This window comes from Mycobacterium sp. (genome assembly GCF_032159765.1).
GTDB lineage: Bacteria > Actinomycetota > Actinomycetes > Mycobacteriales > Mycobacteriaceae > Mycobacterium.
The window spans coordinates 1-56,167 of sequence record NZ_JAVHWM010000102.1 but is presented as its reverse complement, the minus strand read 5'-3'; the positions used below and the strand labels follow the sequence as shown (position 1 = coordinate 56,167).

Here is a 56,167-nt window from a genome sequence, read left to right as displayed (position 1 = left end):
CGGATCGATCCCGCCGACCGGCCCGCCGACATACCGGCCAGCCACTACTGGTGGTTCCCTAAGCAGAGTTGACGTTTTGACAGCAGACTTCGCCGTGCTCGTCTTCGACCAGCACCGCCCGCCCGGGCCACTTCGCGGACTGCCAGTCGTCGACGCATCAGATATCGAGGGAGCGGCAGGCGAGCATTCGAGGCTCATCGTCGTCGGGTCCGACGCCGACCTTGCGGCGGTGGTGACGACGCTGCTGCGCGCCGAAACGCTGGGCACCGAAATAGGATTCGTGACCCCACGTCGCTCGGCAGCCTCGCGTGCATACGGGCTCGCCGTGGGACGCCGGGGCGCCAGGCGGGCACTGAAGGGCACCGCCGCACGTGTGCCGCTCATCCGCGACGACACCGGGCAGGTCATCGTGGGCTCGGCGATGTGGCGCGGCGCCGACGGGCCGCTGCACGGCGAGGCGGTAGTCGACGACACCCCGCTCTTCTACGGCGACGTCGGCTGGGTGCGGGTGGAGCCACTGGCGGAAATGCCTGGGCTTCGCGCGAGCGTGGTGACCACAGAAGGCCGGCGCCAACGGTGGGTGACGGGCCGCGCCGCGCAACTCGGCACCACCGGCGCGGTGGTCAGCCGCGACGGTGTGAAGTCGGATCGCGAGGTCAAGCGGTCGACGTTTTATCGGCACGTCAAGGGATGGCTTCTGGTGCAATGACACCGTGCGGACGCAAGGAGCAATGACACCGTGCCCGTCCTGAGAACTCCCGACGAGCGATTCGCGGGACTGCCCGGCTACACGTTCGAACCGCACTACGTCGACGTCGAAGCCGACGGCGTCGCACCCGTCCGCATGCATTATGTGGACGCCGGACCGCCGGGCGGCCCGGTCGTGCTGCTTCTGCACGGCCAGCCCACCTGGTCCTACCTGTATCGCAAAGTCATTGGCGTGCTTGCTGATTCGGGGCTGCGTGCAGTCGCTCCCGACCACATCGGCTTCGGCCGCTCAGACAAGCTCACCGAACGCACGGACTACACGATGGCGCGCCATATCGACTGGCTGCACAGCTTCATCACGCGACTGGACCTGCGAGAGGTCACCCTCGTCGTGCAGGACTGGGGCGGCCCGATCGGGTTGAGCGTGCTGGCCCGTGAGCCGGATCGCTTCGCCCGCGTCGTGGCCACCAACACCATCCTGCACACCTGCGACCCCACGCTGGCAGGCGAGCTCACGTGGGCCAACCACGGCGTGGGCGAGGACCGCGTGCTCCATCAGGAAGCCCTGATCGACTACCTCCTCTTCTGCGTTCGTGCGCCTGACCTCGTCGCGAGCTGGTTCGTCGGCGCCGTCGCCGGCTCGTTGCCCGCCGACGTACTCGCCGCCTACGACGCGCCGTTCCCGGATCCGTCGTTCAAGGCCGGCTTGCGGCAGTTCACTGCGCTGATACCGCTGACTCGCAACGACCCCGGCGCCGCGATCGGACGGGCTACCTGGGCGGCGCTCGAACAGTGGCACAAGCCGTTTCTCACCGCGTTTTCCGACGGCGATCCCCCGACCCGAGGGTGGGAGCGCGTGTTTCAGGAAAGAGTGCCGGGAGCGGCTGGTCAACCGCACGCGACGATCGCCGGAGCCGGGCATTTCGTGCAGGAGCAGCGGGGCGAGGAACTGGGCCGCATCGTCGTGACGCTCATCACGTCCTAGCTGGTCAGGTACTTTTGTGGAGTGAACATCCGCCCAATGCGGCAAGCGGTGCGCCCCAGCCCGATCTTCTTTGCGATTGTCGCCGTCACCGCCGGCGGCGGCGTGATGGCGTGGTTCGCCACCAACGAGCGTTCCGCTCTCGCCTACGCCGGCGTCTTCGTCTTCGTGCTGGCCGGCTGGGTTGTCTCGCTATGCCTACATGAATTCGGTCACGCCTACACGGCGTGGCGCTTTGGCGACCGCGACGTCGAGGCACGCGGTTACCTCACCCTCAACCCGTTGAAGTATTCGCATCCTGCGCTGTCGATCGTGCTTCCCCTGGTGTTCATCCTGTTGGGGGGGATCGGCCTGCCCGGGGGCGCGGTCTACGTGCGGACCAGCTGGATGACCCCGAAACAGCGCACGATCGTGAGCTTGGCCGGGCCCTTCGCCAACGCGGTACTGGCGGTCGTGCTGCTGACGCTCACAGCCGTGTTCTTCGACTACGACACGCATCACGGTGTGTTCTGGTCCGGTGTGGCGTTTCTCGGCCTCCTGCAGATCATGGCTCTCCTGCTGAATCTGCTGCCGATCCCTGGGCTCGACGGATACGGCGCGCTCGAGCCGCATCTGAGCTACGAGACTCAGCGAGCGCTCGCGCCGGCCAAGCAGTGGGGTTTTGTGATCCTGTTCGTCCTGCTGTTCATCCCGCCGGTCAATTTCGCGTTCTTCTCGTTGGTGGAGTGGGTGTTCTCACTTTCGGGCGTGAATCCGCGCCTCGCGGGGTTGGGCCTCTCGTTGACCCGGTTCTGGTCCGCCTGGTTCTGACGACGTAGGCCTTGCGACATATGCGTGACCACGCATAGATTGCAGCCATGGGAGCGGGCCACGATCACGGGGCGGCCGACACCCGCGTGTCGCGGATGCTCATCGCCGCAGCGATTCTCACCGTCTTCTTCATCGTCGAGCTGACGACGGCGCTGCTGATCGATTCGATCGCGCTGCTCGCCGACGCAGGCCACATGCTGACCGACCTCGTCGCGCTGTTCATGGGTCTTACCGCCGTCATGCTCGCCCGTCGCGGCAGCGCGTCACCCGCGCGCACCTACGGATGGCATCGCGCCGAGGTGTTCACTGCAGTCGGCAATGCCGTTCTGCTGCTTGGCGTTTCGGTTTTCATTCTCTACGAGGCCATCGATCGCCTCGGTCACGCGCCAGATGTGCCCGGTTGGCCGATGATCATCGTCGCGCTCGCCGGGCTTGTCGCCAACGCCATCGTCGTGCTGCTCTTGCGCTCGAGCTCCGAAGAGAGCCTTGCGGTCAAGGGCGCCTACATGGAGGTGGTCGCCGACACGGTCGGCAGCGTCGGCGTCCTGATCGCCGGTGTGGTGACGGTGACCACCCACTGGCCGTACGCCGACGTCGTCGTCGCCGTACTCGTTGCATTGTGGGTGCTGCCTAGGGCGATTTCATTGGCGCGGGCGGCATTGCGGATCTTGTCCGAATCCTCGCCCAGCCATATCGATGTCGACGAGCTGCGGGGCGCGCTCGCGGCCGTCGACGGCGTCATCGACGTGCACGACCTGCATGTCTGGACACTGGTGCCGGGCAAGGACATGGCCACGGCACATCTGACCAGCTGCGCCGATTCTGCCCGGGTGCTCGAAGACGCGCGGGCAGTGCTCGCAGCGCGGGGCGTGGAACATGCGACAGTGCAGGTGGAGCCGCCCGAGAACGCCGAGGAATGCCAGCAGGCCGACTCGGACTGGTAGCCCGCTAAGCCTCGACTGTCTCTTTGAGCCCCTTCAGCACCGTCTCCCAATTCGCGGTCGAGTGTTCGGCCTCCTCGGCGCTGGCGTTGTTGTCCTGACTGAGCGAAACGTGTGTCCGGCCGTCACGGTCGTCGAGCTCATAGGTCAGGGTGTGATAGTTCTGCGGCTCATCGGGCTGCCCCGTCATCGGGCTGAAGTGCGTGAAGCGCAGAAGCCGATTCTGTTGAACCTCAAGTATTTCGCCCTTGTCCTCGTACTTATTGCCCTGATACTCCCCCTTCCACACGATCGGGCTGCCGGGCTGCCAGTCGGTCTGCACCTGCGTACCGAAGAAGTACTTGGCGATCAACTCGGGATCGGTGAGCGCGGTCCACACCTCAGCCGGCGTTGCGTTCACTTCGATTTCCACTTCAGCAATATATGATTGAGTCATATATCTGACTGAATCACATTGGAGGGCAATGGTCAACCCTGGCGCTGATGACCGGCTGATCAATCTGGTGGGCGCCGCCGCGCTTGGCCTCACCGACGCGACGGTGGGCGACGTGGCGCTGGCCAACGGGCTTGACGCCTCGGCGGCCGCCGCGCTCGTCGGGCTGCTCGATCTCGCCCGGTCAGGTTCAGTGCAGCGCCTGAGTCAGTTCATCGGCGTCAGCCACTCCGGCGCGGTTCGCCTGGTCAACCGGCTCGCTGACGCAGGCTTCGTCGAGCGCGCGCCGGGGGTTGACGCGCGAACGCTCGCCGTCAAACTCACGCGCCGAGGGCAGACGCTCGCGCGGCGGATCCGAAGCGAACGGCACGATGCGATCGCCGCGGCCGTGTCCGGTCTCACCGAGCGCGAACGGGGCCAGCTGAGTGCAATCTGCGAAGTCCTGATCGCGAACCTGACGTCGGCGCGGCTCGCTGTACGCAGCGAGGGCGGCCAGCCGAGCGGCGGCGCGCTGTGCCGGATGTGCGATCCGACTGCGTGCGGGCGCCCGGACGGCACCTGCCCCGCGGCGCGCACAGCTGCGGGCGACGACGGCTAGCCGAAGCCGAGGTGGCCGCGGGCCGCGGGATCGCAGTCGTCGAGAAGGTCGAGGCAGCGGTGGTACTCGTCGGTCTCCCCGATGTCTTCGGCGGCATGTGCGAGCACCCCGACGCAGCGCAAGAATCCCCGGTTGGGTTCGTGTTCCCACGGCACTGGGCCGAAGCCCTTCCAGCCGTTGCGGCGAAGCTGGTCCAGCCCCCGGTGGTAACCGGTCCTGGCATAGGCATACGCAGTGATCGCTTTGTCCTCGGCCAACGCATCCTCGGCAAGCTGTGCCCACGCCACCGACGCCGCGGGATGAGCGGCCGCGACGACGGCGGGCTTTTCTCCGGCCCGTAACTCCGCTTCCGCCGCCGGATCACCTGGTAAGAGGACTGGATCGGGTCCCATCAAGTCGCCGAAGGATGTCATGGCGACTATTGTGCCGTGCGGCTCTCACGGCACAGCACAGCAGTAGCCTCGGTCGATAAGCTTCCGTGAGAGCGCACCATCGCGCTCTTCACGAACGGAGGACAGCACCTCGTATGTCGCACCCGTCGGGGCACCCACCCGAGCCAGACCATCCGGAGTCCGACCAGCCCACGGAGGCGATCGACAAGGCGCCGGAGCCGGAGTTCGAGTCGGCCGAGCCCACCGAAGTGATGCTGGGGTCCATGCCCGAAGCGGACGAGCCGCCCGAGCGTCGGTACAGCGCGCCGTCGGGATTCGACGTCAGGTCCACCGAGATCATCAAGTCTCCGATGGACCCGGCAACCGAGGTCATTGGCACGCCTCCACCCCGCGAGACCGCCGGTTCGAGAGTCGCCACACCGCAAGCGATTCCGCCGAATCCCGGCCGGCATCGCAGCTGGGGCATGGTGCTCGGGCTGGTGCTGCTGATGATTGTGGTGCTCGGCGTGCTCGCCGCGGCGGCCATTTTCGGCACGATATGGCTGACCAAGAAGAACTCGTCGTCGTCGTCCCCGGAGGACCAGGTCCGCCAGGCCATCCAGGACTTCGACACGGCGATCCAGAAGGGTGATCTTGCCCAGCTGCGGGGCATTACGTGCGGCAACACCCGCACCAAGTACGTCAGCTACAGCGACGACGCCTGGTCGACGGCCTATCCGCGGATCTCAGCGGCCAAGCAGTATCCCGTGGTCGCGAGCATCGACCAGGTCATCGTCAACGACCAGCACGCCGAAGCGAACGTCACCACGTTCATGGCGTATCAGCCGCAGGTCCGTTCGACGCGCAGCTTCGATCTCCAGTTCCTCGACGGGCGCTGGAAGATCTGCGAGGGACCGGTCGCCTAGGCGCTCACCGAGCGACCCGCGGAGTGCAGGTCGTTACAGGATTCGACGACGCGCTCGCTCATGCCGGCTTCGGCCTTCTTCATATAGCTGCGCGGGTCATAGACCTTCTTGTTGCCGACCTCGCCGTCCACTTTGAGGACCCCGTCGTAGTTGGTGAACATGTGCCCCACGACCTGACGGGTGAACGCATATTGCATGTCGGTGTCGACGTTCATCTTCACCACGCCGTACTGCAGTGCCTCCTCGATCTCAGACTTCAGCGAGCCCGAGCCGCCGTGGAACACGAAGTCGAACGGCTTGGCGTCGCCGGGCAGCCCGAGCTTGGCCGCGGCCACCTTCTGCCCGACCGCCAGCACGTCAGGACGCAGCTTTACGTTGCCGGGCTTGTACACGCCGTGCACATTCCCGAATGTCGCCGCCAGCAGATACTTGCCGTTCTCGCCCGTGCCGAGCGCGTCGACGGTCTTCTCGAAATCTTCGGGAGTGGTGTACAGCTTCTCGTTGATCTCCGCCTCGACGCCGTCCTCCTCGCCGCCGACCACGCCGATCTCGATCTCGAGCACGATCTTCGCCGCCGCGGCATCCTTCAGCAGCTCCCTGGCGATCGTGAGGTTCTCGGCCAGCGGCACCGCCGAACCGTCCCACATGTGCGACTGGAACAGCGGGGGCCGCCCCTTCGAAACCCGCCGCTCGGAGATCTTCAGCAACGGCCTGACGTAGGTATCGAGCTTGTCTTTCGGGCAATGGTCAGTGTGCAGCGCGACCGTGATGGGGTAGCTGTCGGCGACGACGTGCGCGAACTCGGCGAGCGCGACGGCTCCGATCACCATGTCCTTGATCCCGAGGCCCGAGCCGAACTCGGCGCCGCCCGTCGAGAACTGGATGATGCCGTCGCTGCCCGCGTCGGCGAAGCCTTTCAACGCGGCGTTGATGGTCTCCGAGGACGTGCAGTTGACGGCCGGAAAAGCGAACGCGTGCTCCTTGGCGCGGCCCAGCATCTCGGCATAGACCTCGGGCGTGGCGATGGGCATGGGGTTTCCTTCCGGGGCGCAGATCCATCGAGCAGTATCTCAGGATTGTGCGGTTGGGCGCGCTGTTCGGCGCCGCACCCGACTGACCGGCAGCGGCGACGCTCTCAGAGCTCCGCTACTCGGGAATCTTCGGGCCGACCTTCTTCGCAAGGTCGACGGCGGCGTTCGTGGCCTCTTCGGAGGAGAGTTTGAGGACCGCGACCTGCACGCTGTTGTTTCTGTTGCCCGCCGCGAACTCGACCTGGCCGCCGCCCAGTGACCGCATCCCGTCGGGCAGAGGAGTTCCGACATCGGGAAAGCCCGGCTCTGGCGGCGGCAGCGTGTTGTTTGGTGCGGTGCCCGGATTGCCGATCTCCAGTGACACTGATTCGTAGTTCTCGGGGTTCTCCCATGAGCACGCCGGGACTTCCGGATTGTTCGATGTCGATTTTCCTTCGACGGACGTACCAAGCAGAGCCGTGATGTCATCGGCCGAAATAAGCTTGCACGCATCGATCGATGCGGGAGCAGATGAGGCGGCCGCTGAGTCCGATCCGCCGGCAGCCGGCGTACTGCTGTTGTTGCCGTTGCCAGCGTTCTTGGCGGGACTGCATGCGGCCAGCGCCGCACAGCACACCGCGGCGGACAGCGTGACACAGCCGACGGTGCGCAGGCTGAACGGAGAATTGCGTTCGATCATGTTCGTGACAGTAGCGGTCAACGGCCAGAGACGAATCGGTTATTTCCCTCAGACTTGAGTCTGACGAGGATGCGCGTCAGCAGCGGCGCCAGGCAGCACCGGTATGTTGGGGGCCCATGAGCACGACCTTGGTGGCGCTGCCACATTTCTGGAGTGCGACGTACTGGATCGGCCAAGGCGGAGTATTCGAGTACGCGGTGCTTCCCGCGATCCTGGTCATCGTCTTCATCGAGACCGGTCTGCTGTTTCCGATCCTTCCCGGGGACACGTTGCTGTTCACCGGCGGTGTTTTCGCCGCGACGGAGGGCAATCCCCCCATCTGGGCCCTGCTGATCCTGGTGCCTCTCGTCGCGATCGCAGGCGACCAGACCGCGTACTTCATCGGGCGGCGGATCGGCCCAGCATTGTTCGCCAAGGAAGATTCACGCTTCTTCAAGAAGCACTACGTCACCGAGTCGCACGAGTTCTTCGAGAAACACGGACCCTTCACGATCATCCTCGCTCGCTTCGTACCGATCGCGCGGACGTTCACGCCGGTCATTGCCGGGGTGTCCAAGATGCGGTATCCGGTGTTCCTTGGTTTCGACATCATCGGCGGCATCGCGTGGGGCGCAGGTGTCGTGCTCCTGGGTTTCTTTCTCGGCAATGTCAGCTTCGTCAAGAACCACGTCGAGCTGGTGGTCTTGGGGATCGCGCTGATATCCCTGCTGCCCGCATTCATCTCGGTCGGACGCGGGCTGTTGAACCGGCGCAACCGCGAACCAGAGCCCGAGCCTCAGGAAGACCCGCTGCCTGAGCAGTCGAGTTAGCGCGTCGCGACACTTACTGTCGCGCGAAAACACAGATCACCCGCCGTGGACCGTCCTCGATCCGGTCGACAAACCGGGCAACCGGAAAGCCCAGTCGCCGCGCAACCTCCATTTCAGCCGGGCCACCGCACGCAGCCCCGATCGAGCGCTCGAACAGCCGGTCACACGTGACGACGAGCACTGCGCTGCCCGACACCTGCGTGACCGGCGGGCCGTTGCGGGTGAGCGGAAAGGCCAGGGCCGCCCCGCTCTTGGCGACGCCGGCCACGGATATCGGCTGGCCATTAGACTCAGCGCGAACACGCGCAGCCGTCGCCGCCGCCTGCGGCCAACCACCGTCCGGTGAGGAGAGCGGCGGCAGCGAAGCGATCGAAAGAGCAACGCAGCCAACAACAACCGCGGCAGCCGAGGTCCGTCCGACGGGCGCCCTTACTTCCTCCGCCAGCCGGGTCGCTGCCACCCCGATGGCGGCGAAAACTATAGGATCCAGCCACGCGTGGTACTGATCATTCGGTAAGCCGGGCGTGAACATCGCGAGCCCAGGCGAGATGATGGTTAATCCCAGCACTGCCCAGGCGACCGTCGCAACCGCCCACCGACCGAAAGTTCTTGATATTTGGCGGGTTCCGGTGGCTGCGGCGACGAGTGCGGCGATCGCCAGGATCGCTGCCGGCAAGCCGCCGAGCAAGGCCGAAGGTACCGGCCCGGCCACCGGCCAGACCTCGATTCGCCACAGCACGATCAGCGGCCGAAGGATCAAGGGCGGACCGCCTGGCACGCCAGGTTCAGCGAAATATCTTCTGATAGAAGCTATTTCGTGAAAGTTATTGCGCAGCTCGTAGACCAGCAGCGGCACATATCCTGCGGCGATGATGGCCACGAACCCCGCCGCGGGAACCAGCATCTTCGGACGGTCCGGACGGGGTCGGCGCCAGACGTCCGCAAGGAGCAGAACGAGAACCGGCGGCACGGCCACTGCAGCGAGCAAGTGGCCCTGCAGCATGAAGAGTGTGCCGACGGCTGCCACCAACCACCAGCGAGCCCGGCGCGTCCGCCACGCGTGCCAACCGGCCGCCGTCGCGAGAGCCGCTGCGGGACCGACGATGTTGGAGTTCCAGACGAAGGTCGACGCACTGATTGCCGACGGACTCACAGCCATGGCCAGCCCGGCGACGTGCCCGGCGAGCGGTCCGCGCACAGTTCGGCCGAGCCACCACGTCGCGGCGACGCCTGCGACGCCGACGACGGCCAGCGTTGCCGCGGCCGCGACGGGATCGGCGTCCGTGAGAAACGCGCTCGGCGCCAGGATCCAGTAGAACCCGACCCCGTGATGGGCGGTACCGATGGAGCTCACCGGTCCGATCAACGGCACCTGGCCGTCGCGCACCCAGTGCAACATGTCCAAGAGGGCGTAGCCCTGATCGTCGTCCCATGTTCCGCGACTGGGCAGACCGACGAGGCGCAACGCTGCCGCCAAACCGAGGATCGCAGCCAAGATCAGCGAGTCACGCCTCAACGGTGTCATCACTGATCAATCTCTTTACTAGTCGAGTAGCTGACTACGCTATCGGCCTCGCTTGCCCGGCCAGAGCATGGTGATCGTCCCACCGGGAGGAGATCATCATGATCGTCGCCACTGCCCGCCCGCGTTGTCCGACGGTGTTCGAAGCCGATCTGCCGACCGTCGAGTACGAACAGGCGTCGGATCCCTATGAGGCGCACCGGAATATCCAGAAGGCCCTCGAGCAGGCACCCATCGCGATGGGTGCGCACGGCCCCGAGGTTCTGAGTTACGAGATGGTCCGCACGACGCTGCGGGATCACCGGTTCTGCCCGCCGCCGGGGCTCGGCCTGGAAGCCCAGAGCATCACGTCCGGGCCGTTGTGGGATCGCGTGGTCACCAGCCTGCTCAGCATCAACGGCGACGAGCACACGCGTCTGCGCCGCCTGGTGTCGAAGGCGTTCACGCCGCGCGCAGTGGGACGGCTCGACGCCACCATCACGGCGGTGATCAACGAGCTCATCGACCCGCTGTCCACGGTGGGGCACTGCGACGTCGTCGACGACATCGCACGTCCGTATCCGGTGCCGATCATCTCCGCGCTGCTCGGCGCTCCGCGCGGGGACTGGCGGCGGTTCTCCGCCTGGGCAGACGAGTTCTTCAAGCTCTTCACGTTCAACGCCGCCGAGTACGCGGCTGACGTCCTCATGGCGTGGACGGAGATGGACGCCTACGTCGACGAGATGGTGGACCAGCGGAGCAATTCGCTTACCGACGACCTGATCTCCGAACTGATCCGCGCCGAGCACGACGGTGACCGGCTGTCACGCGAGGAGCTCCGGATGCTGGCGGTGGGGATATTGATGGCGGGCACGGATACGACGCGCAACCAGCTGGCGGCCGCGGTCGACCTTTTCTGCGACCACCCCGATCAATGGGCGCTTCTGGCTGACCGCCCGGAGCTGGCGATGAACGCGGTTGAGGAAGTCATGCGGTTCTACCCGGTGATCTTCGGGGCAATGCGCTACACGACGGAGGACGTCGAGTTGGAGGGTGTGGTCATCCCTGCAGGGACGTTCGTGATGTGCAGTACCGCGGCGGCCAATCGCGACCCGAGCGTGTTCGACGAGCCGGATCGCTTCGACATCACCCGGGAAGGGGCGGCGCCGATGCAGACCTTCGGTGCCGGCGCGCATTACTGCCTGGGCGCGAACCTGGCTCGGCGCGAGCTGGCTGAGGCGCTGACGGTGATGGCGCGACGGATGCGCAATCTGCGCCACGCAGGGCCGTCGGTCTGGAAGCCGCTCGTCGGGATCACCGGCCCGGCGTCGCTGCCCGTCGCATTCGACCCGAGCTGGCATCTCGGCGTGTGGTGAATCTGTGGATAAGTTCTGGTCTTTGGATAACTTGGCCCGAATTCGGTTGTAGTCCATAGCTTGTCGCCAAACTTGTCGGTGGGTGTGGCTACGTTGGTGGTATGAGTTCGACCGCGTTCGAGCAGGCCCGCGCCGCCTGGGATGAGCTGGCTGTGCACGCCGATGTGCCGGTCGAGTCGCGCACCAGCGCGCAGCAGATGCGTTGGCTGCAGTGCATCGAAACCCTGGAGCGCTGTCTGCCAGCGCTGCGCCACGAGGCGATCAATGAGTTGGCCGAGCACGCCACGGTGGCGGAGGTGGGTGGGTCGGTGCGCACCGCGTTGGCTGATGCGCTGCGGATCACTCCGGCCGAGGCCGCCCGCCGGATTGAGGAGGCGGCGGATCTGGGGCCGCGGCGGACATTGACCGGGGAGCCCCTGTTGCCGCGGCTGCAGGCGACCGCGGCCGGGCAGGCGGCCGGGGAGATCAGCTCTGCTCACGTGGACGAGATCCGCGGGTTCTTCGCGCGGCTGCCGCACTTCGTCGACGAGTCGGCCAAGGTGTGGGCCGAAGCCAAGCTGGCCGAGATCGCCGCAGCCTATCGCCCCGACCAGCTGATCAAATTCGCGCAGCACCTGGACTTGATCCTGAACCCGGATGGCAACTTCAGCGACGCGGACCGGGCCCGGCGGCGCGGGCTCAAACTAGGACCCCAGCGCCCGGACGGGACGAGCCGCATCAGCGGCGATGTCACCCCCGAACTACGGGCCTCGCTGGAGGCGGCGTTCGCCAAATGGGCCGCGCCGGGCATGTGCAACCTCGCCGACGAACAGCCGACCGTCGACGGAGAACCCTGCGACGAAGCCAAGGCCGGTGATGTGCGTTCGGCGGCGATGCGCAACCACGATGCGCTCGCCATGATGGCGCGCTCCACGCTGATGTCCGGCGACCTCGGATCCCATCAGGGGTTGCCGGTCACCATTGTGGCCACCGCCAAACTCGAAGACCTGCAAGCCAAGACGGGGACGGCCACCACCGCCACCGGCACCGCGCTGCCGATCACCGATGTGATCCGGATGGGCGGGCAGGCCTACAACTTCCTACTGCTGTTCGACAACCCGAAACGCTGCCGGCTCTACCGGGGCCGCGACACGCGGCTGGCCACACCGGCGCAGCGGCTGGTGCTCTTCGCCACCGAACGCGGGTGTACGCGACCAGGTTGCACCGTGCCTGGGGCGTGGTGTCAGGTGCATCACGTCAACAAAGATTGGGCGAAAGGCGGGCCCACCGACATCGACAACCTCACGCTGAGCTGCGGGCCTGACAACCGCCTCGTCAACGACGGCTGGACGACGCGTAAGCTCAAAGACGGTACTACAGAATGGATTCCGCCCCCGGATCTCGACACCGGCCAGCGCCGCTTCAACACATACTTTCACCCAGAGCGAATGCTTAGGGATGAGACTGGCGGTGACGAAGCAGAGAGCGCTTGATCAGCCGTGGCGCGCTGCTTCCTGGGCCAGCTGAACGCGGGATTTCAGGCCGAGCTTGGTGTAGACGTGGGTGAGGTGGGTCTGCACTGTCCGGTGTGAGATGAAAAGCCTTGTGGCAATGTCCTTGTTCGCGAGTCCCTCGCTGACGAGCCGGATTACGTCGAGCTCCGTCGGCGTCAGCGAGGCCCAGCCCGCGGTTGGCCTCTTGCGTTCGCCACGCCCGCGTTGTGCGTAGGCGACGGCCTCCTCGACGGACAACGATGCACCCTCTGCCCAAGCCTCGTTGAAGTCGTTCTCGCCGAGCTCATCTCGAAGCCGCGCGACGCGGGCCTCATGGTCGGCGTCGAGTGTCTTGAGACGGACCGAACCCATCCGCCGCCGCGCCGCTTCGGCGGCGCCGAGGAGCCTGGCGGCTTCGCGGTGACTGCCCGCCGAGATCGCCAGGGCGGCGAGACACTCGAAAATGTCTGGGAAGATGAGCTTTACGCGAAAGCTTATGCCGATGCTCAGCGCTTCGTACGCGTCACGCTCAGCCGGTTCCGTCTCTTGTTGTGCGATCTCCACGTACGACCGAGTCAGAAGTGCCCAAGACAAATAGGCGCCGGATGCCGTCGACGCGGCATCATCCGCCCAGCAGCGCGCCACCGCGAGATCGCCACACGCCAACGGCGCCAACGCCGTCCAGCCGTACATACCCGCGGCGCCGGTCGCGAGTCCTGTGCGCTCGTGGGACAACTCGGTTGCCTGTCGGGACCCCGCCCCATCGCCCGCGGCCAGACATGCGGTCGCGATCCCGGTGTAGCACACCCCTGCGGGGTAGTCGCCCAGCTCGGCGCACCCGTCCAGCGCGGCATTCGCCGCTGCCAGAGCGCCGTCGGCATCACCGCTGAAAGCGAGCACGTTGGCCAGCAGGTTCAGGCAATATGCCAGCAACAGAGCATCGTGTGCGGCGGCGGTTTCACGGATGAGCTCGTCAAGCTGGGGGACCACCATCGCAAGGTCGCCGAAACACGTTCGCGCCCACGATTGGGCGAACCGGCACTCGCGGGACGAGAACATATCCCCAATGGTTCCGGCGACGCGCAGCCCCTCGTCCGCGGCGATGTCAGCCGCCATTGGGTCACCCGCCACCATCCCCGCGACCGCCTGCCGGCTGAGAATCTGACTGAGCCGCCACGAATCGCCCGACTCGCGAGCAAGCCGGGCGGCCTCGGCGAAGCACTCACCCGACAGCTCGGCGTCATACGGACTCGTCGTGCCCCTCGCCATCAAAGCGCGGATCAGCAGCGTCGGATCGCCGATTTCGCGGGCCACCGCCAGTGCCTGTTCCGCTTCAATGCTTGGGCCGATAAATCCGGTCCACGCGAACAGAGTCGCCGAATCCGCAAGCGCTCGAACCCGCGGCGCGGCTGACACCGTCGTGCCGGACACCCCCTCGGCGGCGAGCCCGGTCTTCAACCAGGCCAGCCCTTCCTGAATACGGCCGCGACTGAGCCACAGCGGCTGTAGGGACGACGCCAGCTCCAGCGCACGACCGACATCGTCGGTCTCCAGGCTCCACCCGAATGCGCCTCGCAGGTTGTCCATCTCGAGTTCGGCCTGCACGAGGTGCTGTAGATGGCCGGCGCCGGCAGGCGCGTCGAACACAGCCGCCATCGCGGTGTAGTGGTCGCGGTGGCGGCCGCGCACGTCGCCCGATTCACCGGATTCTGAAAGCTTCTCGAGTGCGTACTGACGCACGGTCTCCAACATTCGGTATCGCGTCGCGCCTCCGGAGTCTTGTGCGACCACAAGCGATTTGTCGACGAGCAGGCTGATCTGGTCGAGAACCTGATAGCGCTCCACGTCAGCGCCTGCGGCCACGGTGCGCGCGGCATCCAGGTCGAAGCCACCGAGGAATACCGCCAACCGACGGAACAGAACCCGCTCAGGCTCGGTCAGTAGCGCATGCGACCAATCCACCGATGCACGCAGAGTCTGCTGGCGCCGCACCGCGGTTCGCGCCCCGCCGGTCAATAGCCTGAAGCGATCGTGCAGCCCGGCGAGGATCTCGTCGAGCGAGAGTGCCCGCACCCGCGCCGCCGCGAGTTCAATCGCAAGAGGCATGCCGTCGAGCCGTCGGCAGATCTCTGCCACCGTCGTGACGTTGCCATCGGTAACCGCGAAGTCCGGCCGGACCCGACGGGCTCGATCGGTGAACAATTCGACGGCCTCGTCCGCCAGCGAAAGCGACGGAACCGGGTACGTCACCTCGCCGGGCACGCTGATCGGTTCGCGGCTCGTCGCCAGCAGCGTGACGGCGGGGCACGCGCCAGACAGCTCAACGGTCAGCGACGCCGTCGCATCCAGGAGATGTTCGCAGTTGTCCAGCACGATCAATATCTGACGATCGCCGACGAACCGCAGTAGGGCGTCCGTCGTCGACTGCCCAGGCTGATCTGGCAGGCCCAACGCCCCGGCCACCGCAACCGGAACGACCGCGGGGTGTGTGATCGGCGCGAGATCGACATACCAGACGCCGTCGCGGACGTCGCCCGCAACGCCTGCCGCGATCTGTATCGCGAGTCGTGTCTTTCCGGCTCCTCCTGCGCCGGTGAGCGTCACGAACCTGCTGTCGGCCAACAGTTTTCGGACATCTGCTATCTGTGCGTTGCGCCCGACGAAGCTCGTCAGCTGAGCGGGCAGGTTGCTGACAGCAGCCGCTTTCGCTGTTCGCAGTGGAGGGTACTCGTTGCGAAGATCCGGGTGGCAGAGCTGCAGCACACGCTCCGGCCGGGAGACATCACGCAACTCATGGCTGCCGAGGTCCATCAGCCATACGTCACCAGGCAGCCTGTCGAACACCAGATCCTCTGTCGCGCCGGACAACAGTGTCTGGCCACCATGCCCCAAGTCACGCAGACGCGCCGTGCGATTGATCGTCGAGCCGATGTAGTTTCCCTCGTCGCGCAGCTGAATCTCACCGGTGTGCAAGCCGATCCGCAGGCGGATCGGCGCGACGGGCGCCCGCTGCAGTTCCAAGGCACATGCCACGGCGTCGCTCGCCCGTGCGAATGCGACGACGAAGCTGTCGCCCTCGCCCTGCTCCACAGGCCGCACCCCGTCATGGGCCGCGACCGCCTCGGCCAAGGCTCGATCCAGACGCCCGAAGGCCGCGGACATCTCGTCGGGCTGGGTCTCCCAGAGCCGCGTCGATCCCTCGACGTCGGCAAGCAGCAACGTCACTGTTCCCGTCGGCAGCAGCCCGCTCATGCTCAGGTCGCTCCAGTTCACAGGGGGCGCCTCGGCCCGCGGTTCGCTCATGCTAGCCAGCTTGTAGGTCGTGCGTACCGCGAACATCAGCGATTGCGCGTATATCCGGCGCGGGGCTACGCCGTCACCCGCCCCTGATGATCGCGGCGAGTTGCTCGCGGGTCTGCGCACCGACGCGCTGACAGGCCCGGTACACATGGCCCTCGACTGTGCGCACCGACATCACAAGCCGGTCTGCGATCTCACGATTCGACAACCCCGCGACGACGAGCTCGATGACGTCGCGCTGCCGCCCTGTCAGCGGGACACCGAGGGGGCTGCGCTGCGCAGGAGTTTGCAGTCCGCCGCATTCTTCAGCGAGCTGTTGCGCGATCGCCGCCGCGTAGAGTCCCCGGCTCCGACGCTGCCCCCGCGTGAAGACTGCAGCAGCCTGCGCGGCCACGTCGGCCGCCGTCGCCCGGTCACCGAGGGCGCGATAGTCGTTCGCCACCGCGAGCAATCCCTCGCCGTCAGCGGACTTCAGCGATTCGGTGTACCGGGCGATGATGTCCGAGAACGGCAGATCGAGCGCGTCGGCCAGCTCCCGCGCGCGCACGGCACCGGACCCATCGCCCCACTGGGCCGCCGCCTGAAAACACACGAGTTCGTGCGTCGGCTGGTCGCGATCCCGGGCGTCCTGCGCGGCTGCGGCGACCACGGCGACGGCCTCTGACAGGGAACCAGCGGCCGCCAGCGCCCACCCCTTGGCGACGGCGTACCCGGTGTGCATGTACAGGTAGTCGTCGGGCACGCGCACTGCGGCGAGTGCCTCTCGGGCGGCACTGTCGAGGCCAAGCTTCGCGTACGCCTCGGCCAGCGCGAAACAACTAGCCGCGCGCAAACCGGTTGTCACACTGTGACTCTCAGCTCCCGCCAGCGCCTCGCGAAGGAGGCGAACCGCGCTCGACACGTCGCCGCGCACCAGCGCGGCGTTGCCCGACAGCAGCGCCAGGTTGGCGTATGCGACACCAGGAACATCGCGCGCATCGTCGGCCAGCCTCTGTGCCGTCGCGACGAATTCTTCGATCCTGCCCGTCAGTCGGCACGCACGGGCGTACACGCCGGCGTACCAGAACCTCATGGGCGACGCCTGGAAGGAGGTCGTCGCGCGGCGCAGTGCGGTGTCCGCGACCTCGACCAGGCCATCTACGTCGCCGAGCGCGCCCATCGCCATCGTCAACGCGAGCGACGCCAACATCGCGTGGAAATCCGACAGGGCGCCCGAATCCAATGCCGCTCTTGTCTTTTGCGTAGCACTGCGGCACCGCGCAAACACCGCGTCCACGCACGCCTCGACGGCCTCGCGTTCCGCGATCTGATTCTCGGACTCCGCCGTTGCAGCGAGGCGGGCGAGGATGTCGGCCGCATCCGCGGGCCTGCTCAACATCCAGGTCAGGTTCGCCGCCCGCACCGTCGCCCAAAAGTGGCGTTCGTCAGCGTCGCTGAAAGTCATCGCCGACAGCACATCTTCGGCTTCCTGCCCACGCCCGAGCATCACGAGGTTCATCGCGACGATCCCCTGCGCCTCGCTCGCGCCGGCGTCGGCCGCGGCACGGCCGAACCGGTCCGCGAGATCAAGGTCGAGCAACGTCATCGCAGACCGCGCGGCGTCGACGTACAAATCGGGTTCGGGCGGCAGATCCGATTCGAGCGTCAGCAGCGCGCGGCGAACAGTGGCGTAGATGTCGCGGTCTCCGTCCTTGCCCAACCGGGTGGCGAGTTTTCCGCGGATCTTGGACAGATACATTTCGCCAGCGGCGCCACGGCGGATCTCCCCGAACAGGGGATGCGCCAGGCGGGCCATCAACGCGCCGGCTGTGCGCTCCACAGCGACCAGGCGCTGGTGTTCGGCCTGCTCCAGATCGCGGCGGCGGACCAAGTCACACAGCACGTCGACCCCGAGTGGCTCGGCCTGCGAAAGGACGTCGACGACCGTCGCGACTCCCGGGCTCAGCCGCCCCATTTCACGACCGACGATGTCGGTGACACTGGGCGACGTCGCAGCGCCCTCGTCGGCCATCCAGACGCCGGCCACCCGACGCAGCCTGCCCGCCGCGGCCTGGTCCTTGATCAGCTGATGCAGGAACAGCGCATTGCCCCCCGTGAGCTTCCAGAATCGGCGTGCGCTGCGCGTGTGCACCGGGCCGCCGAGCTGCGCCTCCATCACCGCGCGTGTTGCCGCCTCGGACAGCGGCTCGAGGTCAAGGCGGGCCAGCAGGCCGTCCTTCCACAGCGCCGTCACCGCGTCGGGCTCGTCGGCTCCGCGGCGCACTGTGACGACCAAACGGGCGCCTCTCGAGTGCGCCAGTTGGTGCACGACATGCGCCGACAATCCGTCGAGCAGGTGGGCATCGTCGACGCCGATCAGTGCGCGCCCCCGCAACTGGTGCGCGACAAAGGAATTGATGATGCGGCGGACGTCGGGCAGGGGTTCGGACATCGCGCCGCCCAGCGACGACGCAAATGCCCCGAGCGGAAGCGAACGCGCGGATTCGGTGCCGACGATCCAGTCGGTGCGATCACCACCAGTTTCGGCGCGGGCCAACACTTCCCGGGCAAGCGTGGTCTTCCCCACGCCCGCGGCGCCGACGATGACCACACCGGTGTGTTTGCCGGACGAAGTGAGTGTGCGACCGATAAAGGCCAGTTCCTCATCCCGCCCCGTCAGCGAGCTGCCGCTGATCACGGCCTGAATATATCCTTTTCAAACAATCCCGGTCAGGCTGTTGACGAGCGTGTTTTTCGGCTCATCGCGCGGACAGTTGGTGCGCGGCTTCCATCAGCATCCATCCGGACAACTGCACGGACAGGTCTCGCTCGGGGACATCCGCGGTGGGGACTTCAGCGACGCGGTCCCAGTCCGGTCCGAACACCGGCAGCCCGTCGACAGTCTGGCGGTTCTCCCACGCCGACTGCGCCGAGACCATCACCAGCTTGTTCGCCGTCTCCCGAGCCGCGACATCCTCGGCGGTGGCGCCCGGCAGCGCCGTCGCGACAAGGGCCAGGTACCGAACGGTGATGCCGCTGAACAGACCGCCGTCGCCGCCTCCGCGCCCCGCCAGCACACCGCCCGGCGCCATGTGCTCGGCCACCGCGGCGACCAGCCGGTGCACCCTCGGCGCGTGCCGGTCGTCGCGGGTGCGCACCGCGAGTTCGGTCTCCAACCCGAGCACGACGCCCTGGCAGTAGGTGTACAGGTCGCGGAGCACCGCGCCGTCCCGGATCCCGTCGAAGATCAGGTTCGTCTCCGGGTCCACCAGCGTCTCGTCGATCCAGTCCGCCATCATCTGGGCCTGACGCAGCTCTGAATGGCGTGCGAGAAAGATTCCCGCGGGCCCGTTGGCAGGAGCGTTGAAGAAGTAATCCTCCTTGCGCCACCGAATGCCGCCACCGAGTTCCGGCAGCCACGCGCGGGCGAACTGCTTGGCGAACGTGCGCAGGGCGCGCCGGCGTTCGATCCCGACGAGCCTGGCGGCACGTTCGATCGCAAGCGCCTGCCATGCCATGTCGTCGTAATAGTTGTTCGTCCAGCGCCCACGATTGCGCAGGCGGTGCCCGCGCAGCTGTGCGACGATGCGGGCGCGGCGGCGCGGCTGCGGGTCACGCACGTGTGCGTCGACGAGGCAATCCAATAGGTGCGACTGCCACCAGTAATTCCAGTCGCCGAACCTGCGGTTGCGCGGTGTCGCCGGAAACGCCACGATGCCGAGCTGGGTGGCGGGCATCGCCCACAATCGTGCGAAATAGCGTGCGGAGACCGCGGCTTCGGCACTTGCCGCGCGGTTGGCCCACTGCGGTGCCATGCGTTACCAGGCCCGCGACATGTCGGCGTGCTGACGGATCCATGCGTGCATCGCGATTCCGGCGGCGACCGACGCATTGATGCTTCGGGTCGAGCCGAACTGCGCGACCGAAACCGTCAGGGTCGCGGCCTCGCGCGCCTCGTCCGTGATGCCGGGCCCTTCCTGCCCGAACAACAGGAGGCAGGCACGCGGCAGGGACGTCTCTTCGAGCCGGACCGAGCCCGTCACGTTGTCCACGGCGACTACGGTAAGCCCGGCGCCGTGGGCGTGCGCCACCAGCTCAGCCGTCGTGTCATGGTGCCGCAGGCGCTGATAGCGGTCGGTGACCATCGCGCCGCGCCGGTTCCAGCGCCGTCTGCCGACGATGTGGACCGTGTCGACGGCGAACGCGTTCGCGGTGCGCACCACCCCTCCGATGTTCGCGTCATGGCCGAAGTTCTCGATCGCGACGTGCAGCGGGTGCCGTCGGCGGTCGATGTCGGCGATGATCGCCTCGCGAGTCCAGTAGCGATATGCGTCGACGACGTTGCGGCGGTCACCGTTGCGCAGCAGATCCGGGTCGAAGCGAGGATCGTCGGGCGGCGGTCCCTGCCATGGCCCGACGCCGGTTGATTCGGCACCCCACTCGGTGGGACCGGCGGGATCAGTCACTCTGAGTCGGGAATGCCCCGAAAAGCTACGGCCGCAAGGGCAATGATCTCCTCGCGGTCGGCAGCGATGATGAACCCCGCCTCGATCGCGCGATCGAGTGCCTCGGTGAAGCGTGCGACGTAGTCGGCCGAGCCGCCGGGGTAGAGCCGGGCAAGTGTCTGTCCGTCGAGCATCTCGCCAGAACCGAACAGCACCGTCAGCGGGTTGTCGCCGTCGGCCAGGCCCGATGTCCTCGCGATCGGGACGTCGACCCACGGTGTGCGGACGCCGCCCTCGGCGACCCCGTTGGCGTCGAGCACGAAACCGCGCGGGTCGGCCTCGGTCAGGGTGATCGGTGCCGCGGCGGACGCGGCCTCGCCGGTGCGGACCCAGTCGTGCAGGCCTGCGATCGCCGCCTGCACCACGTAGTGATGCTGAGGCGCGAAATTGATCGAGTAGGCCAGCTGCTGGCCCATCAGCTCGCGCGTGGGTGCGAAGCCTTCGGCAAGCTGGTCGAGCGGCAAAGAACCGCTGTCGGTGAAACCCAGTTTGATCGTGTAGGTGTCGGCGTGGGCGGCGCCCGGGATCTCCCAGGCGCGGAACCGCTCGTTGTCTTCAATCCTGGCCGTCACGTAGCCGGGCAGCACGCCGTCGAGCAGATCTGTCTCGGTGAGGATGGTGATCACTGGGACTCGCGGGTCTGGCCGAAACGGAACGGCGGTGAGCGCTTTCACCCCCTCCAGGTCGAGAACCGAGTTGCCGTCCAGCGGGGCCGCGGGGCCGAACCGCGAGTGGACAAGGATGCCGTCGTAGACCTTGGCGATCGGGTCGACGAGATTGACGTACGTTGTCAAAAAGATCGCCGACTGCGATTCTCCCACCGCCAGAACGTATTCCGGATTCAGGGCACCCAAGAGGCCATTGTTGCCGCCGTCCCGGGCTAGTCGGCCGGCCTGGGTGAAGATATCGTAGGCGAAGTCGTCTCCGGGGTGACTCAGGCTTGAATAACGTTGTAGATCCTGGGTTTTCAGCGACATATCGAAGCCGGTGATGTTATCGCCGCCGCCCTCTATCCCCACCCTCTGAGTCGAGACGCAGACGTATGCGTATCCCGCGCGGACGACCTCGCGGTGCGCCATCATCCACACGGCGGGCGCGTCGATGCCGCCACTGACGTTGAGCCACTCGACGATGACCGTGCCGTTGAATGCGGCGTCATCGGTTGGCGTCAGAACAACGAACCGCGTGGTGTATTCCGCCTCGCCGGACGGGTTGGCATTCCAGTCCCCGTCCTGCCAGTCCCCGTCCTGCGAGTAGGACGTCGCTGTGCCCGAGACGAAGAATTCCTTCGCCTGGTAGCCGACCGTCGCAAGGTCGTAGCCGCCGAGCAGCAGATTGGGTGTTCCGGGGACGGCTGTGATTGCCGGGTGTGTCGTGACCACCCACCATCGATACCACGTCGTCAGTTCCTGCTGACCCACACCCCGGCGTGTGTGCCGACCACGGACAGCGTCGCATAGAGCAGCGCCTCGTTGATGTCGCCCTGACTGCACAGCGATGCCGCGACCCGGACGGCGTCGAGTGTGGCGTCCGGCAGCACCAGCAGTGACGAGCCGTACGCGGTGCAGGCTTTCGACAGCGACTTGGCTGCAGGGAGCGTGGGCGTGATCAACAGCATCAGCGGCCCCCCGCGTTGCGCCGATTCGTCGGCGTACTCCGCCTTTATCGCCGCGATGTCGACACCGAGCAGCATGTACCCGTTCCCGTTGAACACCGACGGATCACCGAGCGACGGCTGGCTGATGACCGCGCCGTCGGAGCGCCAGGCCTCGACGCTCGATGTCTTGATCGTGATGCCGGTGTCGTTTCTGTTGGTCGGCAGCAGGCCGACAGGGAACGCGACGGGATACGCCGCGACGGTGCCTGCGATCCGGTCGCGCGGTGAATACGCGTAGATGCCGCGCACCGCGCTTTGATTCTCTTGCGGCCCAAGGCATACCGTGCCCGTGAGCCGATCCGGGTTCGGTGCGGACAGCGGTGTGATGTCCAACGACGTGACGTTGCCGCAACTGCCCAGGCCGTCGGACTCGATCGGGTGGGCCAGCGCGCCATACAAGCCGAACCGGATGTCCTCGGGCTTTGCGTGCGGTTTGTTCTTGTCGGACGGCGCCGCGTCAACGTCGACGAGCACGTGTCCGGCCTCCCAGCGCAGGTGCGAGATCGACATGTTCCATCCGAGCAGCGCCATCGACTCACCGACCTTCGCGGTGGCGGCGCCGTAGGGAGGCGGCTGGCTCTCGGGGGTCGAACACCCGGCGACGAGAAAGGCAACTGAGATCGCCGCAATCGAGGCACGCAAGGCTCAGCGTGCCATCCGCTTGTTGACCATTCGCGTCGCCCACGCAGGCGAGACTTGCGCAAGGTGATACGCCACCCTGGTTTGACTCCCCACCGGGAAATGCACTTTGGGGACTCGTGATTTCCGGTGCAGCGAGCGCCACGCCGCGTCGGCGACGTCGTCGGGGGTCAGACGGATGCCCAGCGATTCGGTGGTGCCCGTCACGACGCCCGTGAGCAGTTCGGTGTCGACGAACAGTGGCCACAACGCGAGGACTGCGATGTCATGGGGCTGCCATTCCACCTCCAGCGCCTCGGTCAGGCCACGGACTGCGAATTTCGTTGCGCTGTAGGACGCCAGCTCGGCCTGGCCGTAGATCGCTGACGCCGAACACATGTTGAGCACGCGCGCTCCGGGGGTGTCACGCAGATACGGGAACGCCGCGTGGCAACCGAACATCACGCCGGTGACGTTCACGTCCACCAACTGCCGGTGACGAGCCGGCGGGATCTCGGCGAACTGCCCTGCCGCCAGCACCCCCGCGTTGTTCACAAGCACATCGAGTTTGCCTGTTTGGCTTACGAATTCGTGCAGCACCTCGGACCAGGCATCGATGTCGGTGACGTCCATGACCGATGTCCGCACCGACCACCCACGTTGCGCCGCCTCGCTGTTCAACGAGGCCAGGCCACTCTCGGCGACGTCCACCGCGCCGACGCTGCATCCGGCCGCGGCGAACCTGCGCACGAGCGCCAGCCCGATCCCACGAGCGGCCCCGGTGATGAACACCGTCTCAGGTGGGGCCACGGCGCTACTGCTGATAGCTGCGCCCAGGCCGCCCGGCGCGGGTCTGCGGGGGACGACGGATCGGCTCGGGTTGCGGCTGCGGTTGTGGCTGCGGTTGCGCGCGCCCTGGCTCCTGGCCCCGCGCTTGCGGGATACGGCTAGTCGGCGGCGGCAGCTCGGCCTGCGGGGCAATCGGCCTGCTGGGCGCGCCGTTGCGGCGCGGGGCCGGCTGCCCGGCGGCCGCCTTCTGTAGGGGCGGCAGCACCCGCAGCAGGTCGTTGAATTGCCGGACAGTGCGCAGGCCCTCGTCCCACTCGGCGCGGGTACTGGTGATGGGCATGCTGACCAGCGTCCAGTTCTGCTCGTTCCACATGATCTCCGCGCAGTCGGGAGCGGTGTGGGCGAAGGTCACCATGCGGCGGTCACAGGCGCGACGGGCCGCGTCGAGATTGGTGGAGTACACCATCCGGGGGCCGATCGCACCGAGCAGCCAGACATCGTTCTCGCGAGGCTCCTTGAGACCCTTGAGGCGCAGGTCCATCACGACGTTGGTGCCGACCTTGCGGTGCAGCGCGATCACGGTCGCTACGTCTTCGAGGTCGAAGATATAAACGGCCTCGCCCCGGATCTGGCCGAGCACGACGTTGCGGGCTGGGACATCTCCGACCGTGGACATCACGCCGCGCTTCCAGCGGTCCATGATGTCCGCCGACTCGGGCTCGTAGTCGAACCCGTGCGAGCGGGCCCACGACCTGCGACGCCGCCCGTGATTGTGCTTCTTGTCGAGGTCGACGTACAGGAGCACGGCCGCGCTCACGAAACAGAGCGCGGACAGCGTGAACCAAAGCGGGATCATGAGACGTCCAGCCTATCTGCTGTAGGTAGCGATGCCCGAACTCAAGCGAGTCACATCCGGATCACGAGCGCGAGAAGACGCGGAATCGCATTACCCGACGTGGTGTTGTGCGATTCCGCGTCTGCTCGGCGCCCGGGTTAACCCAGCGTCAGGCTGTCGCCGTCCGCGCTGACATTGACGGGCACGGTGTCCCCGTCGTGGACCTCGCCGGACAGCAACATCTTGGCCAGCTGATCGCCGATGGCCTGCTGCACCAGCCGACGCAGCGGGCGCGCGCCGTACACGGGGTCGAATCCGCGCTCGGCCAGCCACTTCTTCGCCGGGAGCGACACCTCGAGCTGCAGGCGGCGCTGCGACAGCCGCTTTTGCAGCTGCTCGAGCTGGATGTCGACGATCTGCACGAGCTCCTCGGGGTTCAGCCCGTCGAAGATCAGCACGTCATCGAGACGGTTGATGAACTCGGGTTTGAACGTCGAGCGCACCGCGGCCATCACCTGCTCCTTGCTGCCGCCCGACCCCAGGTTGGACGTCAGGATGAGGATGGTGTTGCGGAAGTCGACCGTTCGGCCCTGCCCGTCGGTGAGCCGGCCCTCGTCGAGCACCTGCAGGAGCACGTCGAACACGTCCGGGTGGGCCTTTTCGACCTCGTCGAACAAGACGACGGTGTACGGCCGTCGCCGTACCGCTTCGGTCAGCTGCCCGCCCTGGTCGTAGCCGATGTACCCGGGAGGAGCGCCGACCAGGCGAGCCACCGAGTGCTTCTCGCCGTACTCGCTCATGTCGATGCGCACCATCGCGCGCTCGTCGTCGAACAGGAAGTCGGCCAGCGCCTTGGCCAGCTCGGTCTTGCCGACGCCGGTGGGGCCGAGGAACAGGAACGAGCCCGTCGGCCGGTTGGGGTCGGCGATCCCGGCACGACTGCGGCGCACCGCATCCGACACCGCGATCACGGCCTTCTTCTGCCCGATGACGCGACGGCCCAGCTCGTCTTCCATCCGCAGCAGCTTGGCGGTCTCGCCCTCGAGCATCCGGCCTGCCGGGATGCCGGTCCACGCGGACACCACTTCGGCGATGTCGTCGGGCCCGACCTCCTCTTTCAGCATCACGGCTTGTTGCGCCTCGGCCTGCGGCAGCGCGGCGTCGAGTTGCTTCTCGACCTCGGGGATGCGCCCGTAGCGCAGCTCGGCCGCCTTGGCCAGGTCGCCGTCGCGCTCGGCCCGCTCGGACTCTTGGCGCAGCGTGTCCAGCTGCTCCTTGAGGTCGCGGACGATCTCGATCGCGTTCTTCTCGTTCTGCCAGCGGGTAGTGAGCTCGGTGAGCTTCTCCTTCAGGTCGGCGAGTTCGGCACGCAGCTTCTCCAGCCGGTCCGCCGACGCGTCGTCAGACTCCTTCTCCAGCGCCATCTCCTCGATCTCCAGCCGGCGCACCAGCCGCTCGACCTCGTCGATCTCGACCGGCCGGGAGTCGATCTCCATGCGCAGCCGGGACGCGGCCTCGTCGACCAGGTCGATGGCCTTGTCAGGCAGGAAACGCGACGTGATGTAGCGGTCGGACAGTGTCGCAGCGGCCACCAGCGCGGAGTCGGTGATCCGCACGCCGTGGTGCACCTCGTAGCGCTCCTTCAGGCCGCGCAGGATGCCGACGGTGTCCTCGACCGACGGCTCGCCAACGAACACCTGCTGAAACCGGCGCTCCAGCGCGGCGTCCTTCTCGATGTGCTTGCGGTACTCGTCGAGCGTGGTCGCGCCGACCAGCCGCAGCTCGCCGCGGGCCAGCATCGGCTTGATCATGTTGCCTGCGTCCATCGCGCCCTCACCGGTCGCTCCGGCGCCGACGATCGTGTGCAGCTCGTCGATGAACGTGATGATCTGCCCGGCGGAGTTCTTGATGTCGTCGAGCACGGCCTTGAGCCGCTCCTCGAACTCGCCGCGGTACTTGCTGCCCGCCACCATGGAGCCGAGGTCCAGCGAGACGATTGTCTTGTCGCGCAGGCTTTCCGGCACGTCGCCTGCGACGATGCGCTGCGCGAGGCCCTCGACGATGGCCGTCTTGCCAACGCCGGGCTCGCCGATCAGCACCGGGTTGTTCTTGGTGCGTCGACTCAGCACCTGCACGACACGACGAATCTCGTTGTCGCGCCCGATGACTGGGTCGAGTTTGCCCTCTTTGGCGAGCGCGGTCAGGTCGGTGGAGTACTTTTCCAGCGCCTGGTAAGTGCCCTCGGGGTCGGGGCTGGTGACGCGGCCGCTGCCGCGGACCTTGGTGAACGCGTCACGCAACGCCTGCGGTGACGCGCCGTGGTTGGTGAGCAGCTTGGCGACGTCCCCCTGCCCAGTGGCCAGGCCCACCAGCAGGTGCTCAGTGGAGACGTACTCGTCGTCCATTTCGGTGGCGAGCTGCTGTGCTGTGGTGATCGCGGTGATCGACTCGGGTGACAGCTGCGGCTGCGAGCTGGAGCCGGACGCGCTGGGCAGCCGGGCGAGAAGGCGTTCGACCTCTGTCCGGATGGTTGCGGGCTCGACGCCGACGGCCTCGAGCAGCGGGGCGGCGATGCCGTCGTTCTGCGTGAGCAACGCCATCAACAAATGGGCGGGCGTGATCTGCGGGTTCCCGGCAGCCGTGGCCGCCTGCAGAGCCGCGGTCAACGCCGCCTGAGTCTTCGTGGTCGGGTTGAACGAATCCACGACTTGATTCCTCCCTTTCGTCGAAGGAGTGGTTGGCGAAAATGCTTGTCGCGATATTCAACGCCGTCAAGGTTGAGTCTGTTCCGCTCAAGTTTGGATAATTTCTGATGAACTGCTGCGGGAGTCGGCGGGTCGGGACCAATTCGCGTCCGCGGTGCGCCGCCTTGACCTACAGTCAGCACGTCGCCGCCGCTGCCGAACTGCATTGATGACATCTCAAATCCCCGGAAGGCCGATAGTTTTGGACATCAATACCGTTGCGGACATCGTCCGCCGACCGCCTGACCGTCCCAGTACTGAATGGCGACCAGGCGACGCCTGGCTTGCCGGGGGGACCTGGCTGTTCTCCGACAAGCAACCGCATCTTCGTCGCCTGATCGACCTGGCTCCGCTCGGGTGGAATCACCTGGAGGCCGGCGACGCCGGGCTGACGATCGGCGCGATGACCACCATCCACGACCTCTACACCTTCAACGTGCCCGACGGCTGGCGCGCCGGACCGGTGATCCGTTACAGCTGTGAAGCGTTCCTGGCGTCGTTCAAGATCTGGTACTCGGCCACGGTCGGCGGCAACATCTGCATGTCGCTTCCCGCCGGGCCGATGATCACGTTGACGACCGCGCTGGATGCCACCTACCGGCTGTGGGCCGCCGATGGATCCGAACGCACAGTCGCCGCAATCGATTTCGTCACCGGCGATAACCAGAACGTCCTCGCGCCCGGTGAAGTACTGCGCGACATCCACATACCGGCCGCCGCACTGCGCAAGCGGCACATCCACCGCAGGTTCACGCTGACGCACATGGGCCGCTCGACGATCTTCATGATCGCGACGCAAGACCCTGACGGCGACGACATGTTGCTGACGATCACGGCGGGCACCACCCACCCGATCCGGCTCGCGTTCGACAGCGTTCCCGACGAAGACACGTTGCAGCACAGAATCGATGCGCTGCCTGACGAGGTGTGGTTCGCCGATCCCAACGGCACACCCGATCACCGCCGCCACCTCGCGAAGCACTATGCCGAAGAAATCCGCGTTGAGTTGGGGGGCCGCTTGTGACGTACACCGTGAACGGCAAGATCTTCAGCGAGGAGCCGCGGCCAGGGCAGTGCCTGCGCACTTTCATGCGCGACCTCGGGCATTTCGGCGTCAAAAAGGGCTGCGACTCAGGCGATTGCGGTGCCTGCACGGTGTGGCTCGACGGAAAGCCCGTCCATAGTTGCATCACACCGGCGTTCCGCGCCGACGGGCGTGAGGTGACCACGATCGAGGGGCTTGGGTCGCCGGACAACATGCATCCCATGCAGCGGCAGTTCCGCGACGCGCCGGGCTTCCAGTGCGGCTTCTGCACCGCCGGAATGATCATGACGTCAGCAACCTTCACCGACGAACAGAAGATGAACCTGCCTCGCGCCCTAAAGGGAAACCTGTGCCGCTGCACCGGATACCGCGCGATCGAGGACGCCATCCACGGCAAGGCCGCGATCGAGGAGGCAACGCCAGGCAACGTCATCGGGACCAGCGTCGGCGCACCCGCAGCAACCGATATCGTCACCGGCCGTGCCGAATACACGATGGACACCCACATGGACGGGATGCTGCACCTGAAGGTGCTGCATTCGCCGCATGCGCATGCGCGCATCGTCTCCATCGACAAGTCGGCCGCGCTCGCGGTGCCTGGTGTGCATCGGGTGTACACGTGGGAAGACGTTCCCCGGAGGCGGTACAGCACGGCGATCCACACCGACCACCTCGTCGACCCCGACGACACGTACATGCTCGACAACGTGGTGCGCTTCGCCGGCCAACGCGTGGTCGCGGTGCTCGCCGACTCCATCGGCGCGGCCGAGGAGGGTTGCCGCCAGGTCGTCGTCGAATACGAGCTTCTGCCAGCCGTTTTCGACCCCGAAGAGGCGATGGCACCCGGCGCCCCGCAGCTGCACACCTACGAGGACCCTTTCGCCCACGACAAGGTCCGCAACATCCTGCTCGAGTTGCACGGCAACATCGGGGATGTCGAAAAGGGTTTCGCGGAGGCTGACGTCATCCACGAAGGAACGTATTTTTCGCCGCGCGTGCAGCATGCGCATCTGGAGACGCACGGGTCGATCGCCTGGATGGAAGACGGGCGGCTGAACGTGCGCACGAGCTCGCAGTCGCCTTCGGTGGCGAAACTGAAGCTGTCGCACCTTTTCAGCCTGCGGCCCGATGAACTGCGGGTCTTCTGCAAACGAGTCGGCGGCGGGTTTGGCGGCAAGCAGGAGGTGATCTCGGAAGACCTGCCTGCACTCGCGACCCTCGATACCGGCCGCCCCGTGTCGTGGGAATACACGCGTGAAGAGGAGTTCACCACCGCCTCTCCTCGTCATCCGATGAAGATCACCGTCAAACTCGGCGCGCGCGCCGACGGCACGCTGACCGCGTTCCAGTTCCGCAACGTGTCCAACACCGGCGCGTACGGCAATCACGGCGGTGAGACGCTGTTCGCGGGCGGCGCTGCGATCATGCTCTACCGTTGCCCGAACAAGAAATTCGATGGGTATGCGGTGTACACGAACACGGTGCCGAGCGGAGCGCTGCGCGGCTACGGCATGACGCAGCCCGCCTTCGCCGTCGAGTCCGCGATGCACGAACTCGCGCTCGCACTGAACATGGATCCGATGGAGTTGCGCCGCCGCAACATCATTCGGCCCGGTGACGCATTGCTCGCCATCGGTGAGCATCCCGACGACGTGTCCTTCAGCGAGGACACAATGGGCAAGTGCATCGACCTCGTGGATAACGCACTACGCCAACAGACGGACGGCGCACCGCCTGGTGAGCACTGGCTGCTCGGCACCGGCACCGCGTGCTGCATCCACGAGACCGCGCCGCCGACGGATCACGTCTCGGAGTGCTGGGCCACCCTGCGCGACGACGGCATATACGAAATCGCTGTCGGCACTGTGGAATTCGGCGAAGGCACGTCGACCGCGCACGTGCAGATCGCCGCCAATCAGCTCGGGACGACCCCCGCGCGGATACATCTCGTGCAGTCGGACACCGACCGAAACGGTTTCGACACCGGCGCCTTCGCGAGCGCGGGCCTGTTCGTCTCCGGCAACGCTGTTCTGAGGGCATCCGGCGCGCTACGAGACCACATCCTCGCGCTCGCTTCAAGTCACACCGGCGTGGCGGCGGCCGACTGCACGCTCGACGACGACGGCGTCGTCTGTGACGGCACCCGCCTGTCGTTGACAGATGTCGTCGAGGTGGCACGCGATCGAGGGTTTCGCCTGACCGAGGCCCGCAAGGCGTACGGTTCGCCACGCAGTGTGACCGCCAACGCGCACGGATTCCGCATCGCGGTGCATCGCATCACCGGCGAGATCCGCATCCTCTACAGCGTGCAGGCCGTCGACCCAGGCATCGTGATTAACCCCGAACAGGTCCGTGGTCAGATCGAGGGCGGTGTCGCACAGGGCATCGGGTTCACACTGACGGAGAACTTCCACGTCGCCGCCGACGGCGTGATGATGAATCCGTCACTGCGCCAATACCGCATCCCCACCTACGCCGACATCCCGCGCACCGAGGTGCTTGTCGTCGAGTCCAACGATTCGTTTGGGCCGAATCGCGCCAAAGGTATCGCCGAATTCTGCGTCAACACGGTCGCGCCCGCGCTAGCGAACGCGCTTCAGGACGCCTCCGGGGTACGCTACCGCTCCCTGCCGCTGACTCCCGAGCGGATCTACGCGGCGCTGAGCACCGCCCGGCTGATCCCGGCGACCTGAGTGGCGATGGACGACAACGCCGCAACGGTTCTCATTGGCCAACGCGTCCGCGCTGGATGTGAAGACGCATTCATCAAGTGGCAGCACGAGCTCAACGAGGCCGCGTCGCACTACCCAGGATTCATCGCCGCCGAGGTCAACGCACCCACCGGTATGCAGAAGGAATGGGTCGTCGTCTACCGCTTCGACTCGATCGCCAACGTGGCGGCCTGGATCAACAGCGCCACACGGCAAGAGCGCATGAAGGGTGGCAGCCAGTTCTTCGACGGGCCGCTCACGCAGGAAGTGCTGCACGGCGCGGGAAAGCCCAGCGATGAGCTGGTGACGGTCGTGGTGACACACAACGTCGACTCGGCCGATGTCGACGAATTCCTTGCGTGGCAACGTCGGCTCGAGGAGGCGGAGAGCGCCTTCAGCGGTTACCGCGGAACCGAGTTGTTCCGGCCGATCGATGGCGTGCAGGACAAGTGGACGGCGATGTACCGCTACCAGACAGCCGCGGATCTGGACGCCTGGCTCACATCCGACGAGCGAAAGAAGCTACTGGCAGAAGGCAACAGGTTCAATGACTTCCAGTTGCACACCGTCGACAGCTCGTTCGGCAACTGGTTCGCGTTCGACGACAGTGGGACCAACGCGAAGCCCCCATCGGACGTCAAGACGTCGATCGCCGTGTGGGTGGGCCTGTACCCGACTGTTGTTTTCCTGTCGCTGTTGACGTTTCCGCTCAAGCTGCCGTTATGGGCGGGCATGCTGCTGGGGAACCTGCTGTCCAGCTTCACGATGACGTACGTGACGATGCCGTTCTACGTCAACCCGTTGCTCAAGAAGTGGTTGAGTCCCTCGGCCGACCAGAAGACCAACCTACGCGGGGTCGCGATCGTGGTTGTGGCCTTTGTGTTGTGGGCGGCGTTTTTCTACGTCCTCACGATCGAGATCATGCATCTGCACTAACGTCCGCCCACAGGCGCTGCGCCGGTTAAGCCGGGAATCGGTGGCAATGCAATTAACTGCTTGGGCGCCAACGTGTTCGCGTCGGGTGCGGGGCGCGCGAAGTCGTACTTTCTGACCTCGCCGCCTTGGGGTCCGATGCCGCTGACCAGCAGTTCGGCGGTGGCCGTGGTGCTGGTGGTCGCCACCGCTACACCGGGAGTCGCACCGGCGAACGGTTCGAACGACGCTGTCTGCCGGAACATCACGTCGCCGTGCTGCATATCCGGACTGTGTGTGTACATCACGGGAGCGCCGTCCAGCCGGGAGCCCGAGGACCACACGCGGACAGTGCCCTTGTCTGCGAGTTGGCCCGTGACGATGCTCTGTGCGCCGCCCTCTTGTGCGGCAACCCATCCCGTCGTCAGCGAGATTCCCTTGGTGTACCCCTCGTCATAGGCGAGGAGCTCGGCCGTCTTCGTGGGATCACCGGGACCGTCTTTCTTGGCGGCGCCGTTGGCCACCGCCTTGTCGGTCGGGTTGAAAAGGTCGTAGTGGAAGACCTTTATCCGTGCTGGTTCCCCCGGACCGGGCGCCGTGATGATGTTCTGCCTGCCCTGCTCGTAGCTGACCAGGCCGGTGGCCACGGTGACGCCGTTCTGCGATCCGGGATACGGCTTGAAGCTGGAAAACACGTCTGGTGCCTTCCCCACGTCGGGCAGCTTCGTGGAGAACACGGTCACCTGCGATTCCATGCCGGGTCCGGATCCCACGATGATGTTGTCTCTCACCGCGTTTCCGTCGATGTGGGCGCCGGCGACGTTGACACCGCCTTTGAAATTGGCGTCCAAAGGCGCGAACCTGGCGATCTCAGACCTGAACGGGAACGGGCCCTTCGACGCCGCGCCGCTGTAGACAACGATCTCCGGAGACACACCGGGGCCGCTGCCGACGACGAGATCGAGGATTTGGTCGCCGTCGACATCGGCCATCGCCACTGATGGCGTACCTTCGAACGCCGGGAACGGCGTCACATTGGCGACCACCTTGTCCCCGTTGCCGTCAAGCACCTGCACCGTCGCGGGTTTGCCTTTGGAGCCCGGGATAGCCACCGCGTACGTCGACACCGCCGGGATGACGTTGATGGTCGCCATCAAGCCGTTGTCCTCGTGGTTGAGGCGGTGGCAGTGAATGACGTACGTGCCGCCGAACTCCTCGAACTCGGTACGCAGCGTCAGCGATGCGGGATCGAGTGGGTTGTCGTCCTTATCGACCACGGGCGGAGGCACGTTCGCGTTGTCGACGCTGAACATCTCCGGCCCGAACGTGGTTTTGGCGATCGGATCCACGACCTGAGTGACTTGAAAGTCGTTCACGTGGATGTGCATTGGGTGGCCGTCGTTGTTGAAGTTCGTTATCTTCCACTCTTCCATGCTGTCCAGCCGTGGCTGGACCAACGGGATGTTGGGAAAGACGTTGTCGTCGAACTGATAGTTGAAGGCCCGCGGATCACTCTTGCTCGCGTAGTTGTTGCCGAAGCCGCCGCCGATCTTGAGCTCACGCGTCACGTCCGGCGTCAGCACCGAGTCGTCCCTGAACGAGTTTCCTGAGCTCAAATCCATGCCTGGGTCAAAGGCGGTGGTCTGCCCCTCGCCGCTGTCCGGCTTGGCACGCATGAGGACCTGGGTCGGGTAAGCGAAGAACCCGTCGGCGTAGCTGACGAACTTCGGGTCGATGGTCAGGTCTCCGAGCACGCCCGGCGGATTCTTGTTGCCGTTGTTCGTATACAGCACAGCCTGACTCGTCCTCGGCTTGCCGTCCTTCATCGGCGGCATCTCGACCACCAGATCGCCGGTCTTGGGCATCGTCACCGCGATCGCGAAGCGCGACGCGGGCGGTATGAACAGAAGCGAGTCGTCGCCGCCGACCGGCCGCTCGACACGAGTGTAGGGGTTGCCGTCCTGGCCGACGATCGAGAACTTCGGGTGGTTGCCAGTCGCGGTCTCGGTCAAAACCACTGGCATGTACGCGATGTCGCTGATGTTGGCTAAGACCCAGATTTCGGTCTGCCCCGGCTTCATCTTGAGTTCGGGCTGGAACAGCCCGTTCACGGTGAACTGCACGTCGCGTTGGTTGTCCGGCAGCGCAGGGTTGGCCGGCACGTTGAGCGTCGGGCTGGTGAAACTCTGCAAATTGGTCGGAATGAACTGGTTACCGCCGCGCTTGTTCTGCGGCGACAGCGGCCCCGCGTACCAGTTCGTCACGAACTGAGTGTCTTTAGCGCTCTGCGAGAAGTTCACCGGAGCGAGGTTCGTGGGGTACGTGCCGTCTGCGACTTCGTTGCCTACTGGCGGCTTGAGGGTGTTGACCCACTGCTCCCAGTAGGGATTGTTCAGCTGGTGGCTGCCGCCCTTACGGTCGAACACGAAGTTGTACTGCAGCGCCATGTCCCGGATCGGGATGCTGTTCTTCGTCACCAGCGGCAGGTTGCCGTCGGGGCGCCCGATCTCCAACAGGCCGGCCAGGCCGAGATAGGTCTGCTGCGCCGTCAGCATGTGGCGATGGCTGTGGTACCAATACAGGCCCTGCGGCAGGTCTTTCGGCAGCTCGTAATCGTAGGTATTGCCCTGCCCGGCGGGGATGTTCAGCAGGACATTGTCCGCGTTGCCGGACGGGCTGACATGCAGTCCGTGGGTGTGCAGGTTCAGCGGCACCGACGTCATTGCCGGCGGATAGAGCGGTACTTCAGCGCCGGTAGGTGTGTAGGTCGGGTTGTTGAAATCCGCAATCGTCAGGCCCTGCAGGTCGTTGTCGTAATGAACGATGAGCCGCTCACCGGGGTCGGCTCGCAACGTCGGCGCCGGATACATGTTGTCGCCCTTGGTGGACCCGTCCGAGCTCGTGCCCTTGATGACCTCGTAGCCGTACACCAGGAAGTTCGTGACCGGCTCCTTGACGGTGTCGAGGTTGACCGTGCCCTGGTGTGCGGACAACCGGACTTCGAGCACGCCATCCTTGCTGGACAGCCGCACAGGTTCCCTGAACGGGACAGGGTGACCGTCGGGACCGGCGTTGACCCCGGCCTCTGGCGGCTTGGGCGTCTGCTCTGCTGGCTTGTCGTTCTTGGTGCACGAGACCGTCATCATCGCCAGCGAAAGCACCAGTAGCAGTGCAACGATCGGTTTGCTCCGCGCAGTCCGCATGACGTCCCCGTTCTCGATCGCCCGCGGCCGCCAACGGCCGCCGGTCAACGCGGTGGACAATACCGGCTAAGTGCGCCTGCGCTAAACAATTCTGCCTATCGCCGCCAATGTCTTTAGTCAGCAATGAGATAGGGCAACGTAGGTGTGTGCACACGAACCCGCCACCCAGCAGTCGACGATCATTTCTGATCATCGCCTTGGTGGTCGCTGTGGTTGCCGCCGCGGCGACGGCGGCCATCGTGATCGCGATGTACAGCCAACCATCCGACGAAGAGCAGATCCGTGCGGTGATCACTGGTATCGAGACTGCGGAGAACCGTAACGACGACGACGCGCTGAAACGCTACAGCTGCAAGGACGTGCCTTTCTCCCTGCTGCACGAACTCGGCGCCGACGACTTGATTGGCGTCGACGCGCCGATGACGCTCGAGTTCGTCCGCAAGGACGACACGTGGAAGGCCTGCGGCTACGACATCACAAGAAAATAGCCTCCGGAAGTCCGCTCCGGATGCGAGGATTCGGCAGTGGCCGGAAGCTGGAGCAGCATTCTCACCGAACTGATTCCGCTGGCCGCCGTGATCACCCTCTCTCCGCTGTCGATCATCCCTGCGGTCCTGGTCCTGCACTCTCCGAATGCTCGACCCGCGGCGCTGATGTACCTCCTCGGCTGGGTCGTCGCGCTCACCGCGATCACGGCCATCTTCGTGGAGCTGTCCGATCTGGTCGGCGATCTCGACAACCCCCCGACGTGGGCGTCGTGGTTGAGGGTCGTCGTTGGCGCAGCTCTGATCGTGTTCGGCACGTTCCGGTGGCTGACCAGGAACCGATCGGCCCACATGCCGGGGTGGATGCGGCAGCTCACCGACGTCACGCCCGGGAGGGCGGGCCTCTATGGTGCGTTGCTTGCGGTGGTCAATCCGAAGGTCCTATTCATCTGCGCTGCAGCGGGTTTGGCGATCGGCACGGAGGGACTCGGTTTTCCCACCGTGTGGCTTGCCGTGGTGTACTTCGTCGCCGTGGCGGCGTCATCGGTCGCTCTTCCGGTGCTTGCGTACGCGGTGTCCGGCGACCGGCTGGACGAGCCGCTGGCCAAGCTGAAGGACTGGATGGAGCGGCACAATGCGGCACTGGTGGCCGCCATTCTCGTGGTGATCGGTCTGCTCGTGCTTTACAAGGGCATTCACGGCCTGATCTGAACCGCTGACAAGCGACCTACAATCGGCGAGCGTGGGACTGGAGGATCGCGACGCGCTGCGGGTACTGCGCGACGCGCTTGACCCCCCGTCTGCCGACAACCAGCTGGTAAGCCAGTTCTACAACCGCTGGTTCGCCATCGAGCCGTCCATTCGCGACCTGTTTCCCCCGGACATGGGCGCACAGCGGGCGACGTTTGGCCATGCCCTGTGGTGGGTGTTCGGCGAGTTCATTGCCCAACACGTCCAGGAGCCCGTCGCCTTTCTCGCTCAGCTCGGCCGTGACCATCGCAAATATGGTGTGGGACAAGAGCATTACCAAGCCATGCAGGAGGCGCTGTACACCAGTTTCCGTACCCATCTCGGCGACCGATGGGATTCGGCCCTCGACACCGCGGCGCGAGAGGCCCTCGCACTGATCGTCGGCGTGATGAGTGGCGCAGCCGACGCCGAAACCGGGCCGGGCTGGTGGGAGGGGACCGTCGTCGAGCACCATCGGGTATCGCGGGATCTCGCCGTCGTGCGGCTGCGGCTGAACCGGCCCATGGACTACCACCCCGGGCAGTACGTCAACGTGGAGATCCCGCAGTGCCCGACGAGCTGGCGGTATCTCAGCCCTGCGATACCTGCCACTGCGGACGGTGACATCGAATTCCACGTCCGCGCGGTCCTGGGCGGCATGGTCAGCACGGCGATCGTCGGCGAGACACGGCAGGGAGACCGATGGAAGCTCTCGGCGCCGCACGGCGCCATGGAGATCGACCGCACCGGCGCCGACGTGCTGATGGTGGCGGGCAGCACGGGCCTCGCCCCGCTGCGCACCCTGATCATGGACCTGGCCCGATTTGGTGAAAACCCCAGGGTTCACCTCTTCTTCGGCGCCCGGTACCCGTCGGAGCTCTACGATCTGCGGACGCTGTGGGAGATTGCGGCGGGGAATCCGTGGCTGTCGGTCACCCCGGTTTCTGAGTACAAAGCCGACCCCCCGTGGGTCGCGGATTACCCGGACGTCCAGCCTCCGCGCGGGCTGCACGTCCGCCAGACAGGGCGGCTGCCCGAGGTAGTCACCAGATACGGCGCGTGGGGTGACCGCCAGATCCTGATCAGCGGCGGCCCAAAGATGATCGCCGCGACCCGACAAGCGCTGATCGCCAAAGGCGCTCCGCCCGAACACATTCAACACGATCCCCCGACGAGCTGACTCGCGCCCGGCGGCGTGTGCATCTATGGCACAATCCGACGATGGCCCAGTTGGAGACTGTCACGCTCAACGATCCGTCGTCCGCGCTGACCGCCACCTATGTGCCGGGCGCCGGCATGGTAGCCACTTCGCTGTCAGACGACGGCGTCGAGCTGCTCGGCCAGCGGCGCGGCCTGCACGCGTACATGACCACCGGCAGGACGATGGGCATCCCGATCCTCTATCCGTGGGCAAACCGGTTGAGCGCCAACACGTATGGCGTCGGTAAGGCGGCCGTGACGTTGACGCCCGGCATCGGCGGGGTGCGCACTGACCAGCACGGCGTGGTCATCCACGGCATCCTCGCCGCATACGAGGGCTGGCAGGTCACCGAACACACCGGGAACCGGCTCACCGCGGAGGTCGATTACGCCGGCACTCCGCGGCTGCTGGTGAGCTTCCCGTTCCCACACGCGTTAAGCATGGACGTCACCCTGGCCGATCGGACGCTGACCGTGAAGACGACGGTGACGCCGATGACGAAAGCCGACGTACCGTTGTGTTTCGGCTTCCATCCCTATCTTCGGATCCCTGACGTGCCGCGGCGAGAATGGCAGATGGAGCTGCCTTCGATGCGCTTCTGTCCGGTCAACTCGTGGATGATTCCTACCGGCGAGACCGAGGACCACGCCGCGACGACGGAGACACTCGGCGCCAGGTATTTCGACGAAAGCTACGACGAGGTCAAGCCCGGGTCTGTCTTCGCGATCTCCGGTGGCGACCGCCGCATCGAGGCGCATTTCGACCAGGGTTACAGTGCGGCGCAAGTGTTTTCGCCTAGCGACGACGAGGTGATCTGCTTCGAGCCGATGTGCGCGCCCACCGACTCGTTGCGCCGCGGCACGTATCGCGTTGCCACCCAGGGCGAGCCCGCGACTGCGACATTCTCAATCCACGCCAGCTAACAGGAGCGCTCATCGGTGTTGTCCGCTCTTCGCGCGAGCGCTCATCGGTGCTGTCCGCTCTTCGCGCGAGCGCTCATCGGCCCCGCGAGCGGCGCGGTTGCCTCGGCTCCCACACCACAATCGCCGTGGACTTCGGCACGACTGCGACATCGCGACGCTGATTGCCGCGCAGCTGTTCGACTTCCTCGCTGAGTTCGCGCAACCGCGCTTGCAGGGCCTCGACCTGATTGGTCAACTCGATGATGCGTTTGATGCCAGCGAGGTTGACCCCGTCGTCCTGGGACAACCGCTGCACCTCGCGCAGCAGGTCGACGTCGCGTTGCGAATAGCGCCGGCCACCGCCGGTGCTGCGCCGCGGCGTGACGAGGCCGAGCCGGTCATACGTGCGCAGGGTCTGCGCGTGCATGCCGGCCAGCTGCGCGGCCACCGAGATCAAGAAGGTGTGGGTGTCGTCGCTCATCGGGACCCCGCCCAGCCGCCCCTCGGATCAAAGCCGCTGGCCTTCTCGGAGGCGGCGTACTTCTCCAGCGCCTCCAGTGCTGCACCCTCGAGGTTGGGCGGCACCGCGACCTTGACGGTGACCAACAAGTCACCGCTTGCACCGTCCCGCTTGGGCACTCCCCTGCCACGCACGCGCAGGATGCGCCCGTCGGCGGTCCCCTTCGGCACCCGCACATTGACCTTGCCGTCCAGTGTCGGGACAGAAAGCGTTGTGCCCAAGGCTAATTCGGTGAAGCTCACCGGAACGTTGACCGTCAGGTTCTCGCCGTCGCGGCCGAAGACGTTGTCCGGCTTCACATGAACGGTGACGTAGAGGTCACCCGAGGGCGCCCCGCGCAGACCCGCCTCGCCCTGACCGGGCAGCCGGATTCTCTGGCCGTCCTGCACGCCCGGAGGTATCCGCACGTTGATCGTGCGGGTGCGGGTGGCCACGCCAGTGCCTTTGCACTCGGGGCATGGGTGCTCGATGATCGAACCCGTCCCGCGACAATCGGTACAGGGCTCGGAGAACCCGAACGCGCCCTGATTGCGGCTGATCACTCCCGAGCCGTTGCAGGTGGTGCAGATCTTCGGGCTGGTACCTGGACGCGCGCCGCTGCCGTGACAGTTCGTGCAGGGCGCTGGGCTGGTGAGCCGCAGCGGCATCTCCACGCCCTTGGTGGCCTCGATGAAGTCCAGCTCGGCCTCGGTCTCGAGGTCGTTGCCCCGCCGAGGACGGCTGGGCCGCGGCTGTTGCGCACCCCTGCCGAACAGCCCTCCGAAGAGGTCACCGATGTTCGCGCCGCCGGTCTGGCCCGCGGAGTCGAACAGGTCGTTGAGGTTGAACTCCGCGCCGTCGCCGGCGCCGCCGAACCCGCCGAAGTTGCCCCCAGAGAAGCGCCGTCGGCCGAAGCCGCCCTCGGCGAACAGCCGCCGGGTCTCGTCGTACTCTTTGCGCTTGGCTTCGTCCGAGAGCACGCTGTAGGCCTCCGACACGGCCTTGAAGCGTTCGGCAGCCGTCGGGTTGTCCGGGTTCTTGTCGGGATGCAGCTCGGAAGCCAGCTTGCGGTATGCGCTCTTGATCTCGGCCGGCTTAGCGTCAGAGGAGACGCCCAGCTCCTTGTAGAAGTCTTTCTCGACCCATTCGCGTTGGGCCATGGCGCGTCACCCCCTTCTGCGGGTCAGTTGGTTGATTCTTCTGATTCTGGTGTGTTTTCGGGATTCGCGTCGGGTTCTTGCGGCTCATCGACGGTGTCCACTACGCCGACAAGAGCATTACGCAGGATCTGGTCGCCCAGCCGGTAGCCGCGCCGCATGACGCTGCCTACAACAGGCTTGGTGCCATCGCCCTCGTGGATGACGGCTTCGTGCAGAGACGGATCGAATTCGTCTCCCTCGGTGGCGAACGCCTCGAGCCCGAGGCCCTCCAGCGCGGTGGTCAGCTTGTCTGCCACCGACTTCAACGGCCCCGCCTCGAGATCGCCGTGGCTGCGCGCGCGATCGAAATCGTCAAGCACACCGAGCAACTGCACAACTACGGACGCCTTCGCGCGCTCGGCGGCAAGCTGCTCCTGGCGGATCGAGCGCTTTCGGTAGTTGTCGTACTCCGCCTTGACCCGCTGCAGCGTGGCCTTCAGGTCCGCTACTTCCTCAGTCTCGACGGGCGAGGGCCCCGGAGCCGGCCCGCTTGGGGCCGGCCTCGGGGCGCCTTCCCGCACAGCGCCGGTTTCGGGGTCGATGCGGCGCTTGTCGGTGACGACGACGGGTTCGTGAGCAGGATCGCCCGAACTCACTTGTTCTCCTCCGCCTCGTCGACGACCTCAGCGTCCACCACATCATCGGAACCGGAAGTGCTTCCGGTGGCGTTGCCGCCCGCGTTCTGGTCTGCCTGGGTGGCCTCATAGATGGCCTGCCCCAGCGCCTGCGACTCCTGGCCGAGCTTCTCCATGGCCGACTTGATCGCGTTGATGTCGGACCCACCGAGTGCCGTCTTGGCCTCAGCCACGGCGGCTTCGACCTTGTTGAGCGTGTCCTCGGGAACCTTCGACCCGCCTTCGGCCTCACGCTGTTCGTTGACGAACTTCTCCGTCTGGTAGACCAGCGTTTCGGCCTGGTTGCGGACGTCGGCCTCCTCGCGACGCTTACGGTCCTCATCGGCATGCGCCTCGGCGTCCTTGACCATCCGGTCGATCTCCTCCTTGGAGATGCCGGAGCCCTCCTGGATACGGATCGTGTTCTCCTTGCCAGTGCCCTTGTCCTTGGCGGTGACGTGCACGATGCCGTTGGCGTCGATGTCGAACGTGACCTCGATCTGCGGCACACCACGGGGCGCCGGCGCGATGCCGGTCAGCTCGAAGCTGCCGAGCAGTTTGTTGGCCGAAGCCATTTCGCGCTCACCCTGATAGACCTGGATCTGCACGGACGGCTGGTTGTCGTCGGCCGTGGTGAAGGTCTCCGACCGCTTGGTGGGGATGGTGGTATTGCGCTCGATCAGCTTCGTCATCACGCCACCCTTGGTCTCGATACCGAGACTCAGCGGCGTAACGTCAAGCAGCAGAACGTCTTTCACCTCACCCTTGAGCACGCCGGCCTGAAGGGCAGCACCCACCGCGACGACCTCGTCGGGGTTCACACCCTTGTTGGGCTCCTTGCCGCCGGTCATTTCCTTGACCAGGTCGCTCACCGCAGGCATCCGCGTCGACCCGCCCACCAGCACCACGTGGTCGATGTCGGCCACCGAGATCCCGGCGTCGGCGATCACCGACTGGAACGGCTTGCGGGTGCGGTCGAGCAGGTCCTGCGTGATGCGCTGGAACTCCGCGCGCGTGAGCTGCTCGTCGAGGAACAGCGGGTTCTTGTCCGCGTCGACAGTGATGTAGGGCAGGTTGATCGAGGTGCTCTGCGAACTCGAGAGCTCGATCTTGGCCTTCTCAGCGGCCTCGCGCAGCCGCTGCATCGCCATCTTGTCCTTGGTCAGGTCGATGCCGCTAGTGCCGCGGAACTTTTCGACCAGCCATTCGACGATGCGGTCATCCCAGTCGTCGCCTCCGAGGTGGTTGTCGCCCGAGGTAGCCCGCACCTCGACAACGCCCTCGCCCATTTCCAGCAGCGAGACGTCAAAGGTGCCGCCACCGAGGTCGAAGACCAGGATTGTCTGCTCCTTGTCGGCCTTGTCCAGCCCGTAGGCCAGCGCCGCGGCGGTGGGCTCGTTGATGATGCGCAACACGTTCAGGCCGGCGATCTGACCGGCGTCCTTGGTGGCCTGGCGCTGCGCGTCGTTGAAGTACGCGGGCACCGTGATGACCGCGTCGGCGATGTCCTCACCGAGATAGCTCTCGGCGTCGCGCTTGAGCTTCATCAAGATGCGCGCGCTGATCTCGGGCGCGGTGTAGTTCTTGCCGTCGATTTCGATCGACCAGTCCGTGCCCATCTGGCGCTTGACCGACCGGATGGTGCGGTCGACGTTGGTGACCGCCTGGTTCTTGGCCGGCTGGCCCACCAGAACCTCACCGTTGCGTGCGAACGCGACGACCGACGGTGTGGTGCGCGATCCCTCGGAATTCGCGACGACGACGGGGTCGCCACCTTCCAGGACCGCGACGACAGAGTTGGTGGTCCCGAGGTCGATTCCGACCGCACGAGCCATGGTTGTTTCCTCCTGCTTGGTGTACTACGTATTTTTTGGTGCTGGGTCTAATGAGCGAACCAGGCTCAAGTCTGCTCCGAGGGCCGAGCCTCCGTCAAGCCGTAGTTGAGCCTAGATCACTCAAGTTGTCGAACATGCCAACGGGGTGCGTGGCGATTTTGTTCCCGTCGCTGCCCGGCTTCAATCGGCCGACGGCGCGCGCTGCCGCACGCTCGAGGCACGGAAACGTCCACGTGCATTCGCGCCCGTGAACGCTGGCGTGTGTGACAAGTTTTGCTGGTGACGATTGCAAACTCCGCGGACCACGTCGTCCGACTGCACGGCGGTCGGCTGTTGAGCTACGCGGAGTACGGCGACCCAAGCGGGTTCCCCGTCGTCAGCGCGCACGGGGGCTTGGCCTGCCGGCTCGACGTTGCCGCGGCCGCGGGCGTCGCTCACGACACCGGTGTTCGCCTTATCTCTCCCGATCGGCCCGGCGTCGGCCGGTCCGACGCGCAGCACGGCCGCACCATTTTGGGCTGGGCCCGCGACGTCGAGGAGCTGCTCGACCAACTCGGCGTCGAACGGTTTGCCGCGATGGGCTGGTCCTTGGGCGGCCAGTACGCGGCAGCGGTCGGGTACGCCCTGTGGCCGCGGGTGACCCGCGTTGCGATCATCGCTGGGGCGCTGCCACTCACAGAGCCGGGAGTTTTCGAATGTCTGCCCGCGGTCGACCGCTTCTTCTGCAGAATTTCGCAGCGCGCGCCGTGGGTGGCGCGGCAATGCTTCCGGGTAATGCGAATTGGCGTGGGCTGGGCACCCACGCTGTACGGCCGTCTGGCCGCACGCGATCTCGGCGCGGCGGACGCGGCCGTGATCCGGGAAGAAGGCTACGCGAGCTTCTCACGCATGTGCCACGAAGCACTGCGGCAACCCGACGGCATGACAGAGGAGTACCGGGTGATGACCGCGCCGTGGGAATTCGCGCCCGAGGATCTCGAAGTGCCAGCGGACGTCTGGGGCGGAACAGAGGATCAATACGTACCGGCGGCCTGGCCTGCCGAACTCGCTCGCCGCATACCAGACGCGGTCCTGCATATGCGCCCCGGCGGCCATTTCCTGGCGCACCTGTATTACCGGGAGATTTTTGACGCGCTCCGAGCGCGGTGACGTCGCGCGTCAGGCGTTCGCCGCGTCGACTTTCTCCGGCAGTCGCCTCCGGCCACCGTCCGCATCGGGGTAGATGACGTGCAGTCCGCGGCGCGAGACGATGAATACTGCCAACGCAGTGCCGACGACCCACACCCCGAACGCGATGCCGATGTGGATGGCCCCGCGGCTTTCGCGGCCCAGGATCGGGCCGATGGCGGCGGGAACCTCGCGCCACAGAAACTTGTGCTCGATGCCGCCAGTTGGATCCGCGATGTAGTAGAGCGCGTACGGCAGGACGAGGTGCGAGACCCACACACTCGTGATGCCGATCCGTCGGCGCTCGCGCCAGCGATAAATCAGCGGCACCGTCGCGACCGGGAGAAGGACCGACACCAGATTCCCCACGCCGAGCCACGACACAATCGGGACCGCGACGTTGGGAATCGTGACGGCAAGGCGCCCCGGATGCTCCAGCCACAGCGTCAACCCGGCAGCGACCAACAATGTGGGCAGCCCGACGATCACCAGCAGCGCGAGATTCTTCACCAGCAGAATGCGCCAGAGGGGAACCCCGTTGCCGAGCGCCTTGCCCACCCGAATGTGGTCGACGCCAAGCAGATTGGTGGTGGTGACGTCGGAGAGGATGAACGACGAGAAATACGTGCCCACCAGGACCACCCAATCCTGATGACGATGCTGGTGCAGTGGTTGAACGAGGAGCCACATCAGGGCCAGGAAGAAGTTGACGACGACGCCCGACAACCAGTATCGCGGCGCCGTGAAGGCCCAGCGAACTTCGGCCACCACGGCCGACCCCAACCTGCGAAACAATGCAGCTCCCCTGGCTCGAACGGGCCGCAGTAAACTTCCAGGAATAGTAGAGGAATCAGCTGTGAGAAGCCTGCCAGATCGCGTGGGCGCGGCTAACCCGTCGGCGTTAGCCGCACCTTAAGTTGTTTCAGCCCACACAGATTCGGGTTACCCCAGTCATCGCCGATGATTTTGTACCGCGACAGAGGTCTGTTCTTTGTCGAAAGGAAAAATATGGCTACCGATCCGACTCTGGTACCGGCAATTGAGTTGGCCAACAAGAACCCGGCACACTTCCCCAACGAGACCGACGAATACCGTCGGGCGCGCACTGCTCTGCTCGCCGAGGAAATCGAGCTGCGCCGCCACCTCGCTCGGGTCGCGGAGCAACGGCGATCGCTTCCCCCGGGCGGCCAGGTGGCAGCGGACTACCGCTTCGATAGCCCGCAAGGCCCGGTAGGTCTTGCTGACCTGTTCGGCGACAAAGACACTCTGGTCGTCTACAGCTTCATGTACGGGCCAGATCGTGAGCAGGCCTGCCCGATGTGTACGGCTCAGATGAGTTCCTGGGACGGCGAGGCGCCCAACATCGAGCAACGCGTTGCGTTCGCGATGGTCGCCCGCTCGCCAATCGAGCGCATCGTGGATTTCGCGGCGCAGCGCGGCTGGAAGAATTTGAAGCTGTACTCGGACCCCAGCGGCGAGTTCACCCGCGACTACGTCAGTGCCGAGGATGCCGACATGGCCAGTTACACGGTGTTTACCCGCGCCGGCGGACCCATCAGGCACTTTTACACCACCGAAGGCGGATTCGAGATTGCCGATCCCGGCCAGGATCCGCATAACGCACCCGACATGAACCCGCTGTGGATCATTCTCGACACCACGCCCGAAGGGCGGGGAACGGACTGGTACCCCAAGCTCGACTACAGCTAGCCGGCCCGCGGCGTCAGACGCACGTTAAGTCGTTTCAAGCCACGCAGATTCGGGTTCCTCGACCACACCGGAGCGCCGGTGACCTCGATGCGGTCCACGTTGGCGACGATTTCCCGCAACACCGCCTGCGCCTCCATGCGGGCCAGCGGTGCGCCGAGGCAGAGGTGGATTCCGGACCCGAATGCGAGGTGGCCCACCGGATTGCGGTCGGCGCGGTAGGTGTCCGGGTCGTCGTACTCCCGGGAATCCCGGTTGGCGGCGCCCCAGATCAGCAACACACGCGCGCCGGCCGGGATCGTCGCATCGCCCACGAAATAGTCCGCGCGAGCCGTCCGGAAGAAGCTCTGGATCGGCGAACCGTAGCGCAGCTGTTCCTCGATCGCCGATCCGATGAGGTCGGGCCGATCCCGCAGCAGCGCAAGCTGATCGGGGCGCTGGGCCAGAGTCAGGAACAAGGTGCTGAGCAGGTTGGTCGTGGTCTCGTTGCCTGCGAGTAGCAGGAGCACAGCGAAGAAGAACAGCTCATCGCTGCTGAATTCCCCGGTGTCTGCGTGCTGGACCAACCCGCCGAGCATGGTGTCGGCGCTCAGCATCTCCCCCGCATCCAGCCGGTCGGTGAAGAACGCATGCAGGTGGCGGAACCCGCTGAGCGCGGGCACCAACTGCATGAGGCCTTGGCGGGACAAGTTGATGTTCGCGACGTGCACCGTTTCGTTGGACCACCGCCGGAACGCCGACTCGTCCTCGGTGGGCACGCCCATGATGTGTGTGATCATCCGCATTGGCATTGGCCCCGCCAGCGTGCTGACGAGGTCGGCGCCCGGCCGCGCGATCAGCTCCGAAACCATTTCGCACGCAAGCGTGTCCACCATTGGGCGCCAGGACTCGAGCGATCCGCGGGTGAATCCGGGCTGAACCTGCTTGCGCATTCGCGTGTGCGCCGGGCGGTCGGTCATGAGAAGCACCGGCAACTCGAAACGGCCGAGCGTCACCCCCTCGGCACTGGAGAGAATGTCGTCGGCGCGGGTGGCGGCGCGCACGTCGGCGTAGCGGCTGAGGATGAACATTCCCCACTTCGGGTTGTAGTGCACCGGACCGCTGGCGAGCAGTTCCCGATACCGGGGATAAGGGTCGGCGGCGGTCGCCGGATCGAACGGGTTGAAGTCAGTCAGCTGCACGCCGGGCGGAACGGGCCTGCGGGCGACCTTCGACTGCGCCAGATCAGCGATGTTGGACGCCAGCGACTTCACCACGATGGGGCCGTACTTCCTCGCGAGCCGAACGTCGCTCTTCAGGGTCATGGCACTCCCGTCAACCGTTACGTAAGAAAACGTAACAGTCCGATATGCAATACTCAATCTCCAGGATGACCACGATGGAATTGACGATCGACCAGCTGGCGCAACGCTGCGGGATGACCGGACGCAACATTCGTCAGTGGCAGACGTACGGCCTGATCCCGCCACCGCTGCGACGCGGCCGCGTCGGCATCTACACCGAGGATCACTTGGCTCGCATCAACCGCGTCAAAGAGCTACGGGCACAAGGATTTCCGCTCGATCTGATCAGGCGCGTGCTGGCGATGCCGGACATGGACGTCGAGGCCGACGTGCGTGCCCTTGCTGCCGGTGCGCTCGCTCCGTTCGCCGACGCCGAGCGCGTCAAGCGCACCGGAGCCGAGCTGGCTGCGAGGTTCGGCGACGGCATCGCAGGCCATCTCGAGGAGGCTGGTCTGGCCGAACCGGCGGCCGAGGGCTACCTGGTGGACGCGGCGGCTCTGGCGTTCATCGAAGCCGTGGAGTCGGCCGGAGTGCCGGCCCCCGCATTCGTGGCGACCTTGGCCAAGGCCCACGATCACCATCGAGCGATCGCGGCGCTGCTGCTCGAATCCGCACGCGACGAGGTGTGGCGGCCGTTCATCGACGCGGGGATGCCGTCGACCAGGTGGCGTGAACTGGCCGACACCGTCGACCGGCTCAGGCAGGTCGGTATGTCGGCCCAGTCGTATATGTTTGCGCGCGCGCTCGACGAGGTGATGACCGGCGTGCTCGTCGAGGAGGCCGGCAGGCTGAAAAAGGCTGCGCAGCAATCGTCGCCGAGAGGAGAGTAGCCCGATGGAAACGACAATCGACGAGGTCGCCCCGAACATCTTCCGGCTCTCGACCTGGAACCCCGGCATCACCGCCGAGGGGTTCACGTTCAACCAGTTCCTGCTCACCGGAGAGGAGCCGTTCCTCTTCCATACCGGGATGCGGCAGCTGTTTCCGGTCGTCTCAGAGGCGATCGCCCGGCTGATACCGCTGGAGACACTGCGGTGGATCTCCTTCGGGCACCTCGAGGCTGACGAATGTGGCGCCGTCAATCAGATGCTGGCCGCGGCACCTCACGCCGAGGTGATCCACGGGCCTCTGGCCTGCATGCTCTCGCTGACCGACATCTGCGATCGGCTGCCTGTGGTCGCAAGTGAAGACGACGTCCACGACACCGGTGGGCACCGACTGCGGTTCATCGGCACCCCGCACATCCCGCATAACTGGGAGGCCGGCATCTGGTACGACGAGGAAACCCGCACCCTGCTCGCGGGAGATCTGTTCACCCACGTCGGCAACCCGCCGGCCCTCGTCAATACCGATCTCGTGGAGCCCGCGGTGGTTGCCGAGGAGATCTTCCACGCGACCGGCCTGACACCATCCCTGGTTCCGACGCTGCATCGTCTTGCCGAGCTGGAGCCCACCACATTGGCAGTGATGCACGGCTCGTCGTTCAGCGGGGACGGGGGTGCGCAACTGCGGGGGCTCGCCGCCGGATATGCGACGATGCTGGCTCAGTGAACGATGACCCCGACGATGAAACCCCCGCCGACCAGCCCTGGTATCAGACCACGGCCGCGATCGGTGCGGCCGGTGTGCTGGGGGTCGCGGCCGTCATCGCGCTGGTGTATGCCGTCGTCCAGACGGCCGACCACTCCACCCGCCCGGGTCGCAGCTACGAGTCGGTGTTGACGACGAGCACCCCAACCTCGCGAACACCCACGACGACGACAACCACCACCACGACCACGACCCCGACCACCACGACGTCCGAGACGACGACCACCGAAACCACCACCACCACAACTAGGCCACCGCCGCCACCGACCACTCGGCGCCCGAGTACGACGACGAGCACCGGGTTCCGGGCAACCCCGGGGCAAATACCCGGGCTACCTTGAGCCGCTAGCGAGGGCAAAGGGCCGTACCATCCCTGAATGGCGGCAACCGAGCCGCCGGGCGACTTCGACTACCTGTGGGAGGACCTCGGCGAGGCCGAAGAGAATGCCGGGTTCGACGACTACGACGACCCGCCTTTTCCTTTCCGCGCACATCGGCCCACGCCCGAGCCGTGGTATCGCGCGACGCCGGCGATGCTGGCGATGGGTGCGATCGCAGTCGCGGTGGTCGCGATCATCGTGGCGGCCGTACTCCTGGTCTCCCGCGACGCCCGCGGCCGATCGAAAGTCGAGCCGACGATCGCGATCCCGTCGTCTTCGTCGTCGCCCACGACGACGTCGGCAATTGTCGCGACACCCCCGCCCAGTCCGCCGCCGCCCCCACCGAGTCCGACCGAGGCCATCGCTGTCGCGCCGGTGCCGGTCACACCGCGCGAACAGGCCCCGGCCAAACCGCCCGAGATCGGGGTGACGCGGACCCCGGTCACCCGCTCGCCGATCAGCGTGCGGCCGGAGCCGCGGCCGGCACAGCCGCACCGCTGAGCATTCTCGGCGGCTACCATCACGCCCGTGTCCAGCTACGTCCCGCCACCCGATCCTGACGAGCAACCGACAGAGTTGATCGACATCGGCCAGCCGCCCGGCGCGCCGGTCACGCCGTGGTACCTCAGGAGATGGGCGCTGGTGATGTACGGCGCGATCGGCGGGTTCCTCTTCGCGACCGTCATCTTCCTGATCTTCGGCGGATCGAACTCCAACACCAGCGGGCCGATCAGCCCGATTCCCTCCACATCGCGGTCCAGCACAACCACAACGACGTCGCCCTCGACATCCACCACCACAGAGACCACGACCACCACGACGAGCTCTTCGCCGACCACCACGACGTCGCCGTCAACGGATACCAGCACTAGTACCAGCACCTCGACGAGCACCAGCACGAGCACCTCGACGAGCACGAGCACCGTGACCGTCCAGCCACCACCCCCGTGATTCGCCGCGCGTTCGCGCACGACGCGCTGGTCCGCCGCGGTGGCCGTTGGCCCCGCACCACACCTCGGCGACTGATGAGGGCGATGCCGTGGCACTGCGAATTCTGTTCGCGGCCTACGCAGATGACGAAGACCGGGTGCGCGCGCCGATCGATCAGGCGTTGATGACCGGGGCGTTGACCGGGCCCGACGGCCGCGAGTCGGCATGGGTTCTCGAATCCTCCGGCGCGAGCCCGGTGCGGCCCGACGAGGCTGATCACAGCGCCCGGCTGACGCAGGATTGCCCGCAAAGCCCCTGAGCATTGCTTTCCTCATAAATCGCGGGCAAAAGCAAACGGTCGTACTATCCGCTGATGACCGTAAGCGATGAACCGCGCCCAGAATCCGCCACATGGATCGCGTCCACGCCCGGTAGAGCGGCGATCGGCGCGATCAGCCTCGGCGTGCTCGCGATCCTCACGGCGGGAGTACTGCTGCTGGCACAGCATGCGCACGAAGCCGACAGCGCCAAACAGGCAGCGAGCTCGCAGCCGGCGGCAGCTCCGCCGGAGCAATCGGCTCCGTCGCCGCCGTCGGCTTCCCCCAGCCCGCCGTCGGCGCCGCCCAGCCCGCCGTTGGCCAGCGCTGCGCCACCCCCAGCTGCCCCGCCCCGGGCGCCGGTGGCGGCCGCGCCGAAGCCGACCTACCGGCCGACCGCGGCTCCCGCGGCTCCTGCGACGAACACGGCTGCTCCAGCCGCCCCGGCTCCGACGGCGGCTTCTGCGGCGCCGCAGGCCAGCGCGACCGAAGCGCCGCCGGCCGCGGAAGCGACGTCGACCCCGCCGAAGGAGTCGTTCAACATCACGCGCACGCCGAACATGGTGGCGTCCCCGACGGTCAAGGCGTCACCCGCCGGCTCCTGACCCTCAGGGCGCACCCGAGGTCAGCGACCGGGTGTCGCCGCGTACTGCGCGACCAGAGCCTCGGCACTACGCACGGCGGCACGGCACGCGCGGGCAGTGAACGGGTCGTTGGGCGGATGCTCGGCGCGCCGGCGCCAGCGCAGATGCTGGCCCGCGACTACGACGTCGACCCGTACGGTCGCCACCCCGGCAATCAGAGCCGGCGAGGCCACCGGAGATCGAGGTCACCCGCAGGCCGATCATGCGGCAAGTCTGCTTAGAAAGTTTGCTCGACGTCGTCGCGAACGTGGGTCATTCCTCGGCGAAAGTTCTCTGATTGAGCGTAGGTTATGTTAGCCGGCCGCTGGGCCAGTGGGAGGCGTGGCGTGGGGTTGTTTGTCAGCTATTCCAGTCAGGACCGGCAGGCGGTCGACACGCTCGCGGCGGCGCTGCGGCGCACCCGCCAGCCCGTGTGGCTCGATGAACAGCTGGGCGGCGGCGACACCTGGTGGGCCACCACCCTCGAGCAGATCCGCGACTGCGACGTGTTCGTCGTCGCGCTGTCAAATCACTCGCTGAGCTCCAGACCGTGTCAGGCCGAGCTGGCCTACGCCCGCTCGCTGCGCCGACCGATCCTGCCGGTACAGATCGCCCCAGTGAACAGCATGCGGGTCAACCCGCTGGCCGAGCGGCAGTTCATCGACTACCAAAAGCCCACCGCCGACACCGGCACCGAGCTCATGTCCGTGGTGCACACCCTGGCCGAACAGGCGCCGCCGCTGCCCGACCCGCTGCCGGCCGAACCACCGATGCCTTACGCGTACCTGACGCGACTGTCCGCCAGCGTCAACGGTCCCGAACTGAACCCGCGCGAACAGATGCTGCTGGTGGCCGAACTCAAATCCAGCCTCGACGAAGACGGCGCCGACCCCACTGCCCGAAGCAACATCTCCGCTCTGCTGCACACCCTGCACGAGCGCCCCGACATCACCTGGCACACCCGCACCGACATCGACACCCTGCTCGGCGGTCCTTCCACGCCACCACGATCGATCAACAAGTGGATCGTCGGCGGCATCGCGGCCGCCGCACTTGCCACCGTGATCGCGATCGTCGGGGCCTTCGCCCTCACAGGCTCGGATTCCACACCCACCGCAACCACCGCGCCCTCGACCACATCCCCCCCGTTCGCAACACCGGCAAGCCTCGACGCGCTTCTGCTCACCGCTCAGGAAATCAACACGATCATGGCCGCCACCTTGCAGCCAGAAGAGATCGGTCATTCATTTAATGGCGTAGCAGTGGACATATCGCATCCCGATTGCCTCGGAGCGCTCTTCCCTGGCCAACAAAAGGTGTACGGGGGCAGCGGATGGACCGCCACGAGTTTCCAACCGCTGGTTTCGCCACAAACAAGCACAGGGCGCCGCGTCGCACAGGGAGTGACGAGCTTCCCGTCGGCCGACCAGGCTCGCGCGTTCTTCAATACATCGGCGAACAAGTGGAGGTCCTGCAGCGGCCAGACCGTGACAACTAATGGCACGGTGCGGTGGATTGTCGGGGAGTTCGTGGGTGACGCGACCAAGATCGCTTTGACAATTACCGTCGGCGATGCACCCCTCTTCCAGCGAGTACTGTCCGTCGTGTCGAACCTGGTCATCGACGTGATGACCGGCGGCTATCACCTCACCAGCGAAGGCAACCAGATCGCCGACCAAATCGCCACCAAAGCAACGCATTAGTACTACGGGAGGCGTTGAGTGGGGCTCTTCATCAGCTACTCCAGCCAAGATCAGGCAGCGGTTGCAACACTGGTGGCGGCGTTGCGCCGGGCCGACCTGCAAGTGTGGATTGACGAACAGCTCGGCGGCGGTGAGATGTGGTGGGCGGCCATCCTCGAGCAGATCCGCAGATGTGACGGGTTGGTGCTGGCGCTGTCGGAGCACTCGCTGAGCTCCAGGCCCTGCCGGGCCGAGTTGGCCTACGCCCAGGCGCTGCGACGACCCATCCTGCCGGTGCAGATCGGACCGATCGACGCCCGGCGCGCCAACCCGGCGCCCGATCGCCAGATCATCGACTTCCAACAGCCCACCGCTGAGGTTGGCATAACGCTGGTCGCCGCGGCAAAAACCCTCGCCACCGAGTCGCCGACGCTGCCGGACCCGCTGCCGCCCGAACCCCCGCTGCCCTACGCCTATCTGATGCAGCTGGCGGCCACGGTCAGCGGCCCAGAACTGGATCCGGGCGCACAGACGCTGTTGTTAGAGGAAATCAAGGCAGGCCTCGATGACGACGGCGCCGACCCGAGTGCCCGTCGCGACATCGCCGCCCTGCTGCGCACCCTGCACGCGCGCCCCGACATCACGTGGCGCACCCGCACCGACGTCGACGCGCTACTGGCCGGCCTCACCACCACCGGCCCGTTCCCCACGACGTCGCGATGGGCCACCAAGAAGGTCATCGCCGGCGCCGCGGCCGCACTCGCCACCGTGACCGCGATCGTTGTGGCCGTTGCCGTCACCGGTTCGGACTCCACACGGACCGCCCCCACGACAACCACATTGACCGCGACAACCACCCAATCCGCCCCCGGACCGTTCGCAACAACGGCGAGCCTCGACGCGGTCCTTCTCAACGCCCAGGAAATCAACACGATCATGGGCACCCCGTTGCAACCCGGCCCGATCGCCCATGCATTTGAGACCGCACCGGCGCCCCTGTCGAACCCTGACTGCCTCGGAGCGCTCTTCCCCGCCATGAACGAGGTATATCGGACCAGCGGATGGACCGCCATGAGTGCACAAACGATGATGCGACCGGACAGAAGAGCCTTAGTCGAACAGAACGTGACGAGATTCCCGTCGGCCGACCAGGCCAGCGCGTTTCTGAGCGCCTCGAGGCCAAAATGGAATGCGTGCAGCGGCCAGACCGTGACTGTCATGAACAACGACAAACCTCAGCGTTACACCTTCGGGACCCTCGTCGGCGATGCAACCGAGATCGCTCAGACATTGACCCTCGAAGTCAACCGCAGCGCTACTCTTCGGCGCGTGCTGCGCGCAGTGTCGAACCTGGTCATCGATGTGGGCGTGCTCGGCTACCAACTCAGCGACGAAGCCAACCAGATCACCGACGAAATCGCCGCCAAAGCACTGCACTAGGACTGCGGGAGGAGCCGAGTGAGGCTGTTCATCAGCTATTCCAGTCAGGATCGGGCTGTGGCCGAGACACTGGCGGCGACGTTGCGCCGGAACGGGCTACAGGTATGGATCGATGAACAACTCGCTGGCGGTGAGATGTGGTGGGCAGCCGTCCTTGAGCAGATCCGCGGCTGCGAGGTGTTCGCGCTCGCGCTGTCGGAGCACTCGCTGAATTCCAAACCCTGCCAAGCCGAGTTGGCCTATGCCCAAGCGCTGCGCCGACCGATCCTGCCAATGCAGATCGGCCCGATCGGCACCATGCGGGCCAACCCGGTGGCCGATCGACACATCATCGACTACCAAGAGCCCACCGCTGAGGCCGGCATCGAGTTGATCGGCGCGGTGCATTCCCTGGCCGCTCAGGCGCCACCGCTGCCCGACCCGCTGCCAGCCGAACCGCCTTTGCCGTTCGGCTACCTGATCCGGCTGGCCGCCACGGTCGACGGCCCCGAACTGGACCCACGCGAACAGACGCTGCTGCTGGCCGAGCTCAAGGCTGGCCTCGACGCCGACGGCGCCGACCCCATCGCCCGCCGCGGCATCGCCGAGCTATTACGCCGGTTGCACGACCGCCGCGACATCAACTCGAGCACCAGAACGGACGTTGGCACTCTGCTGACTGGTCTCAATACCACCGCGCCACCGGCACGATCGACTCATAAATGGGCCTTCGCCGGCGTCGCCGCCGCTGCACTCGTGGCCATCGCAACCATCATCGCTGTCGTCGCCTCAACCACCACACCCGCCGACCACACCACCTCACCTACCCCAATTCCCGCCGTGACACCCGAGCGCCTCGACGCGGTCCTGCTCACCGCCCAGGAAATCAATACGATCATGGGTTCCACCACGCTGGAACACTCCGGGTCGATTCGGCACGTGATGGGCGCCACCGCGAATGACCTCTCAAACCCGGACTGCCTCGGAGCGTTCCTCCCCGCCCAGGAAGCGGTCTATCGGGGCACCGGATACTCGGCTACGAGTTTCGAGCTGCTGGTTGATCCGACAGATCCATCCGAGCACCACGTCATCCAGACCGCGACTATTTACCCCTCGGCCGACATGGCCCGTGCGTTTGTGAACAACTCCGCGCCCAAGTGGAAGGCCTGCCGCGGTCAAACCGTAAGCATCACAATCGAAACACCTTCGCACTACACTTTCGGCGAAGTCGTCGGGAGCCCACCCCATCTCACGCAGTCGTACACCCTGGAAGGTACCGTCAGCTATACCTGTCAGCGTGTACTGCGCGCGGTTTCTAACCTGGTCATCGACGGGACGGTCTGCGGCAACCACATCAGCAACGAGGGCAATCAGATCGCCGACCAGATCGCCGCCAAGGTAGCGCAATAACCCCGCGCTGGGTCAGCGACCGGGTGCCGCCGCGTACTGCGCGACCAGAGCCTCGGCACTGCGCACGGCGGCACGGCACGCGCGGGCAGTGAACGGGTCGTTGAGCGGATGCTCGGCGCGCCGGCGCCAGCGTTGAGCGGCTGCAAACGCGGCGCGCGGTCCGTCGTACGGTGTTTCAGCAGTCAGCCCCAGCCGGCTGGCGGCGTCGGTACCGGACCCGCCGATGATCCGGCGCAACGAAGCGACTTCGGACTCGTTCAATGTCGTTGGCCGCGAACGTAACTGGCTCAGCAAGCGAAGCTCCTCGAACGCGTGCGTATCGGCGAGCAACGGGTCGATGTCGGCGATGATCGCGGCGGTCGCTGGCATGCGGTTGACCTCAACGAATCGCCGCAGCGACAGCAGCGCTGTGTGCGACTTGAGCAGGTCCGACCGCTGCGCGAACTGATGGTCGATGACGTCATGTAGCGCCACCAGCCCGCTGCGCTCGAGAAGCTCGTCGGCAAGCGCCACCGAATCGCTGATCCCCGAGCGCAGCACCGCGATCGAGATGCGGATGCCGAACATCCCGAACCGGTCCATCAGCTGACGTCGGGTGGCGACGTCCACCGGCAGTGAACTGTCTTCGCGCACAAAGCGATCCGCCGACAGCATGGCCTTGGCCATCTCGGCCGCGTCGACGCCGGCGAGCTTCTCCAGCGCAGCGAACTCGCTCTGACGCAGCGTGCGTGCGGTCAGCGCGAGAAGTCCTGACACCGGCACCACCGCCTGGCAGATGCCCGTCTTGTACATCTCGTCGGTGAACCGCTTCGCGACGTCTTTCGCCGACAACATCGCATCGATGCGCCCGGCGCCGATCTCATCGGCCCTCGAGGCCACCCCGATCACTCCCAGCGCGCCGGCCGATCCACCGACCAGTTCGCCGATCTGCTTGAGAAGCGCGATGTCTGTGGCGTTCAGCGTGCGCAGCAGGAACACGACCGCGTCTACTCGGGGCACTCCGTCGTCGGGAACCAGGAGCCGCAGCGTGCGCGCTGACACGTCGCTGTTCAGCGACGACGTACCCGGGGTGTCGATGATCGTTGCATCGATGAGTTCGTCGGCAGGCCACTCCACATCGAGATCGACGACTTCGGCGGGATCGAGGTCGTCGAAACTGAACGTCAGGCCGCCCCCACGGTTGATCGGGACGTTCGTGCGTCTGCCGCCGCGGTGATTCGCGGTGACTTTCGGTGTGGGCCCGTGCCGGAACCACGTGAC

50 protein-coding genes and 1 pseudogene are annotated in these 56,167 nt (G+C 65.9%); 27 read left to right on the top strand and 24 right to left on the bottom strand.

What is annotated here, in order from left to right; all coding sequences use genetic code 11:
* Nucleotides 1-76 precede the first annotated feature (76 nt).
* Genes QOH60_RS11565 through QOH60_RS11550 form a run of 4 tightly spaced genes read left to right on the top strand, consistent with a single transcriptional unit; the run spans nt 77 to nt 3,444 of the window.
* The gene (locus QOH60_RS11565; protein WP_526420318.1) at nt 77-709 is read left to right on the top strand and encodes a peptidase M50; all 633 of its coding nucleotides are present in this window, start codon (nt 77-79) and stop codon (nt 707-709) included.
* A gap of 30 nt (nt 710-739) precedes the next feature.
* Nucleotides 740-1,693 carry an alpha/beta fold hydrolase gene (locus QOH60_RS11560; protein ID WP_526420310.1) on the top strand — a complete coding sequence of 318 codons (954 nt, stop codon included), beginning with the start codon at nt 740-742 and terminating at the stop codon, nt 1,691-1,693.
* 21 nt (nt 1,694-1,714) lie between these two features.
* Complete coding sequence (locus tag QOH60_RS11555; RefSeq protein ID WP_526420308.1) at nt 1,715-2,500, top strand: site-2 protease family protein; 786 nt, start codon at nt 1,715-1,717, stop codon at nt 2,498-2,500.
* A 47-nt stretch (nt 2,501-2,547) separates the two neighbouring features.
* Nucleotides 2,548-3,444: a cation diffusion facilitator family transporter gene (locus QOH60_RS11550; protein ID WP_526420306.1), complete on the top strand. Its 897-nt coding sequence runs from the start codon at nt 2,548-2,550 to the stop codon at nt 3,442-3,444.
* A gap of 4 nt (nt 3,445-3,448) precedes the next feature.
* On the opposite strand, the gene QOH60_RS11545 is transcribed toward QOH60_RS11550, so the two are convergent.
* Complete coding sequence (locus QOH60_RS11545; RefSeq protein ID WP_526420304.1) at nt 3,449-3,853, bottom strand: SRPBCC family protein; 405 nt, start codon at nt 3,851-3,853, stop codon at nt 3,449-3,451.
* Between the two features lie 52 nt (nt 3,854-3,905).
* Between QOH60_RS11545 and QOH60_RS11540 the strand changes: the two genes are divergently transcribed.
* On the top strand, nt 3,906-4,472 hold the full coding sequence (locus tag QOH60_RS11540; protein WP_526420302.1) for a MarR family winged helix-turn-helix transcriptional regulator: 567 nt from the start codon (nt 3,906-3,908) through the stop codon (nt 4,470-4,472).
* Here QOH60_RS11540 and QOH60_RS11535 read toward each other — a convergent pair.
* Nucleotides 4,469-4,885: a DUF3151 family protein gene (locus tag QOH60_RS11535; RefSeq protein ID WP_526420300.1), complete on the bottom strand. Its 417-nt coding sequence runs from the start codon at nt 4,883-4,885 to the stop codon at nt 4,469-4,471. The genes QOH60_RS11540 and QOH60_RS11535 overlap by 4 nt on opposite strands.
* 113 nt (nt 4,886-4,998) lie before the next feature.
* On the opposite strand from QOH60_RS11535, the gene QOH60_RS11530 reads away from it, so the two are divergent.
* A complete protein-coding gene (locus tag QOH60_RS11530) occupies nt 4,999-5,769 on the top strand; it encodes an Rv0361 family membrane protein (protein ID WP_526420298.1) in 771 nt (256 codons plus the stop codon).
* Here the strand turns inward: QOH60_RS11530 and fbaA are convergent.
* Together fbaA and QOH60_RS11520 are read right to left on the bottom strand one after the other, a co-directional pair.
* On the bottom strand, nt 5,766-6,800 hold the full coding sequence (fbaA, locus tag QOH60_RS11525; RefSeq protein WP_526420296.1) for a class II fructose-bisphosphate aldolase: 1,035 nt from the start codon (nt 6,798-6,800) through the stop codon (nt 5,766-5,768). The two genes, QOH60_RS11530 and fbaA, sit on opposite strands and share 4 nt — an antisense overlap.
* A 115-nt stretch (nt 6,801-6,915) precedes the next feature.
* A complete protein-coding gene (locus tag QOH60_RS11520) occupies nt 6,916-7,479 on the bottom strand; it encodes a DUF3558 family protein (RefSeq protein ID WP_526420294.1) in 564 nt (187 codons plus the stop codon).
* 116 nt (nt 7,480-7,595) lie between these two features.
* On the opposite strand from QOH60_RS11520, the gene QOH60_RS11515 reads away from it, so the two are divergent.
* A complete protein-coding gene (locus QOH60_RS11515) occupies nt 7,596-8,288 on the top strand; it encodes a VTT domain-containing protein (protein ID WP_526420292.1) in 693 nt (230 codons plus the stop codon).
* 13 nt (nt 8,289-8,301) lie between these two features.
* On the opposite strand, the gene QOH60_RS11510 is transcribed toward QOH60_RS11515, so the two are convergent.
* Entirely contained in the window at nt 8,302-9,813 is a 1,512-nt protein-coding gene (locus tag QOH60_RS11510; RefSeq protein ID WP_526420290.1) for a glycosyltransferase family 39 protein, read from the bottom strand.
* A gap of 98 nt (nt 9,814-9,911) precedes the next feature.
* Between QOH60_RS11510 and QOH60_RS11505 the strand changes: the two genes are divergently transcribed.
* Together QOH60_RS11505 and QOH60_RS11500 are read left to right on the top strand one after the other, a co-directional pair.
* Nucleotides 9,912-11,165, top strand: a complete 1,254-nt coding sequence (locus tag QOH60_RS11505) for a cytochrome P450 (protein ID WP_526420288.1) — start codon at nt 9,912-9,914, stop codon at nt 11,163-11,165.
* Nucleotides 11,166-11,266: 101 nt separating this feature from the next.
* Nucleotides 11,267-12,637 carry an HNH endonuclease signature motif containing protein gene (locus tag QOH60_RS11500; protein ID WP_526420286.1) on the top strand — a complete coding sequence of 457 codons (1,371 nt, stop codon included), beginning with the start codon at nt 11,267-11,269 and terminating at the stop codon, nt 12,635-12,637.
* Here QOH60_RS11500 and QOH60_RS11495 read toward each other — a convergent pair whose 3' ends face one another.
* The 9 genes from QOH60_RS11495 to clpB all read right to left on the bottom strand — a co-directional run bounded on the left by QOH60_RS11495 (nt 12,638) and on the right by clpB (nt 27,025).
* Nucleotides 12,638-15,940, bottom strand: coding sequence for a helix-turn-helix transcriptional regulator (locus QOH60_RS11495; protein WP_526420284.1), 3,303 nt, complete (start codon nt 15,938-15,940; stop codon nt 12,638-12,640).
* A gap of 73 nt (nt 15,941-16,013) precedes the next feature.
* Nucleotides 16,014-18,614, bottom strand: coding sequence for a helix-turn-helix transcriptional regulator (locus QOH60_RS11490; protein WP_526420282.1), 2,601 nt, complete (start codon nt 18,612-18,614; stop codon nt 16,014-16,016).
* 61 nt (nt 18,615-18,675) lie between these two features.
* Nucleotides 18,676-19,731: a glycoside hydrolase family 76 protein gene (locus QOH60_RS11485; RefSeq protein WP_526420279.1), complete on the bottom strand. Its 1,056-nt coding sequence runs from the start codon at nt 19,729-19,731 to the stop codon at nt 18,676-18,678.
* Nucleotides 19,732-19,734: 3 nt separating this feature from the next.
* On the bottom strand, nt 19,735-20,382 hold the full coding sequence (locus QOH60_RS11480) for a TrmH family RNA methyltransferase (protein WP_526420277.1): 648 nt from the start codon (nt 20,380-20,382) through the stop codon (nt 19,735-19,737).
* Nucleotides 20,379-21,803: an alpha/beta hydrolase domain-containing protein gene (locus tag QOH60_RS11475; protein ID WP_526420316.1), complete on the bottom strand. Its 1,425-nt coding sequence runs from the start codon at nt 21,801-21,803 to the stop codon at nt 20,379-20,381. Before QOH60_RS11475 ends, QOH60_RS11480 begins: the two co-directional genes overlap by 4 nt.
* A gap of 20 nt (nt 21,804-21,823) precedes the next feature.
* On the bottom strand, nt 21,824-22,720 hold the full coding sequence (locus tag QOH60_RS11470; RefSeq protein ID WP_526420275.1) for a hypothetical protein: 897 nt from the start codon (nt 22,718-22,720) through the stop codon (nt 21,824-21,826).
* A gap of 3 nt (nt 22,721-22,723) precedes the next feature.
* Nucleotides 22,724-23,506: an SDR family oxidoreductase gene (locus tag QOH60_RS11465; protein WP_526420273.1), complete on the bottom strand. Its 783-nt coding sequence runs from the start codon at nt 23,504-23,506 to the stop codon at nt 22,724-22,726.
* A 4-nt stretch (nt 23,507-23,510) separates the two neighbouring features.
* Nucleotides 23,511-24,341 (bottom strand): trehalose monomycolate transport factor TtfA, encoded by an 831-nt coding sequence (ttfA, locus tag QOH60_RS11460; protein WP_526420271.1) that lies wholly within the window; start codon nt 24,339-24,341, stop codon nt 23,511-23,513.
* A gap of 137 nt (nt 24,342-24,478) precedes the next feature.
* Nucleotides 24,479-27,025 (bottom strand): ATP-dependent chaperone ClpB, encoded by a 2,547-nt coding sequence (gene clpB, locus QOH60_RS11455; protein ID WP_526420269.1) that lies wholly within the window; start codon nt 27,023-27,025, stop codon nt 24,479-24,481.
* A gap of 241 nt (nt 27,026-27,266) precedes the next feature.
* Between clpB and QOH60_RS11450 the strand changes: the two genes are divergently transcribed.
* The 3 genes from QOH60_RS11450 to QOH60_RS11440 are packed head-to-tail and all read left to right on the top strand — an operon-like array spanning nt 27,267 to nt 31,756.
* Nucleotides 27,267-28,088 (top strand): FAD binding domain-containing protein, encoded by an 822-nt coding sequence (locus QOH60_RS11450; protein ID WP_526420314.1) that lies wholly within the window; start codon nt 27,267-27,269, stop codon nt 28,086-28,088.
* Nucleotides 28,085-30,802, top strand: coding sequence for a molybdopterin-dependent oxidoreductase (locus QOH60_RS11445; protein ID WP_526420267.1), 2,718 nt, complete (start codon nt 28,085-28,087; stop codon nt 30,800-30,802). The genes QOH60_RS11450 and QOH60_RS11445 overlap by 4 nt, the downstream gene beginning before the upstream one ends.
* A 6-nt stretch (nt 30,803-30,808) precedes the next feature.
* Complete coding sequence (locus QOH60_RS11440; protein WP_526420265.1) at nt 30,809-31,756, top strand: antibiotic biosynthesis monooxygenase; 948 nt, start codon at nt 30,809-30,811, stop codon at nt 31,754-31,756.
* On the opposite strand, the gene QOH60_RS11435 is transcribed toward QOH60_RS11440, so the two are convergent.
* Nucleotides 31,753-34,935: a multicopper oxidase family protein gene (locus tag QOH60_RS11435; RefSeq protein ID WP_526420263.1), complete on the bottom strand. Its 3,183-nt coding sequence runs from the start codon at nt 34,933-34,935 to the stop codon at nt 31,753-31,755. The two genes, QOH60_RS11440 and QOH60_RS11435, sit on opposite strands and share 4 nt — an antisense overlap.
* 146 nt (nt 34,936-35,081) lie before the next feature.
* Here QOH60_RS11435 and QOH60_RS11430 point away from each other — a divergent pair, with 146 nt between their 5' ends.
* From QOH60_RS11430 to QOH60_RS11415, 4 genes are read left to right on the top strand one after another with little or no spacing between them, the layout of a single operon-like run.
* Nucleotides 35,082-35,423, top strand: coding sequence for an Rv0361 family membrane protein (locus QOH60_RS11430; RefSeq protein ID WP_526420261.1), 342 nt, complete (start codon nt 35,082-35,084; stop codon nt 35,421-35,423).
* Between the two features lie 36 nt (nt 35,424-35,459).
* Nucleotides 35,460-36,131 carry a GAP family protein gene (locus QOH60_RS11425; protein ID WP_526420259.1) on the top strand — a complete coding sequence of 224 codons (672 nt, stop codon included), beginning with the start codon at nt 35,460-35,462 and terminating at the stop codon, nt 36,129-36,131.
* 31 nt (nt 36,132-36,162) lie between these two features.
* Nucleotides 36,163-37,329: an FAD-binding oxidoreductase gene (locus QOH60_RS11420; protein WP_526420257.1), complete on the top strand. Its 1,167-nt coding sequence runs from the start codon at nt 36,163-36,165 to the stop codon at nt 37,327-37,329.
* 41 nt (nt 37,330-37,370) lie between these two features.
* Nucleotides 37,371-38,273, top strand: coding sequence for an aldose 1-epimerase (locus tag QOH60_RS11415; RefSeq protein ID WP_526420255.1), 903 nt, complete (start codon nt 37,371-37,373; stop codon nt 38,271-38,273).
* Between the two features lie 73 nt (nt 38,274-38,346).
* On the opposite strand, the gene QOH60_RS11410 is transcribed toward QOH60_RS11415, so the two are convergent.
* From QOH60_RS11410 to dnaK, 4 genes are read right to left on the bottom strand one after another with little or no spacing between them, the layout of a single operon-like run.
* Nucleotides 38,347-38,733 carry a heat shock protein transcriptional repressor HspR gene (locus tag QOH60_RS11410; RefSeq protein WP_526420253.1) on the bottom strand — a complete coding sequence of 129 codons (387 nt, stop codon included), beginning with the start codon at nt 38,731-38,733 and terminating at the stop codon, nt 38,347-38,349.
* Nucleotides 38,730-39,911, bottom strand: coding sequence for a molecular chaperone DnaJ (dnaJ, locus tag QOH60_RS11405; RefSeq protein WP_526420251.1), 1,182 nt, complete (start codon nt 39,909-39,911; stop codon nt 38,730-38,732). Before dnaJ ends, QOH60_RS11410 begins: the two co-directional genes overlap by 4 nt.
* A 23-nt stretch (nt 39,912-39,934) precedes the next feature.
* The gene (gene grpE / locus QOH60_RS11400; RefSeq protein WP_526420249.1) at nt 39,935-40,546 is read right to left on the bottom strand and encodes a nucleotide exchange factor GrpE; all 612 of its coding nucleotides are present in this window, start codon (nt 40,544-40,546) and stop codon (nt 39,935-39,937) included.
* Entirely contained in the window at nt 40,543-42,399 is a 1,857-nt protein-coding gene (dnaK, locus tag QOH60_RS11395) for a molecular chaperone DnaK (RefSeq protein ID WP_526420247.1), read from the bottom strand. Before dnaK ends, grpE begins: the two co-directional genes overlap by 4 nt.
* 279 nt (nt 42,400-42,678) lie before the next feature.
* On the opposite strand from dnaK, the gene QOH60_RS11390 reads away from it, so the two are divergent.
* Nucleotides 42,679-43,548 carry an alpha/beta fold hydrolase gene (locus QOH60_RS11390; protein WP_526420245.1) on the top strand — a complete coding sequence of 290 codons (870 nt, stop codon included), beginning with the start codon at nt 42,679-42,681 and terminating at the stop codon, nt 43,546-43,548.
* 9 nt (nt 43,549-43,557) lie between these two features.
* Here QOH60_RS11390 and QOH60_RS11385 read toward each other — a convergent pair whose 3' ends face one another.
* Nucleotides 43,558-44,391, bottom strand: a complete 834-nt coding sequence (locus QOH60_RS11385; protein ID WP_526420312.1) for a hypothetical protein — start codon at nt 44,389-44,391, stop codon at nt 43,558-43,560.
* Between the two features lie 183 nt (nt 44,392-44,574).
* Here QOH60_RS11385 and QOH60_RS11380 point away from each other — a divergent pair, with 183 nt between their 5' ends.
* Nucleotides 44,575-45,276 (top strand): DUF899 family protein, encoded by a 702-nt coding sequence (locus QOH60_RS11380; RefSeq protein WP_526420243.1) that lies wholly within the window; start codon nt 44,575-44,577, stop codon nt 45,274-45,276.
* On the opposite strand, the gene QOH60_RS11375 is transcribed toward QOH60_RS11380, so the two are convergent.
* Complete coding sequence (locus QOH60_RS11375; protein ID WP_526420241.1) at nt 45,273-46,577, bottom strand: cytochrome P450; 1,305 nt, start codon at nt 46,575-46,577, stop codon at nt 45,273-45,275. The genes QOH60_RS11380 and QOH60_RS11375 overlap by 4 nt on opposite strands.
* Nucleotides 46,578-46,642: 65 nt before the next feature.
* Here QOH60_RS11375 and QOH60_RS11370 point away from each other — a divergent pair, with 65 nt between their 5' ends.
* Genes QOH60_RS11370 through QOH60_RS11355 form a run of 4 tightly spaced genes read left to right on the top strand, consistent with a single transcriptional unit; the run spans nt 46,643 to nt 49,027 of the window.
* Nucleotides 46,643-47,386, top strand: a complete 744-nt coding sequence (locus QOH60_RS11370) for a MerR family transcriptional regulator (protein ID WP_526420239.1) — start codon at nt 46,643-46,645, stop codon at nt 47,384-47,386.
* 4 nt (nt 47,387-47,390) lie between these two features.
* On the top strand, nt 47,391-48,107 hold the full coding sequence (locus QOH60_RS11365) for an oxygen-binding di-iron domain-containing protein (protein ID WP_526420237.1): 717 nt from the start codon (nt 47,391-47,393) through the stop codon (nt 48,105-48,107).
* On the top strand, nt 48,104-48,487 hold the full coding sequence (locus QOH60_RS11360; protein ID WP_526420235.1) for a hypothetical protein: 384 nt from the start codon (nt 48,104-48,106) through the stop codon (nt 48,485-48,487). The genes QOH60_RS11365 and QOH60_RS11360 overlap by 4 nt, the downstream gene beginning before the upstream one ends.
* Nucleotides 48,488-48,523: 36 nt before the next feature.
* Nucleotides 48,524-49,027, top strand: coding sequence for a hypothetical protein (locus QOH60_RS11355; protein ID WP_526420233.1), 504 nt, complete (start codon nt 48,524-48,526; stop codon nt 49,025-49,027).
* Nucleotides 49,028-49,062: 35 nt separating this feature from the next.
* On the opposite strand, the gene QOH60_RS11350 is transcribed toward QOH60_RS11355, so the two are convergent.
* Nucleotides 49,063-49,497: a hypothetical protein gene (locus tag QOH60_RS11350; RefSeq protein WP_526420231.1), complete on the bottom strand. Its 435-nt coding sequence runs from the start codon at nt 49,495-49,497 to the stop codon at nt 49,063-49,065.
* 68 nt (nt 49,498-49,565) lie between these two features.
* Here QOH60_RS11350 and QOH60_RS11345 point away from each other — a divergent pair, with 68 nt between their 5' ends.
* Both QOH60_RS11345 and QOH60_RS11340 read left to right on the top strand, forming a co-directional pair.
* The gene (locus tag QOH60_RS11345; protein ID WP_526420229.1) at nt 49,566-49,775 is read left to right on the top strand and encodes a hypothetical protein; all 210 of its coding nucleotides are present in this window, start codon (nt 49,566-49,568) and stop codon (nt 49,773-49,775) included.
* A gap of 54 nt (nt 49,776-49,829) precedes the next feature.
* Nucleotides 49,830-50,378, top strand: coding sequence for a hypothetical protein (locus QOH60_RS11340; RefSeq protein ID WP_526420227.1), 549 nt, complete (start codon nt 49,830-49,832; stop codon nt 50,376-50,378).
* Between the two features lie 20 nt (nt 50,379-50,398).
* On the opposite strand, the pseudogene QOH60_RS11335 reads toward QOH60_RS11340, so the two are convergent.
* A pseudogene (locus QOH60_RS11335) lies at nt 50,399-50,539 on the bottom strand (hypothetical protein); the annotation flags it as partial.
* Nucleotides 50,540-50,743: 204 nt separating this feature from the next.
* Here QOH60_RS11335 and QOH60_RS11330 point away from each other — a divergent pair.
* The 3 genes from QOH60_RS11330 to QOH60_RS11320 are packed head-to-tail and all read left to right on the top strand — an operon-like array spanning nt 50,744 to nt 54,907.
* Nucleotides 50,744-52,099 carry a sensor domain-containing protein gene (locus tag QOH60_RS11330; protein ID WP_526420225.1) on the top strand — a complete coding sequence of 452 codons (1,356 nt, stop codon included), beginning with the start codon at nt 50,744-50,746 and terminating at the stop codon, nt 52,097-52,099.
* A gap of 18 nt (nt 52,100-52,117) precedes the next feature.
* Nucleotides 52,118-53,518 (top strand): sensor domain-containing protein, encoded by a 1,401-nt coding sequence (locus QOH60_RS11325; RefSeq protein WP_526420223.1) that lies wholly within the window; start codon nt 52,118-52,120, stop codon nt 53,516-53,518.
* A gap of 18 nt (nt 53,519-53,536) precedes the next feature.
* Nucleotides 53,537-54,907 (top strand): sensor domain-containing protein, encoded by a 1,371-nt coding sequence (locus tag QOH60_RS11320; protein WP_526420221.1) that lies wholly within the window; start codon nt 53,537-53,539, stop codon nt 54,905-54,907.
* Nucleotides 54,908-54,919: 12 nt separating this feature from the next.
* Here QOH60_RS11320 and QOH60_RS11315 read toward each other — a convergent pair.
* A partial coding sequence (locus QOH60_RS11315) for a P-loop NTPase family protein (protein WP_526420219.1) occupies nt 54,920-56,167 on the bottom strand: 1,248 nt, incomplete at its 5' end.

Bases quoted from the DNA above. Each gene is read 5' to 3' on its own strand.
- QOH60_RS11550 (WP_526420306.1), top strand. From the start codon at position 2,548: ATGGGAGCGGGCCACGATCACGGGGCGGCCGACACCCGCGTGTCGCGG.
- QOH60_RS11540 (WP_526420302.1), top strand. From the start codon at position 3,906: ATGGTCAACCCTGGCGCTGATGACCGGCTGATCAATCTGGTGGGCGCC.
- QOH60_RS11535 (WP_526420300.1), bottom strand. From the start codon at position 4,885: ATGACATCCTTCGGCGACTTGATGGGACCCGATCCAGTCCTCTTACCA.
- QOH60_RS11530 (WP_526420298.1), top strand. From the start codon at position 4,999: ATGTCGCACCCGTCGGGGCACCCACCCGAGCCAGACCATCCGGAGTCC.
- fbaA (WP_526420296.1), bottom strand. From the start codon at position 6,800: ATGCCCATCGCCACGCCCGAGGTCTATGCCGAGATGCTGGGCCGCGCC.
- QOH60_RS11520 (WP_526420294.1), bottom strand. From the start codon at position 7,479: ATGATCGAACGCAATTCTCCGTTCAGCCTGCGCACCGTCGGCTGTGTC.
- QOH60_RS11515 (WP_526420292.1), top strand. From the start codon at position 7,596: ATGAGCACGACCTTGGTGGCGCTGCCACATTTCTGGAGTGCGACGTAC.
- QOH60_RS11510 (WP_526420290.1), bottom strand. From the start codon at position 9,813: ATGACACCGTTGAGGCGTGACTCGCTGATCTTGGCTGCGATCCTCGGT.
- QOH60_RS11505 (WP_526420288.1), top strand. From the start codon at position 9,912: ATGATCGTCGCCACTGCCCGCCCGCGTTGTCCGACGGTGTTCGAAGCC.
- QOH60_RS11500 (WP_526420286.1), top strand. From the start codon at position 11,267: ATGAGTTCGACCGCGTTCGAGCAGGCCCGCGCCGCCTGGGATGAGCTG.
- QOH60_RS11495 (WP_526420284.1), bottom strand. From the start codon at position 15,940: ATGAGCGAACCGCGGGCCGAGGCGCCCCCTGTGAACTGGAGCGACCTG.
- QOH60_RS11485 (WP_526420279.1), bottom strand. From the start codon at position 19,731: ATGGCACCGCAGTGGGCCAACCGCGCGGCAAGTGCCGAAGCCGCGGTC.
- ttfA (WP_526420271.1), bottom strand. From the start codon at position 24,341: ATGATCCCGCTTTGGTTCACGCTGTCCGCGCTCTGTTTCGTGAGCGCG.
- QOH60_RS11440 (WP_526420265.1), top strand. From the start codon at position 30,809: ATGGACGACAACGCCGCAACGGTTCTCATTGGCCAACGCGTCCGCGCT.
- QOH60_RS11435 (WP_526420263.1), bottom strand. From the start codon at position 34,935: ATGCGGACTGCGCGGAGCAAACCGATCGTTGCACTGCTACTGGTGCTT.
- QOH60_RS11415 (WP_526420255.1), top strand. From the start codon at position 37,371: ATGGCCCAGTTGGAGACTGTCACGCTCAACGATCCGTCGTCCGCGCTG.
- QOH60_RS11410 (WP_526420253.1), bottom strand. From the start codon at position 38,733: ATGAGCGACGACACCCACACCTTCTTGATCTCGGTGGCCGCGCAGCTG.
- dnaJ (WP_526420251.1), bottom strand. From the start codon at position 39,911: ATGGCCCAACGCGAATGGGTCGAGAAAGACTTCTACAAGGAGCTGGGC.
- dnaK (WP_526420247.1), bottom strand. From the start codon at position 42,399: ATGGCTCGTGCGGTCGGAATCGACCTCGGGACCACCAACTCTGTCGTC.
- QOH60_RS11380 (WP_526420243.1), top strand. From the start codon at position 44,575: ATGGCTACCGATCCGACTCTGGTACCGGCAATTGAGTTGGCCAACAAG.
- QOH60_RS11375 (WP_526420241.1), bottom strand. From the start codon at position 46,577: ATGACCCTGAAGAGCGACGTTCGGCTCGCGAGGAAGTACGGCCCCATC.
- QOH60_RS11370 (WP_526420239.1), top strand. From the start codon at position 46,643: ATGACCACGATGGAATTGACGATCGACCAGCTGGCGCAACGCTGCGGG.
- QOH60_RS11365 (WP_526420237.1), top strand. From the start codon at position 47,391: ATGGAAACGACAATCGACGAGGTCGCCCCGAACATCTTCCGGCTCTCG.
- QOH60_RS11355 (WP_526420233.1), top strand. From the start codon at position 48,524: ATGGCGGCAACCGAGCCGCCGGGCGACTTCGACTACCTGTGGGAGGAC.
- QOH60_RS11340 (WP_526420227.1), top strand. From the start codon at position 49,830: ATGACCGTAAGCGATGAACCGCGCCCAGAATCCGCCACATGGATCGCG.